Raw genomic sequence first — 57,671 nt, 5'->3', positions numbered from 1 at the left:
GAAATTGAAATCAACGGAGATAGTATACAAATAAAAATGCCTGTTTTTGAAGGATATATTAGCGGAACTTTTAATGATTCCGTAATTTCTGGAAGTTTTATTAAAGAGAGTTTGGATAGAATTGTACCATTTACAGCCAGGTTTGGAGATAGTACAAGGTTTAGAATCAAGAAAGACCCTGAAGTCAATATTTCAGGAATATGGGAGGCTATTTTTAGTGCGGATTCAGAGGGTGAATATGAGGCAAAAGGTATTTTTACACAACAGAACAATATAGTTTCGGGAACCTTCAGAACCACTACAGGGGATTATAGATATTTGGAAGGTGGAATTAGTGGTGACAGTCTTTTACTTTCTACATTTGATGGAGCGCACGCCTTTTTGTTTAAAGCAAAAGTTAACGACAGTTCTTTAACTGGAATGTTTTATTCTGGAAACCACTTTAAAGAGCCATTTTTCGCCACTAGGAATGAAGGTTTTGAATTGCCTGATGAAGCCTCTTTAACTTTTCTTAACCAAGGCTATGAAAAAATAGACTTTTCTTTCCCTGATACCAGTGGCAACCTAGTTTCTTTAAAAGACGAGAGGTATAATAATAAGGTAGTAGTTATACAAATTATGGGTACTTGGTGTCCAAATTGTTTAGATGAGACTAAATTCTTATCCCAATATTTAGAGGCTAATCAGAATTCTGATGTAGAAGTATTAGCCTTGGCATTTGAATATGCAAAAACAAAAGAGCTGGCCTATAAGGCAATCAATAGGCTGGTAGATAGAATTGAGGTTAAATATCCAATATTATTAGCGCAGTACGGCAGCTCAAGTAAAACTAAGGCCAATGAAAAGTTACCGATGTTAAACCATGTTTTGTCTTACCCTACTACTATTTTTATTGATAAAAAGGGAAATGTTCGTAAAATACATACGGGTTTTAATGGGCCTGCCACAGGAGTTAAATACACAGAATTTAAAGAAGAGTTCCATGCTTTCGTCGAACTTTTGGCAAAAGAAGAGTAATTCTCAGTTCTTGGGAATATTTTCTTTAGATAATTGTTGATTTACCCAACCAAATATTTTCACGGCTAAACGTGAGGTTTTCTTCAGAATCTGTAATTTTGGAAGCTATATAATCACCTACTTCCTCTGTGCCATAGGTACTCTCCTTTTCAATATCTGGAGTGACAATTCCTTTTTTCATCGATTTTAAGACGGCAATTACAATAGCTCTGGATTCTTCATCCAAACCAAAATGATCTAAAATCATAGCAGCAGAAAGAATCGAAGCTATGGGATTAGCCTTGTTTGTGCCTTTTTGATGAAGAAGTACCTCATGAATTGGTTCAAAAAGTGCATATTTATCCCCTACAGAGGCTGAGGGTAGAAGACCAATGGATCCGCCAATAACACCACCTTCATCAGAAAGTATATCTCCGAACATATTGCTGGTAAGAAGTATGTCGAATTGCTTTGGTCTCAATATCATTTCCATAACTGCTTCTTCAATAAACAGTTCTTCTAAAGTTACTTCCGGATAACTCTCACTGATTTTGTTAACAACCCTTCGCCATAGCCTTGAGGTTTCTAAGCCATTTGCCTTATCTACCAAACTTACTTTGTTACGCCTTACCTTGGCGGCCTTAAATGCAAGATGTGCTATTCTGCTAATTTCACTCTCGGAATAGGTGCAGACATCGGTGGCTACAGTCTTTTCTTTATTAATGCTTTTGTCTCCGTGATAAATACCTCCAATTAGTTCTCTATACACCACAAAATCGGTACCCTTAATAACACTTTTCTTAAGAGGTGATTTTTCTATTAAGGATGGAAATACTTTTACAGGTCGGATATTAGCAAATAATTCTAACTCTTTTCGGAGTTTAATAAGGCCACTTTCGGGCTTCATTATTCCATCTAAATCACGATTGTTTTTGGAATTTCTAACCGTCCCAAATAAGATGGCGTCTGATTCTTTGCATAGTTTTAGGGTAGAATCGGGGAGGGCCTCACCCGTTTTAGCCATTGCAACCTCCCCTACAAGTGCTTCTTTAAAGTTAATTTTATGCCCAAAAATTTCTCCGACCACTTGAAGGCATTTTACGGCTTGTTTCGTTACTTCCGGACCAACGCCGTCGCCTGATAAATGGGCTATGCTAAGTTTCATTTAGACAATACTTTCTACATTGACCGGGCTAGACGCTATGATTTCGTGAATATCGCTATCTAAAACTTCTTTCTTTCTATCTGCATATTTTAGAAACTCTTCATATACACTATCTAATTGAACCTTGGTTAATTCATAACCAACTTTCTTCGCTCTGTAGGCTAGAGCAGCTCTTCCACTTCTGGCGGTTAAAACAATAGAGGATTCATTAACACCCACGTCTTCCGGGTCTATTATTTCATAGGTTTCCCGCTTCTTAATAACACCATCTTGGTGAATTCCTGAGCTGTGGGCGAAGGCATTAGACCCAACTATTGCCTTATTTGGCTGCACAATCATTCCCATTTTCTGAGAAACCATCTGACTGGTATCATAGAGGAGTTTGCTATTGATATTCGTATCCAGATTTAAATGGGGATGCTGTCTTAGTACCATTACAACCTCTTCCAGGGATGTATTACCTGCTCTTTCTCCAATACCATTAATGGTACATTCTATCTGACGCGCTCCATTTATCACTCCTTCAATAGAATTGGCTGTGGCAAGACCCAGATCATTATGGCAATGACATGATAAGGTAGCTTTCTCTATGCCTTTCACATTCTCTCTAAGGTATTTCATTTTTGCGCCATATTCATGAGGTAAGCAGTATCCAGTGGTGTCGGGAATATTTAAGACGGTAGCTCCAGCCTTGATCACGGCCTCACAAACTCGGGCCAAATATTCATTGTCCGTCCTTCCGGCATCTTCGGCGTAAAACTCTATGTCCTCTACAAAGGTCTTAGCGTACTTAACAGCCTCTACAGCTCTCTCTAATATTTTTTCTCTGGTAGAATTAAATTTAAACTGAATATGAGAATCCGAGGTACCTATTCCCGTATGGATTCTTGGTCTTTTAGCATGTTTCAGAGCTTCTGCGGCAACTTCAATGTCTTTTTTTACCGAACGTGTTAGTCCGCATACCGTGGCATTCTTTACAATTTTGGCGATTTCATCTACAGATTTAAAGTCACCCGGGCTAGAAATAGGAAAGCCGGCTTCAATTATGTCCACCCCAAGTGTATCTAACCTTTCGGCAATAACAAGCTTCTGTTTTGTGTCCAATTTACATCCTGGCACCTGTTCCCCGTCACGGAGGGTTGTATCAAAAATATCTACTTTATCTTTACTCATTATTTTTACCTAATTTTGGTCACCTATACGAATATATCACTAGCTTATAGAATAGCATTGAAAGCGTAATTTTATTTACAACGTTAATTTAGTTTTCAGTATTCATAAAGTATTGATAAACAATAATTTAAATAATTAATTTTACGATGACAAATGTCAACAAAGACGCCTTATTTGTTTTAGTAAAGTCCTTATCTAAATCCGAAAAAAGACAGTTTAAACTTTATGTCGGTCGCTTGGGAGTAAATACGGATGCCAAGTTTCTTGCGCTCTTTAATTTACTGGATAAGAACAAAACATATGATGAGAAGGCCATTTTGGAAAGTGGCATTGTTAAAAAATCTCAATTGTCTAATCTTAAGGCACATTTATACAAGCAAATTCTTGTATCCCTACGTCTTAATCCGGTTAATCAGAATATAAGAGTTCAAATAAGAGAACAACTAGATTTCGCTACTATTCTTTATCAAAAGGGATTGTACAAGCAAAGTTTAAAGATTCTGGATAAAGTAAAAGGAGTTGCAATTGATAATGAGGAAAAGAATATTGCTTACGAAATTGTAGAATTAGAAAAAATAATTGAAACACAGTACATTACAAGGAGTCTCCCGGATAGAGCTGATGAACTAGTGGAACAAGCGCGTGTTCTTTCATTGCAGAATGAAATGACCAGCAGATTGTCTAATCTTTCGCTCCAATTGTATGGGATGATGTTAAAAGTGGGCTATGTTAGAAACGATGATGACCTTAACAGAGTTAAGAGATATTTTAGTCAAAACCTGCCGGAATACAAGATAGAAGATTTAGGATTCAGAGAAAAATTATGGCTATATAAGGCTCATCTTTGGTATAGTTTTTTAATTCAAGACTTTCTGTCGTGCTATAAATATTCCATAAAGTGGGTAGACCTTTTCTACGAAAACGAGAATATGATCTACCTTAATCCTGTTTTCTTTTTAAAGGGCAATCACTACTTATTAGAATCCTTGTTTTTTGTTAAATATGCCTCCCAGTTCCGAGATACTCTTGACAAAATGGAAGGCATAATCGAGAAAAAGGAATTTCCACAAAATGATAACATTTCCTCTCTGGCGTTTCTCTATTTGTATTCAAACAAGTTAAACTTACATTTTCTAGAAGGTACTTTTGAAAAAGGCTTGTATCTGGTAAAAATTATAGAATATGGTATTGACAAGCACAAAGATCGTATAGATGCCCATCATATTATGGTTCTTTATTATAAGATTGCCTGTCTCTATTTTGGAATAGGAGACAACAAAACCTGCATCCAGTATTTGAAAAAGATTATCGATAATAAGAGTTTAAAAATGCGCGAAGATCTCATGTGTTTTGCCAGAGTACTAAGTTTGGTGGCCCACTATGAAGCAGGAATGGATTATCATTTGGAAGTACAACTTAAAAGCACCTATAAGTTCCTTTTGAAAATGAATGATTTACAGGCTGTTCAGATAGAGATGATTAAATTTCTTAGAAATCTCGGAGACATATACCCTCAGGATTTAAAGAACGAATTTCGACGCTTGTATGTTGAACTAAAAAAGTATGAAGACCACCCCTATGAAAAAAGAGCATTTCTTTATTTAGACATTATATCCTGGTTAGAAAGTCATTTACAAAATAAACCCGTAGCTCAAATTATTCGTGAGAAGGCATTGACACTCACTCGATAATAGCCTCACGCATTAATACATGAATTCCACAAGGCGTCTTCAGGGGGGGCAGCATTTATCTCCAGAAGCTCTAAAGAAACCGGATGTTTAAAGCTAACCTTTCTGGCGTGTAGATGAATACTAGCATTTTTATTACTCCTATCAAACCCATATTTCAGATCCCCTTTTATAGGCGAATTAATAGCAGTTAGTTGCGCTCTAATTTGATGATGTCTTCCTGTTTTTAAATCAATCTTTAAAAGATAGTAGCGCTGCAGTGTTTTTAATATTTCATAATCAAGTACTGCCTTTTTGCTATTGGGAACTTCTTTGCTATTAGCATAGGACTTATTCTGTCTTTGGTTTCTAACTAACCAATGGGTTAAAGTATCCTTTGATTTCTTTGGTTTATTTTTAACGATGGCCCAATAGGTCTTTTTTAATTGTTTATCCACCAAAAGTTTATTTAGTCTAGTAAGTGCTTTAGAAGTTCTTGCAAAAATCACAATACCTGAGGTAGGTCTGTCTAGTCTGTGCACCACACCTAAAAACACTTTGCCAGGCTTGTTGTATTTGTCTTTGAGGTATAATTTTACAATTTCACTCAGAGGAATGTCTCCAGTCTTATCACCCTGCACTATATCACCTGGTCTTTTGTTGACCATAATAATATGATTGTCTTCGAATAATATTTGAAGGTTGTTCTTGTTTGTTTTTTGAGACATGTAAAAGCTCTAATATTGCTCCTCGTCATTAGGAAAATCCTTGCTCTTTACGTCGTCCACATACTGAGAAATAGCGTTGCCCATATCTTCATAAAGATTCATATATCTGCGCAGAAACCTAGGATTAAATTCGTGTGTCATCCCCAAAAGATCATGAATTACCAATACCTGTCCATCAGCGAACTTACCTCCTCCTATACCTATGGTAGGAATAGTCAAATTTTCCGATACTATTTTAGTTAAAGTAGCCGGAATTTTTTCCAAAACGATTGCAAAACATCCTAATCGTTCTAAGAGCTTGGCATCTTCAATTAGCTTTTCCGCCTCCTCGGCCTCTTTAGCTCTTACCGAATAAGTGCCGAATTTATAAATAGCCTGAGGAGTTAAACCTAAATGCCCCATCACCGGAATCCCGGCATTAAGAATTCTTTTGACGGATTCTTTTATTTCAATTCCCCCTTCTACCTTCACCGCATGTGCTCCGCTCTCTTTCATTATACGTATTGCAGATCTCAAGGCTTCTTTAGGATCACTTTGATAGCTACCAAAGGGAATGTCTACAACCACCAGAGCTCTATTTACAGCTCGTATGACGGAAGAGGCATGATAAATCATTTGATCTAAGGTAATGGGCAAAGTAGTCTCATGTCCAGCCATGACATTACTTGCGGAGTCTCCTACCAAAATCACATCGACATTTGCATTGTCCACAATGCGTGCCATGGAATAGTCATAGGCCGTGAGCATCGATATTTTCTCGCCTTGTTGTTTCATGTCCACTAAGGACTTAACGGTGACCCTTTTAAACTCTTTTTTGGAAACTGACATCAGGAGTAGTTTTTGGATGTTAAATGTAAGGAGATTTGATTAATTAAATAAGTTAGCTTCAATGTTTCATAAAATTTCATACATTCCTTAAAATTTATAAAGAATAGCAAATGAAGATTATTTTAACCGCGGTTTTAGTTCAATTTATTTTTTTTGTCAACGCCCAAGAAAATGAAAGCTTAAAGGTTCAGAGAACAATTGAAACCTTCTTTGAAGGTTTTCATAAACAAGACTCTTTACTACTGACATCTAGTCTTTCCTCGGAAGTAAGTCTGAAAACCATTGGAAAAAACAAGGAATCTGGCAAAACAGAACTTCGCGAGGTAAATTTTAATGCCTTTTTGCACTCTATATTGAGCATACCAGACTCGGTAAAGTTTCAGGAGAAGCTCTTGTCTTTTAATATTCAGATAGATGGTGACATGGCTCATGGATGGACTCCCTATGAATTCTGGTATAATGATTCTTTTAGTCATTGTGGGGTTAATTCTTTCCAGCTTGTAAAAGAGAAAGACAAATGGAGTATAGTGTCCATAATGGATACAAGACGCAAAGAACCATGTTTTGACTAACTCTTCTTCCTACAAGATTTATTTCAGACCGCAGCTACTTGCTTAGGCCTTTTTTAATGGTTTTGATTGATTTAAAATGACATCCTGTCAGTTTTTGTTAGTTGGCATGTTGTTTGTCTTTTAGTTACCGAATTTAAATATTGGATAGATAACTTTAAAATATAGGAAATGAGTAAAATTATAGGAATTGATTTAGGTACAACAAACTCTTGCGTCTCCGTAATGGAAGGTAACGAGCCAGTTGTAATCCCTAATGCAGAAGGGAAAAGAACAACACCGTCGGTAATTGCATTTGTAGATGGTGGAGAAATTAAGGTTGGTGACCCTGCTAAAAGACAGGCGGTTACCAATCCACACAAAACTATTTATTCCATTAAACGTTTTATGGGGAATAAATATTCTGAGTCTCAAAAAGAGGCTAACAGGGTGCCTTATACCGTGGTTAAGGGAGACAACGACACGCCTAGAGTGGATATAGACGGTCGTCTTTATACGCCTCAGGAATTGTCTGCAATGATTTTGCAAAAAATGAAAAAGACAGCAGAAGATTATTTAGGACAGTCGGTTAGTTCGGCTGTGATTACAGTTCCTGCTTATTTTAACGATGCACAAAGACAAGCTACAAAAGAGGCAGGTGAAATTGCCGGATTAAAAGTAGAAAGAATAATCAACGAACCTACAGCGGCTTCTTTGGCCTATGGATTAGATAAGAAACATTCAGATCAAAAAATTGTTGTTTTCGACTTTGGAGGTGGTACCCACGATGTATCTATCTTGGAGTTAGGGGATGGAGTTTTTGAAGTTTTAGCAACCGACGGAGATACACATTTAGGAGGGGATGATGTTGATCAAAAAATAATTGATTGGTTGGCCGAGGAGTTTAAGAAAGAAGAGCAGATTGATCTTAGGGATGATGCCATGGCGCTTCAAAGGTTAAGAGAAGCTGCGGAGAAAGCAAAAATAGAATTGTCTTCTTCAGCACAAACTGAAATTAATCTTCCTTATGTAACAGCCACAGCAACTGGTCCAAAACACTTAGTAAGAACTTTGACTCGCTCAAAATTTGAGCAACTGATTGCAGATTTGGTGAAACGTACTATTGAGCCATGTGAGACTGCGCTTAAATCAGCTGGACTTTCAAAAAGTGATATTGATGAAATAATCTTAGTAGGTGGTTCAACTAGAATCCCTGCGGTTCAGGAAGCGGTTGAATCTTTTTTTGGTAAAAAACCGTCTAAAGGAGTGAATCCTGATGAAGTAGTTGCCGTTGGTGCAGCTATTCAGGGAGGTGTTCTAACAGGAGATGTGAAGGATGTATTGTTATTGGATGTTACTCCATTATCTCTTGGTATTGAAACCATGGGTGGTGTTTTAACTAAACTGATAGAGGCAAATACTACGATACCTACAAAAAAGTCTCAGGTGTTTTCCACAGCAGCAGATAATCAGCCTTCTGTAGAAATTCACGTATTGCAAGGTGAAAGGCCAATGGCTGCTGATAACAAAACAATCGGTAGATTTCATTTAGATGGTATACCACCTGCACCAAGGGGTACACCTCAAATTGAAGTTACCTTCGATATAGACGCCAATGGTATAATTAAGGTATCCGCTACGGATAAGGCTACAAACAAATCTCAAGATATCCGAATTGAAGCTTCTTCCGGCTTAACTGAAGAAGAGATTAAGAAGATGAAGGCCGAGGCGGAAGCCAATGCGGAATCTGACAAAAAAGCCAAGGAAACTGCGGATAAGTTAAATGAAGCAGATGGAATGATTTTCCAGACGGAAAAACAACTTACAGAATTTGGAGATAAGCTTTCAGATGATAAGAAAAAGCCAATTGAAGAGGCTTTGGAAGAATTAAAAAAGGCTTATGAAGGTAAAGATTTGGCTGTCATTACACCAGCACTCGACAAGATTAACGAGGCTTGGAAAGTGGCTTCTGAAGAAATGTACAAAGCTCAAGCCGAGGCACAGCAAGGAGAACCTGCTGCTGGTGGTGCAGAAGAGGCTACCGCTGATTCTAAAGAAGGAGATAATGTGGAAGACGTAGATTTTGAAGAAGTGAAGTAATAAATAATTATTTTTAATTAAAAAGGGCAGTATTACTGCCCTTTTTTCGTTTATATACACTCTTCAGATTTTTCTTTTCTTAGGTAAAGGTTTAATTTTATCCCAATGATAAAAAAATACCTTCTACTTTTAATTTTATTTATAAACGTATGCCTACCAGGTACTATAAGTCAAGGGCTGTATGCGCAAGAAGCACAAATATTTACTAGATCTGACTTTTACCTCAGAGGTCCTGTAAAATCGTGTTTGGTGATAACTAAATACGGAAAAGAAGAATTTGAGTTTAACAAAGAAGGTATATTAACTAAAAATTTAACTCGCTTTAATGAAGAGGATTATAATGTTACCTATTATAAGTACTCGGATGGCTTTTTAGTGGAAAAGCGAGATGAGGTGTATAGAGACGGAACCTTTGACAAACAAACCTCTATTGCGCACTTTTACGCAATAGATACCACTAAGAATAAGGTGGTAATTGAAGATATTATTTCTTACGCCGGTGAGACTTTGGAACGATACGAATACCATTACGGTGAAGACCAAAAAATTCAAACTATTATTAGATCTAATAATGAAGGAGTCGACGAAACACAAATATCATATACCGAATACAAAGGGGAAATAACTGAGGAATACAGTTTGAATGGAGTAATTCAAAAAACTATTCGTACTTCTTATAAGGAAAACGATAAATTGAAAGTGGTATTGACCAAACAATTTTTAAATGGAGATCCCAATAGGGCCAAAGAAAAAGTATTTGATAAAGAGGATAAACTAATTTCCTTGAAGGAATACATTTTCGATATATATAAGAATTCTTTTGCTCTAGAAAAGACAAGCCGGTTTTCTTATGATGCTGCTGGAATGCTTGCCAAAGAAGACATAAAGGAGGGAAAATCTTTGAAATCTCTTGAATATATTTACCAGTATGACAAGGAAACTGATGGCAACTGGGTTAAACAAATAATTAGTCCGGAAAATCTTTTTAAAACAAGAAGAATAAAGTATTACGAGCCGGAGGAAGTAAATGCCAATAAATCATAGATTCTTATTGGTCTTACGGGAGAGCTAATCTTATTTGCCGGCCCATTCGTTTTTTAAAATACTATAAACACAAGTATTTCTCTTATATTCTTTACTTAGGTAAACGTCTTGCCTTAATATGCCTTCCAAAACCGCGTTAAGTTTTTCAACGGCATTTCGGGATCTTACATTTCTTTCGTCGACCTTAAATGCAATTCGCTCAAAGCCCATATTTTGAAAAGCAAAATCTATCATGAGGCGTTTCATTTCTCCATTTAGACCTGTTCCTTGGAAATTTTTACCAATCCAGGTAGATCCAATTTCTAAATTTTTGTTTAACCAATCGATATTCATGTATCGGGTACAGCCAGCATAGGCCTGCGACTGCTTGTCGTAAACCAGAAATGGAATTGCCTGAGACTTATTGTTTTGTTCCAATGCTTTTAGCACATAATTTTTTAATTCTGCTTCTGTTTCAATTGTAGAAGGGGAATATTGAATTAAGTTTTTTTCTTTTGCGACAGCAGCTAACTCAAGGTAATTATCAAGTCCCAAGGGAGATAAGATAACCCGATTGTTTTCTAAAGTGGGATTTGTCATTGTACAATTAAATTTTCTAGAAGCTCAATTTTAATTTCATGACCTCCTTTGAATTGAATTTGGTTGGTTTTAGTACCAAATATTTTATTAATCTTCTGTTGTTCTAGTAGCGCTCTATCGGCATTTATATACGGATCCTCATCTCCATAAATGTAGGTAATCCTTGTATTTTGATCGAGGTGAGCAAAGTCGCATTTTTTTAAATCATTTGGAATACTGCCTGCGTAGAATACTAATTGGGAACACTTAATTTGTCGACTTGCTACCCACCTGCTCGCGATAGAAACCCCTTGTGAATACCCAAATACCATTAGTTTTACATCCGATCCAATAGCCTCACTTTGCCAAACTGCATCTAAATAGGAAAATACATTGACAAGAGATTCTTTGGTCTCTTCTTTAGTTAACCATGAGGCTCCAACATGTTTAAAATCTTCTTTTAAATAATACTTTGAAGGTGCCTGGGGACAAATAATATAATTTTCTTTGGAAGGAAGAGTCTTAAAATACTTTAAAAAATATTTACTTAAATATCCCATTCCATGAAATACGAACCAAACGTATTTCGTTTCGGTACCAACAGAATTTAGGGTCTCATACGAATTAGAGTTAATGTAAGTAACCGTTTTAACAGTTGAATTTTGATTCATGCCATTTGTTTGCCTCGGGTTTATTTCTATTGCTTAATTTTACACAAAAATAACTCTATGAACGAATACAAAGAGAAAATTTTAAAGGTTTGTAATGCAATTAGACCCAATACCTTAATGGAAACTCTTTCCATTGAATACGTAGACGTAGGGGAAAACTTTCTAATTGCCAGAATGCCTGTTAACTCTAAAGTACATCAGCCTGATGGAATTTTACACGGAGGCGCCACAGTAGCTTTGGCCGAAAGTGTAGGGAGTGCTGCTTCTTATGTATTCTTAGATGCACAGAAATATGCTATTCGCGGAATAGAAATATCTGCCAATCACTTAAAAAGTGTGGTAGATGGTTTTGTTTATGCGAAGGCCTCTCTTATCCACAAAGGAAGAACAACACAGTTATGGGAAATAAGAGTAACAAATCAGGAAAATCAACTCATATCCATTTGTAAACTAACCACTATAGCCTTGTCTAAATCTTAATATGTTGCCAGAATTTTTTAAGAGAATAGAAAGTCAATTAAGGAAAGAGCTGCCTTTTGTTTGTTATCGAAAACCTGGCGAGAAGACTATTAGAGCAATCTATCAGCATTCTAACGCTTTAATTACTTGTCCAAAACTAGACCGGGTTGGTTTTGTTTTTGCTCCTTTTAGTAAAGACTACGAAACGGTTTTGATTCCTAGAGATGAAGTGTCTGTCGCATCTTTTGATAAGGTCAAGGCGAAATATAAAAAATTGAAAATTTTGGAAGCTAAAGAGAGTGGGGAAGAAGCCTATATTGAGCTTATCAAAACGGCCATAAGAAATATTCAAACTCAAAATTTAAAAAAAGTAGTACTCTCCAGGGCTATCGATTTAGACGCTAAACTTAATGCCTTGGCTGTTTTTCAGAATATCCTTAGCACCTATGACAATGCGTTTTGTTATCTGTGGTTTCATCCAAAAATTGGTCTTTGGTTAGGAGCCACTCCAGAATTATTATTTTCATTAAAAAATGGTTCATTAACCAGCATGTCCTTGGCAGGTACTATGCCTTGGGACACTTCGGAGAATCCAAGTTGGGGAGCGAAAGAAAAGGAAGAACAACAGCTCGTTACAGCGCATATTTCTAATCAATTGGAAAACAAGTTAGAAGATTTGGAAGTTGGTCCTCAAGAAACAGTTAAAGCCGGGAATTTATGGCATTTGAAGAGTACCATTTCTGGTACCAGCAAAACCAACAGCTTGCTAGATTTGGTTTGTCAGTTACATCCAACTCCTGCGGTTTGCGGTCTGCCAGTTGCTGAATCTACTTCATTTATTATGCGCTATGAAGGATACAACAGGGAGTACTATGCCGGTTTTTTGGGGGAGATAGAATCTATTTCACCTGCAGAAACCTCTCTTTTTGTTAACCTCCGGTGTTTAAAACAGACCGATACAGGAATCAAAATATTTGTTGGAGGGGGAATAACAGAAAAATCAGTACCTGAATTAGAGTGGTTAGAAACCATACATAAGAGTAAAACAATGCTAAATATGCTGCGCTATTAATGCAGAGCATTGTATTTTTGTAATCTATGAATTACTCTAGTATTCCTTCTGCGCAAACAGTAGTTTTATACTGCAAAATTAGGGGGATAAAAAATATTGTTATATCTCCCGGTTCGAGGAATGCTCCACTGACCCTTGGTTTTACTGAAGACCCTTTTTTTAGTTGTTTTAGTATCGTGGATGAGAGATCTGCTGCCTTTTTTGCCCTTGGAATGGCCCAACAATTACAGTCACCAGTGATTGCCGTTTGTACTTCCGGGAGTGCTCTGCTAAATTATTATCCTGCCATAGCCGAGGCTTTTTATTCAGATATACCTCTTATTGTTATTTCGGCAGACAGACCATCCTATAAAGTAGACATAGGAGACGGGCAGACGATCCGACAGGTGGGAGTTTTTCAAAATCATATAGCCTATACTGCCAGTTTAAAGCAAGATTTAATCCATGCCACTTCAACAATAGAAAAGCTTGCACCCCAACTACTATCCAAAACCAAATCGCTTGAAGAAGATCAATTTGCCGTACAAAAGTACAACGAGGAAGAATTGTCTACTCTTTTTGACATTAATAAACATCAGAATGCTCCGGTACACCTTAATATTCCTTTTGAGGAACCTTTATATAATTTAGTAGAAAAGGTTGACGTATCGCCATCTAATTATGAAGTTAAACAGAAAGAAGAGATACCGGAATATCCATGGAATAGTCTGAGGAAGATTTGGAATTCTAGTAAAAAGATAGTTGTAATTATTGGTGTAAGTCCGCCTAATTCCATAGGGCCACAGTATTTAGACATGTTGTCTGAAGCTCCAAATATTATCGTTTTCACTGAAGTAACTTCTAATATTCACCACAAGAATTTTTTTCCGAGCATAGATAGTGTAATTGCTCCGATCGAAAAAAAGAAAGACCGAGATGCATGGTTTAAAGAATTACAACCAGATCTATTAGTTACCTTTGGGGGCTTAATTGTTTCAAAAAAGGTTAAAGCATTTTTGAGAAATTACAAACCCAAAAATCACTGGCATGTTAATCCTAAAAAGGCCTATAATACTTTTTTCTCCTTAAGTCTACATCTTGAAATGGGAGTGGATACATTTTTTCAATATTTGGCAGTTGCAGAGTTAGAAATTAAAAGTGAATATTTCGATAAATGGACTAAGATAAAAGACGCTTACGAGGCAAAAAGAGATTTGTATATAAAAAAAATTCCCTTTACCGACTTCAAGGCCTTTGCCAGTATTTGCAAATCGATTCCTGCAAATTATATGCTTCAATTGGCCAATAGCTCTACCGTGCGTTATGCTCAATTATTTAATCTAGATTCTTCCATAAATGTTTATTGCAATAGAGGAACTAGTGGTATTGATGGGTCTGTCTCTACAGCCGTTGGAGCTTCGATTTACAATATAACACCCACTTTATTGGTAACTGGGGATCTTAGTTTCCTTTACGACAGTAATGGCCTTTGGCATGACTATTTGAAAAAGGACTTTAGAATAGTGGTAATAAATAACGGAGGTGGCGGAATTTTTAGGATATTACCTGGAAAAGTAGATACGCCAAACTATGAAAAGTTTTTTGAAACAACACAACAATTAGAGCTTACTCATATTTGCTCAATTTACGGCATGGAATATAGACAGGCAGACGATGAGATTTCTTTAGACAAGGAACTTAAAAGCCTTTACTTACCCTCTTCATTACCAGTACTTTTAGAAGTGAAAACTCCTAGAAGATTGAATGATAAAATTTTGCTTGCTTATTTTGATTTCATATCTTAGAACTTTAGAAAATTATATAGAAAATATTAAACCATGGGCGAAAGAAAGGCAGCACTTATAGTACAATACGCCGCTGAAATTAAAGATAAATTTGGAGAAACTCCGGACATGGATTTCTTGCAAAAAGTAACTGACGGTCTTGGACCTTCTATCTACAATATGGACTCGTCCAAAGTTTCTGGGACTGATGAAAAAGAACTGCAAACCGTAAAGAATAATTTTTTAATTAAAAAACTAGGCCTTGCGGATGGCCCTGAATTAATGGAAGCAATTAAAAGTGTTTTAAATACTTATGGTTCTTCCGTTAGAAACAAGCATAGAGCAGTAGTATATTACCAGCTTGCGAAGTATTTCGGTAAAGAATCTATTTATAATTAAAAAAATAACGCATCGAGAACCGTTCAGATTCTGAACGGTTTTTTTATGCTGTAATCTTTCTTCAATGATACAATTAGGCAATTTTAATACATTAGAAATACTAAGGGAAACTTCTGTGGGCATGTTTTTGGGAGATGAGGATGTAGACGACTTATTATTACCAACCAAGTATGTTCCGGAGAATGCACAAGTGGGGGATACTTTAGAAGTTTTTTGTTACTTGGATCATGAAGAGAGGCCAATAGCAACCACTTTGAAACCCTATGTAAAGCGCAATGAGTTTGGCTTTTTAAGAGTTGCAGAAGTTAATGAGATTGGAGCCTTTATGGATTGGGGATTAGAAAAGCATTTGTTGGTGCCATTTAGAGAGCAAAGAGAAAAAATGAGAGACGGACATTGGTATGTGGTCTATTGTTATCTGGATGAAAAATCGTTTAGACTTGTGGCTTCAGCAAGGATAAAAAAACATTTGAACAATAACGGTCTTAGCCTGCAACCGAAGGAAGAGGTGCAAATACTAGTTGCTCGAAGCACCGATTTAGGATTTGAGGTAATTGTAAATGAGAAGCATTTAGGCTTAATATACCGAGACGAGGTTTATCAACCCATTCAAATTGGAGATAGGCTAAATGCTTATGTTAAAAAGATTAGATCAGATAAAAAAATTGATATATCCCTAAAACCTATTGGCCATCTTCAAATTGAACCTTCAGCAGCCCAAGTGTACTCCATGTTATCTGAAGCTGGCGGTTATATGGCTTTGCACGACAAATCCTCTCCGGAAGATATCCAGGAAGCCTTACAAATGAGCAAGAAAACTTTTAAAAAGGCTATAGGAACTCTGTATAAGGCTAGAAAAATTGATATAAAGAAAGACGGCATATATCAATTAAAAAAGTAAAATAAAGTATAATTGAGTTTGTTCTATATTTTTTTCCTCATCTAAATAAATTATTTTTGCAGTATGGAATTAATTATTTTGCTGATTATAAGCTTTTTAGTTAATTTTAACTGAACGTTTCCAAAATTTAGCTACCTATGCCATTTATCGAAGAAAGTGATTTGCTTGAATTACATAAAGATATAGACAAAGCTCAAATTATAAATGAGCGCCTTCTAGATCAAATAAAGTTTAAGAATAAAGAACTTAAAAAAAGCAAAATACAACGGAATGTATTGGCCGGGGTTACCGCTTTATTTTTGATAGGTACTTTAGCGATAACTTCTTTTACTGCCGGACTTTCCAGTAGCTCCAATACCTATGAAAATAGAAATCTGTTAGTATCAATTGATAGTTTAGAGGCAGTAAAAACTAGAATAGATAATTTAAAGCAGAAAAATGAAGAGCTTAGTTTGGTTAATGAATTTTATATGGCCAAACGCTTTTTACAAAAAGAAAAGATATACTCAGTTCAGGTAAAATCCTTTGTGGATAACAACATAACGCTTTCTGCAGAATCACTTGCCAATACAATGTTCGTTAAGACCAATCCGTTTTATTCTTACTCCTTAGGAAACTTTGAAACCCTTGAAGAAGCCAGATCTTTTAGATATCAATTGGTGAAAATGGGATTTGATGATGCCTTTGTGGCTTCATATCAGGATGGTAAGCGTTTAAAAATTGAAGACCCATATTAGTGGGGAAGTTTAAAGCTTGGCTTGGGGCAGCCCGTTTAAGAACATTACCCCTATCACTTTCAGGAATTATTGTAGGTACCGCTTTGGCACAATGGCTAGGATATGAGGACACTCTTATATTTCTATTGGCACTATTAACTACCGTCGCTCTGCAGGTAACCTCAAATTTTGCAAACGATTACGGAGATGGTATAAAGGGGACAGACGGATTAGATCGTATTGGACCAACTAGAGCTTTCCAGAGCGGAGAATTGAGCAGAAAAGAATTGAAAAGAGGTATCATCATTTCAGTTTTTGTTTGTCTGATACTTATTTTTCTCCTTCTTTATACTGCTTTTAAGGAAGATTTATGGTATTTCTTCCTATTTGTAGTCCTTGGTCTTTGCAGTATCTGGGCTGCAATTAAATACACCGTCGGCAGCAATGCATATGGATACAGAGGGTTTGGAGATATCTTTGTTTTTGTTTTCTTTGGGCTTTTAAGTGTTTTGGGCACCCTTTTTTTATATGTGCAGAATATTCCCATAGATGCTGTACTCCCTGCTTGCACGATAGGGTTTTTGAGTACGGCAGTTCTTAATTTAAATAATTTAAGAGACTTTGAGTCTGATAAAAAGGCTGGAAAAAACACCGTTATCGTTAAAATCGGAATCCAAAATGGCAAGGTGTACCATAGCACCTTATTAGTGGCAGCCATGCTATGTTGGGTTGCTTTTCTCAGTAGGCAGACAACTTCCTGGCTGGGTATAATTAGCGTTATCGCCTTTGTACCAATTTTAATGCATCTGAAAACCGTTAGAAGCATAGTAGAACCTAAATCTTTTGATCCCGAATTAAAAAAAGTAGCACTAAGTACTTTCTTGCTGGCTATCTTGTTTTATTTAGGTTATTATAATTTTTTGTAAATTTGAATTAAATAACCACTTAATACCTCACTTACTTTGGAACAAGCTATTAAGATCCTCATCGTAGAAGACAATGTGATTATTGCCGACGATATGCAATCGATGTTAGAAGAAATTGGCTATGAAATAGTAGACAATGTTATTGTCTATGAGCAGGCCGAAGAGGTTTTAAAAAACAATCATGTAGATTTAGTTTTAATAGATATAATTTTAGCCTCTGATAAGACAGGAATAGATTTAGGGAAGCATATAAGAGAGAATTATAACATCCCTTTCATATTCGTTACTTCCAATTCGGATAGGGCTACCGTAGAAAATGCTAAATCCGTAAAGCCAAATGGATATTTGGTAAAACCTTTTGAACAGCAAGATTTATATACCTCTATAGAAATTGCTTTGTCTAACTTTGATTACACCAGTAAGACGGGCAAAGACGAAAGACCAGATGTAGGGGATAAGGTAGTATCTAACTCTGTATTAAAGGACTCTATTTTTGTAAAAAAGCAACATTTATACTATAGAATTCAATTTGGTGATATTCGCTTTATAAAGGCGGATAATGTTTACCTGGAAGTTAATACTGTTGATAAGAAGTTTTTAGTTAGATCTCCTTTAAAGGATTATTTAGGGAAATTACCGAGTAATAAGTTTTACAGGGCGCATAAGTCCTATATAGTTAATGTGGATCATATTGACGCGATTAATTCTAAAGACATTATGATAAATAATACTCTAATTCCTATTTCTAAGGACTTTAAGGAGTTTATTATATCATCGATGAACTCCTAAAATTTATATTCTTTCCTTTTTCTATTTCGTTTTGGGGTACTTAAGCCTACAATATTCGTGTTTACCACAAGAATAGAGGTGTTCACAACAATTATTTCAATTCAAGGCAAAACCTGACTAGTTTAGTAGTGTAATAAAGAATAATTTTTTTCATTTTCATATAGTGTTCTCGTAAAAGAGTCTTGTCTTCCATAGATCGGACTCTTTTTCATTTGTAGTTTTTGTGAATGTCTAGCCTTACCTAAGTAATTTTTGTTCGACTAAAAGCACAAATCATCGATAAAGCGCATTTTACACTGAAATTGAACCATTTCACAACAAGAATCCTGAGTTACACAACAATTCTGAAAAACTACTGCCATTTGATTATACATTTGAAATAAATATTAAGACCCCAAATCTTATCATTTATCTATCTGAAGAAAGACTGTGCAATTGCGTAGTCTTTTTTTTGTATGAATATTGCCGCATTAGGTAAATAATAGATAGAGACTATTTTATGAAATATGGAAAATTAAAATTAGAATTTCTTGTTGATTCGTATTTAGACAACGCTAATAGAAGGCTTTACAACAATTATTTATCGGTGCTAACTATTAGTAGTAAGTTTAAAATGTATTTTTAACGTCACAATAGAATATTAAAAAATATAAAATCAAAAGCTAACCTCCTAGGCATGTTATGGCAAAAACACTGGGTAATTTCTTAATTCTTTTCTTTTTAGTAATTAGTTATAATGCAGGGGCTCAGGTAATTGATTCCTTGGAAGATAACCTGTTGGTTAGATTTCAGCAGCAATCAGATGTCAATGACAGACTAACTTTCTTCTTTAACACAGCGAACAGGTATAATGTAAATTCTGCCTATGATTGGTTAGATCAGGTTAATGTATACCTAAATCAGGCTGAAAAAATTCAGGATTCTACTTCTATTCGAAGATATCAGCTAATGCAATCCCAGATTTATTACGATTTGGGCGATTACGATAAAAGTGTCGCTATTGCCAATGATCTATATAAAATTAGAGAAGGTTTAGATCGGCAAACAAAACAATTGATGTTCGATATAATTGATAACAACTACGGACAATTACAATTATATGGAAAACAGGTAGAAATTCGGCAGCAAAAACGCGACCTGGGGTTTACCAAGAATATTACATTTTATGATATTTATTCAAACTTAGGACTCCATAGAAAGGCCATGGAAGACTATATCATGGATATGAAAAGGACCATTGACGATTCCGATCTATTTGGTCTTGCAAAATATAATAATCAGGTAGGATACTACCTTCTTTTAGACAAGTCGTCCTCCGTGGCATTGAGTAATTTTAAAAAGGGAAAGGGATATATTGATGTTTATTTAAACGATGTCACTGAAGTAAAAACCGAAAAAGAATTACAGAATGCCAAAATACTGAAAGGTGAAATTGAAGGTAATATAGGGAAGGCCTATTTACAATTAAAACAATTCGAAGAGGCTTTACCTTATTTAGAAAATAGTATTTCCATAATAAATGAAAACAATGGCGGACAATATTCTGAAGAAATAGTTGGAAATAGTCTGGCATTAGCCGATTGCCATCTGCAGAAGGGAAATTATGAAAAAGCCAAGGAAATACTTAACAGTAGACTTCGCCCAATAAAGTTAGAGAACATTGTTAGAAAAAATAGATTATTGGCGGCCTATTACGACAAAACAAAAGACTATAAAAGAGCCACAAGTTACCTTAAACAGAATGTACGAATTAACGATTCTTTAAACCTAAATGATTCTTCCTTAAAAAAACAGCAGTTATCCACAGTAGCTAAATACGAAATAGAGAATTCTAAACGTATGATTGATGCCCAGAAGCTAGAAATGGAACAGGCTAGAAATGAAATGCAAGCTAAAGACGAACAGATTAATCTTGTATTTATTTCATTGATTTTTACCTTATTAGGATTCGCTGGTTTAGTGTACGCCTATTTGAAAAGTATAAAAACCCAACGTCTGATTGCCGATCAAAAACATATTATAGAAAATTCACTAGTAGAAAAGGACTCTCTTTTAAAAGAGATTCACCATCGTGTGAAGAACAATCTGCAAATGGTTTCAAGTCTTCTGAGTTTACAAACGAAAAATACGAGGAGTAAAGCGGCTATAGCGGCTTTAGAAGAAGGGAAAAGTAGGGTTAAAGCAATGGCACTTATCCATCAAAAACTCTATCAGAATGACGATTTATCTGTAATCGAGATGCAGGGGTATATAGAGAGTCTTGTAAATAGTGTGCAATCCGTTTTTAAAAAAGGAGGGCACAATATTAATATTACTATTGACGCAGAGAGCGTAGAATTAGATATCGACCGGGCCATACCCTTTGGTCTTATATTAAATGAACTGGTCTCGAATACCTTTAAATATGCCTTCCCTGAGGACAAAGAAGATGGAAAGATTTACATACATCTCAGAAAAAATGGGGAGCAAGGATTTTTTGAATATACGGATAACGGAATAGGATTATCCGATGATACTGATGAAAGAGTAAATTCTTCAATGGGTATTCGCCTAATGAATAGATTGGTCAATCAATTGCAGTCTACATTAAATATTGACAAAACTACAGAAGGAGTTCGTTTTTGGTTCAATTTTAAATAAATTTGAATAAAGCTTACGAACATGATTATTTCTTTTTTGGGTCACGCCTGTATTTCTATTGAAATTGGGCAATACAATATACTCGTTGATCCTTTTATTACTGCAAACGAAAAGACCAAAGACTTGGTCGACATAGACGCATTAAATCCGAATTACATTTTGGTTACGCATGCACATCAAGATCATATCTTGGATGTTGAAGCAATTGCCCGAAGAACAGGAGCTACTATCGTTAGTAATTATGAAATAGCCATGTATTATCAGGCAAAGGGATTTACGGTACATCCTATGAATCATGGGGGTAGTTGGAATTTTGATTTTGGAAAGGTGAAGTATACCAATGCAATTCACACCTCTTCTTTTCCAGATGGAACTTATGGAGGCCAACCTGGAGGTTTTATTATTCATGCCATGGATAAAACTCTTTATATTGCAGGGGATACGGCACTATCTATGGATATGCAGCTAATACCTATGCAGTATAGTTTAGATTTGGCGATTTTACCTATTGGTGATAATTTTACCATGGGGGTAGAAGATGCTATTTTGGCTGCAGATTTCTTAGGCTGTACGGAGATTTTGGGTTATCATTACGATACTTTTGGATATATAGAGATTAATCATGCCCATGCTATTGAAAAGTTTCAAGTTGGTGGTAAAACATTACATCTGTTGGATATTGGCGCCAAGCTTGAGGTTTAGTTTTATAAAATGTTATTTTAAATCTTTACCATTAATTTAGAAAAAATCGAAGCGCCTTTATTAGGTTTGTTTCTCCTATATTTTATGAAGGCGTATTTTAAAAAATACATTTTAAATTTCAAGGTACCCGGAGGAACATCTAGAGGAATCCTCCGAACAAAAGAAACTTGGTTTTTGCGGATTGATGATGGCGATAGATTTGGTATAGGGGAGTGTAATCTATTTAAAGGTCTAAGCTTCGATGATGTAGAGGATTACGAAAAAGTTCTCGAAGACACATGTAACCGTATAGATTTGGGTTTGGATAGCCTGTACCGAGGTTTATGTAAGTTCCCCAGTATCCAATTTGGCATAGAACAAGCTTTTATGTCGTTAAAAGCTAAAAATCCCTTTATATTGTTTCCCTCTAATTTTACTAGTTCTGAAGATAGAATTAAGATTAATGGCCTTATATGGATGGGACATATAGATTATATGAGGCAACAAATAGAAGCTAAAATTAATAATGGTTTTGATTGTATCAAATTAAAAATAGGGGCACTTAATTTTGAAGAAGAATGCGAATTACTCGCTGAAATTCGAAAGAGCTACCCTGCAACTAAGATAGAAATTCGGGTAGATGCTAATGGTGCATTTTTAGTAGAAGAGGCACAGAAAAAATTAGATAAATTAGCTTCCTATGAAATTCATTCAATAGAGCAGCCAATAAAACCAGGGAACATAGAACAAATGAAAAGGCTGTGCAAAAGCAGCCCTATTCCGATTGCTTTGGATGAAGAATTAATAGGGATTAGAAGCAGGATAAAGAAGCGAGAACTGTTAGAGACAATAAAACCTCAATACATTATTCTAAAGCCAAGCCTTATTGGGGGTTATCGTGGTGCCGAAGAATGGATTAATTTGGCTAAAGAACAAGAAATTGGTTGGTGGGTAACTAGTGCTTTAGAGAGTAACATAGGTCTTAATGCCATTGCACAATGGACTTATAACTTGAAAAGTACTTTGCCACAAGGTCTTGGAACAGGACAATTGTTTACAAATAATGTTTCTTCCCCTTTAGTAATTAAGGGGGGGCATTTGGTCTACAGCGAAAACGAAAAATGGGATTTTAACAAAATAGAAGTATGTATATAGAACAGGGATATAAGGGATTACACGAATTTTGGCGATATGTTTTGGGAACATTAATCATTTTTATAGGTTGGCAATTTATTGGAGCAATTCCTCTATCCGTAGTCTTGTTAGGTAAAGCATTTAAATCTGGAGAGATGCCCACGGATATGGGTAGTCTTTCTGATCTGCTTGGCTCTAATCTCTTTTTGTTTTTGGTCTTGCTTACTTTTGCCGTAGGCTTCCTATCCGTTTATCTCACGGTACGTTATTTACATAAGCAACCTTTTTTATCCCTTATCACTATTCGCGGTAAAATGGACTGGCAACGAATACTTTTTTCATTTACTTTGGTGGCTATTTTGTCTATTACCTTTATCGGATTGGATGTTTACTTAACCCCTGAAGATTACGTACTTAATTTTGAATTAGGACCTTTTTTGATATTATTGGTTATTGCCGTGCTACTAATTCCGGTTCAGACGAGTTTTGAAGAGGTCTTTATGAGAGGATATCTTATGCAAGGTCTGGGAATAGCCTGCAAAAATAGGTGGGTGCCGCTAATAAGTACTTCATTTTTATTCGGGATACTGCACATTTTTAATCCTGAAGTTGCCAAGCTAGGATATGGAATAATGGTGTTCTATATGGGTACAGGGCTGTTTTTAGGCATTTTAACACTAATGGATGACGGTCTGGAGCTCGCACTTGGATTTCATGCTGCAAACAACTTAACGGCCGCCATTTTGGTTACCGCTGAATGGACTGCTTTTCAAACACATTCCATATACAAAGATATCGCTGAACCTACTTTGGGGTGGGATGTCTTTGTACCGGTACTTGTGGTTTATCCTATATTACTCGTTATAATGTCTAAAAAATACGGCTGGTCTAATTGGAAAGAACGACTAACAGGTGCGGTTGTGACTCCAATAGAACCTATGGAAGCAGAAATAAAAATAGAAGAAAATGTCGATTAAGATCCATCCTGGTTTCAAAATTAATGGTTTTTCTTCAGGGGAAGAAGATTTAAAGGAGATTGCCTATAGTCTGATAAAAGAAGGAAATAAAGAGGAAGGTATTATTGGAGATTTCTTGTTAGATTGGTTGTCTGAAGAACAATCTATTAGGGTTTCTACTTCTGGTTCTACAGGAAAGCCTAAGCTGCTTGATGTTGAGAAAGAGCATATGATAAATTCTGCTTTAGCCACCTCCGAGTTTTTAGGCCTGGAAGCAGGGGATAGGGCTTTATTATGCCTCTCCGCAGATTATATAGCGGGTAAAATGATGTTAGTGCGTTCCATGACTGTTGGCCTTGATTTAGACATAGTTTCTCCGTCCAAAGATCCATTAGAATTTGTAGATAAAACATACGATTTTTCTGCCATGGTACCCTTACAAGCCATGGCAAGTCTTTCTAAGTTAACGCAAATAAAGAAGTTATTAATTGGTGGAGCACCAATAAATTCGGGTCTGAAAGAAGCCATAAGCAATACTGGTATACAAAACTGTTTCGAGACCTATGGCATGACAGAGACTATTAGTCATATTGCTTTAAAACAAGTCTCTAATTCAAATAAATCCGAATCTCCTAGGCCATTTGTTTTGTTACCACACATTTCTATTCGCACAGATGAAAGAAATTGTCTCATTATTAATGCTCCAACGCTATCCAAAGAAACCATTATAACAAATGATGTGGTTGAACTAGTATCTGAAAAAGAATTTTATTGGCTGGGCCGATATGATAATCTGATAAATTCCGGTGGTGTTAAGCTGCTTCCTGAGCAAATTGAAGCAAAACTCGCGTCTGTTTTGGAAAAACCATTTTTTATTAGCTCATTACCCGATGAAGCTTTAGGAGAAAAGGTTATTTTAGTCATAGAAGGTAAAGAAGACGATGCCTGTAATGAGTCTATGGCAAGGGCTCAGCTGGATAGATATGAACAACCAAAAGAAATTGTTTTTCTCACGTATTTTAAAAGAAGTAATAACGGTAAAATTCTGCGTCAGGAATCGTTAGATGTCTTTTTAAATTCCAATAACTAAATCTCTGTTTTATAGGTTTTAATTGTAAAGTAGGTCGTTGAAAAGAAGTTAATGTTATTCAATACCAGGGGGTTAATTATAAATATCCTCTAATAGTTTTCTCCGAACTAAAACCTTAGTATATTTCCCATAATTTAAGCTATTAAAAACATATCCCTATGAAACTTATTTACACATTTTTCGTTGTTTTAAGCTGTTTTAGCGGTTGGTCTCAACAAATATTGCCAATTAGCGAAAGAGCAAAAGTAATAGATGAAATACTGGCGGAGAGGTTTAATGTTCTGTTGCCTCAGTTGATGGATGCAACCGATATTGATATGTGGGTGCTAATCTCTCGTGAGTACAATGAAGACCCGGTTCTTAGAACCATGCTTCCTGCTACTTGGTTGAACGCCAGAAGAAGGACGATATTGGTTTTTTTTAGAGATAGAAATAAGAATACCATTGAAAAACTTGCAGTAGCCAGATATGACGTTGGTGAGAATATAAGTTCTTCCTGGGATAAAGAAAAAGAACCAAATCAATGGAACAGGTTATTAGAAATAATCGAAGAGCGATCCCCGAACAAAATAGGTCTTAATTTTTCTAAAGATCATAATATAGCCGACGGGTTAGACAAAACCGACTACGATGAATTTATGACCAGTCTGCCAAAGCAATATAAGTCTAAAGTAGTTTCAGCTGAGCGACTTGCAGTTCGATGGATTGAAACCCGGACGAAACGAGAGATGATTATTTACAATCAATTGGTTTCCATTACTCACAATATTATAAACGAGGCCTTCTCAGAAAATGTAATTACTCCCGGAATTACTACCACCACAGAAGTAGAGTGGTGGATGAGGCAAAAGGTGACCGACTTAGGCTTAAAGACTTGGTTCCACCCCACTGTAGATGTACAACGATCTAATAATGAATTAGTTGATCATTTGTACTCTTTTTCGGGACGACCGGACGACATGGTAATTATGCCAGGAGACCTTTTGCATTGCGACTTTGGTATTACTTATTTAAGGCTAAATACAGATTGTCAGGAATTGGCTTATGTGCTAAAGCCAGAAGAGACTGAAGCGCCAGATTTCTTAATCAATGCATTAAAAGATGGTAATCGGGTACAAGACTATTTAACTAAGAACATGATAAAGGGAAGAACTGGTAATGAAATTCTTAGTATAGCCTTAGATGAGGCAAAGGCTAATGGATTAAAGCCTGCTATTTACACGCATCCTTTAGGCTCTTACGGACACTCCGCAGGAACTACAATTGGGATGTGGGATTCTCAGGGAGGTGTGATGAAAGATGACGGTGAGAATTATCCACTTAATCCAAATACGGTTTATGCAATCGAATTAAATACCACAGTAAACATTCCAGAATGGAATAGAGAAATTAGAATAATGCTAGAAGAGGCTGGTTTCTTTGGAGAGAATGGGTTCCGCTATGTAAATGGCAGACAAACAAAACTTCTTTTACTCCCACGAGTTCAAGATTATCAAGGCAATTAGACTTGTAAAACACCCATATTAAAGGATTTTTCTATTGGTGCATTATTCGCTGCCTCAATTCCCATAGAAACCCATTTACGGGTTTCTGTAGGTTCTATTACCGCGTCTGTCCAGATTCTTGCAGCAGCATAATAGGGGGATATTTGCTTATCATATCGTTTTTTAATTTCTCCATAGAGTTCTTTTTCTTTCTCACTTGATATAGCTTCACCCTTTTTTTTGAGAGATGCTTTTTCAATTTGTAAAAGAACTTTGGCCGCAGAATTTCCGCTCATGACGGCTAATTCAGCAGACGGCCATGCCATAATTAGTCGAGGATCATAGGCTTTACCACACATTGCATAGTTACCCGCGCCATAGCTATTTCCAATGATAATGGTAAATTTTGGAACTACAGAATTGCTTACCGCATTTACCATTTTTGCACCATCTTTAATAATACCCCCATGTTCACTTTTACTACCTACCATAAAACCTGTGACATCCTGTAGGAATATCAGAGGTATTTTCTTTTGGTTACAATTGGCAATAAAACGGGTAGCCTTATCTGCAGATTCAGAGTAAATTACTCCTCCAAAGCGCATTTCCCCTTTTTTTGTTTTCACCACTTTTCTCTGGTTAGCAACAATGCCAACTGCCCAACCGTCAATTCTTGCATAGCCCGTAAGTATAGATTTTCCATATCCTTCCTTGTATTGTTGAAATTCTGATTTATCCACTAAGCGCTTAATAATTTCTAACATGTCGTATTGCTCGGATCTGGAATAAGGAAGCAAGCCATATATATCCTCGTCATTCTCTTTGGGTTTTATTGGTTTTGTCCTATTAAATCCGGCTTTTGAACTCTCCCCGATTTTATCTATAATATTGCCTATTATTGTCAGAGCATCCTTGTCGTCTAGCGCTTTGTAATCCGTTACTCCGCTGATCTCACAATGGGTAGTTGCACCCCCTAAAGTTTCATTATCTATGGTCTCTCCGATTGCGGCTTTTACTAAATAACTTCCTGCTAAAAATATACTTGCAGTTTTATCTACAATCAGAGCTTCATCACTCATAATTGGGAGATAAGCACCTCCCGCGACACAACTTCCCATGACCGCCGCAATTTGAGTTATACCCATACTACTCATAACAGCATTATTACGAAAAATACGCCCAAAATGTTCTTTATCTGGAAATATTTCATCTTGCATTGGTAGAAACACTCCCGCACTATCTACCAAATAAATAATAGGAATTTTATTTTCAATTGCAATTTCTTGGGCCCTTAAATTCTTTTTGGCTGTAATAGGAAACCAGGCTCCAGCTTTTACGGTGGCGTCATTTGCTACCACAATACACAGTTTACCTTTGATATGTCCCAATTTAACTACAACCCCTCCAGAAGGACATCCTCCGTACTCTTTATACATATCCTCTCCTGCAAATGCACCTATTTCTATAGCTTTGCTATCGTTGTCTAGTAAAAAAGCAATTCTTTCTCTGGCCGATAATTTCCCGAGCTCATGTTGTTTGTCTATTCTACTTTGTCCGCCACCCAGTTTAACTTTTGCAAGTTTCTTCCTCAGTTCAGACACCATGAGCTTGTTTCTATCTTCGTTCTTATTAAAGCTAATATCCATAAGAATTATCGTTTCTTTATCTGTGCTTAAAGATAAGGAGTAATATTGATTAACTTTAACAAAAAAAACAACCGTATTATATGGACAAAAAGATTGGATGGGGAATTATTGGTTTGGGAAATATTGCACAGAAATTTGCAGATTGTTTGACGCTGGTCCCAGAAGCGGATTTAATAGCCGTAGCTTCACGAAATTATACAAATGCCGAGGAATTTAGTAATAAAAATGGCTCCAAATATCACTTTGGGTCTTATGAGGAGCTTTTTGCCTGTGACGAGGTCGATGTAATTTACATAGCAACGCCGCATACCTCTCATGAGAACTGGAGTATCCAGGCAATGAATGCAGGAAAAAGTGTGTTATGCGAAAAGCCCCTTGGCGTGAATAAGATGGAAGTTGAAAATATGGTTTCAGCAGCGCGAAAGAATAATGTTTTTTTGATGGAAGCACTTTGGAGTAGGTTTAACCCCTCTATAGCCGAAGTTAAAAGCAAGGTGGATGCTGGTCTTTTAGGAGATATTAGATATTTGCACGCCGATTTTGCATTTTATGCCTTGGACCGTCCAACAGAAGGCAGGTTGTTAAATCCTGATTTAGCTGGGGGTTCACTTTTGGATATTGGAATTTACCCCATATTTCTCGCTTACCTAATGTTAGGTAAACCAGAATCTATAAAATCTGCCGCGAAATTTTATAAAACCGGAGTAGAAATTCAAGTCTCCCTTCTTTTTGAATACCCCGGAGCGATGGCTGTTTTATACAGTGGTTTAAATTCATCATCAGAGATGAAAGCAGAAATTTCAGGTTCCAAAGGAAGCATCTATTTAAATCCTAGATGGCATGAGGCTGCAGCTTATACTCAAGAGATAAATGGACACTCCGAGACTCATGCTTTACCAATGAAAGGAAAAGGGTATGAGTATGAAATTATGGAAGTAAATAAATGCCTAAGGGAAGGAAGAAAAGAAAGTAGCTTATGGTCATTGAGTAATAGTCTAGATTTAATTACTATTATGGATGAGATTAGGAGTCAAAACCAGATAAAATTTCCTTTTGAAAGTTAAAGTTTAGCAAGAAGCTAGGAAGATTTCCTCTAGATTTACGATATTTGGAATTAACCAACCAAATTAATTATTGATCATGGGAATGAATAAAAATACAGTCCTTGCCTGGGCTACCTTTATAATGATATTTGTAGGACTTGCTCTTATTGCTTTAGGGGCTTTTCGTTATGACGATGTTGCAGGATGGGGATTTGCTTCGGTGGGTATCGGCTTTTTTGCTATAGCATGGGTGTTTAATGCCTTGAAAGGAAGAGTCTGACGCCCCTTTTATTACTTTTCTAATTTGTTTTTTCTAATTTTTTCACTTCAAATAAATTTTAAGTCATGTCTGACGATAAAAAAATAATTTTCTCCATGTCTGGGGTCAGTAAGACCTACAAAAATGCAAATACTCCTGTTCTGAAAAATATATATTTGAGTTTTTTTTACGGAGCAAAGATTGGTATACTGGGATTGAATGGATCAGGAAAATCAACACTTTTGAGAATAATTGCCGGGACGGACAAAAATTATCAGGGTGATGTTGTCTTTTCTCCTGGATATAAGGTGGGATATCTGGAGCAAGAACCTGTTTTAGATGAAAGTAAAACGGTTTTAGAAATTGTGAAAGAAGGAGTAGCCGAGACCGTAGCCATTTTAGATGAATACAACAAGATTAATGATATGTTTGGTCTGCCGGAAGTTTATGAAAATGCCGATAAGATGCAAAAGCTGATGGACCAGCAAGCCAAGCTACAAGACCAAATTGATGCCTCGAATGCCTGGGAATTAGACACTAAATTAGAAATAGCTATGGATGCCCTGCGCACACCAGAAGGGGATATGAAAGTAGGTGTTCTCTCCGGGGGTGAGAAACGACGCGTTGCACTGTGTAGACTATTATTACAAGAGCCGGATATTTTATTATTAGATGAACCTACTAACCATTTGGACGCAGAATCAGTTCATTGGTTAGAACATCATTTGGCACAGTATAAGGGTACGGTTATTGCCGTTACACACGACCGGTATTTTCTGGATAATGTTGCAGGCTGGATCTTGGAGCTCGACAGGGGTGAAGGAATTCCATGGAAAGGAAATTATAGCAGCTGGTTAGATCAGAAAACTAAACGTTTGGCTCAGGAAAGTAAACAAGCATCTAAAAGACAGAAAACACTTGAACGAGAACTAGAATGGGTAAGGCAAGGCGCTAAAGGACGGCAAGTAAAACAAAAGGCTCGTCTAAAAAATTATGACAAATTATTAAGTCAGGATCAGAAACAACTCGACGAGAAGTTAGAGATATACATTCCCAATGGGCCTCGTTTAGGCACTAATGTTATCGAAGCGATAGGAGTAAGTAAAGCTTATGGAGATAAGTTGCTCTACGATGATCTAAATTTTAAGCTGCCCCAGGCTGGAATTGTAGGAATTATAGGTCCCAATGGAGCCGGGAAGACAACTATTTTTAGAATGATTATGAAGGAAGAGGTTCCGGATAAGGGTGAGTTTGTTGTCGGGGAAACAGCTAAAATTGCCTACGTGGATCAAAGTCACAGTAAAATGGATATGGATAGAACCATATGGGAAAATTTTAGTGAGGGTCAGGAATTGGTAATGATGGGAGGCAGGCAAGTAAATTCAAGGGCTTATTTGAGTAGATTTAATTTTTCTGGTAGCGAACAAAACAAAAAACTTAGTATGCTGTCTGGAGGAGAGAGAAACAGACTGCATCTGGCTATGACTTTAAAGGAAGAAGGTAATGTTCTTTTACTGGATGAACCTACCAACGATTTAGACGTAAATACGCTTAGAGCTCTGGAAGAGGGATTGGAAAATTTCGCTGGATGTGCCGTAGTAATTTCACACGACAGGTGGTTTTTAGATAGAATATGTACACATATACTTGCTTTTGAAGGAGATTCTCAGGTTTACTTTTTTGAAGGCTCATTTTCTGATTACGAAGAAAATAAGAAAAAGCGCCTAGGCGGTGATCTTCTTCCTAAGAGAATTAAGTATAAGAAACTTATTCGATAACCGACCTTCTTTTAAATTAGTAATCTTCATTTGGATACCAATCCAAGCGGACAACTTCAATTTCAGGATTTCCAGCACTGACTAAGGCTTCAAATTTATCAACATCACTTACATCTGGCCGTCCTCTGTAATGGTATGGGTATACCTTAACAGGTTTGAATTCCAATACGGCATTGGCAGCACTTTCAACAGTCATTGTATACGGTAAATTCATACAAATAAATGCTTTGTCAATATTTTTTAAGGCCCTCATTTCAGGAATATCCTCTGTGTCTCCTGAAAAGTAAAACCTTTCATTATTAATGTTCAGAACATATCCATTTCCTCTTCCCTTTTCATGGAAAGACTTTGCTTCTTCTCTTAGATTATACATGGGAATTGCCTCAATAGTAATCCCGTTTCTTTCTTTCTGTTCTCCATTGTTAAGTACGTCAATTTGTGCTGCAAAGCTTGCTGGGATTTTATCAGCAACAGCCTGCGGACATATTATTTTGGCTTTTTTGGTTTCCAAAGCTTCTAAAGTTTCCACGCTTAAATGGTCTCCATGAATATCTGTAATCAAAATTAAATCGGGCTCTTTTTGCCCCTCAAATGCGCTTGAGCCCCCAACAGGGTCTACATAGATGATTAAATCCTTAACTTCTAAGACGGCAGTCGCATGTCCTATAGGAATTATGTTTACTTCGGCCAATGCATCCTGGCGATTAGTATTCTCTTCTACAGCAATTGCAGCGGATTCTTCTGCCACTTTCTTGTTGTTCGATTTATTATCTGTTTTACAGCTGACAAATAAAACAGTTAATAATAGTATTAATGCATTGCTTTTTCTGAACATATCCTTGTCTTATTTATTTTGATTAAAGTTAAGTTATAAATATTAATTTAAATAGAGCTCCATTTTAATATTACTGCGCTCGTATGGAGTGAAAGGTTCTAATGGGACCTCCACAAAACCTATTTTTTTGTATATATGAATGGCAGAGCTTAATTTGGAATGGGAGTAAAGAATAAGTTTTATAACTTTATTCTTCCTGCAATGCAATATTGCATGGTCTAAAAGTTGCTGCCCAATCATTTGTCCCTGGTAATTCGGATCTACTGCCATCTTACCCAATTCAAAAATAGTTTCACTAATTTTTATTAAAGCAAAACATCCCACTATAGTTTCATTAATTGCCCCAAAAAAAATATAACCGCCCTTATCAATAATCTCCTTCTTACTGTCTTCTAATAGCATTTTATCTTTTGGTTCTACCTTAAAATAGCGTTCTAGCCATTGTAAATTTAAATCCCTAAAATGCTCTGCTAACTCCTCATTATACGGAACTATATTTATCATAAGTAATTGATTATAAGATGTATAAATTGACTTTAGTTTTAGTTTATCAAGATACATAAATGAATTTTTTTAACATAAAAAATCTAAAACAGATGTTTCACCGTATATAGTCTAAACAAACAAATACTTTTAGAAAAAAGTTAACTAATAAATACATTATGACTGAGACAAAAAACAATAACAACGGATTAAAGGTTATAGCGGGCCTATTAGGGGTAGTACTTTTAGCCACTATTATCTACACCTACAGTCTTTATCAGGATAAGAAAAAGACTACTCTTGCTTTAACAGAAGAGAGAGACAATGTTGTTGAAGACTTAAACAGTTTAAAGTCAGAATATGACAAGGCTATTTTGGAAAGTAATGCTACAAATGAAGAACTAGTTGAAGCTAGAGACAGAATTGCAAAATACATTGATTCTGTGAAAACTATGAAATCTGACATCGCTTCACTTTCACGTTACAGAAGACAAGTTGGTGTTCTTAAAGAAGAAAGAGAGCAGTTACTACGTCAGGTAGATTCTTTAACTAAGTCGAATACTCTAATTGCTATGCAGAGAGATAGTACTTTTGTTGAGTTAGAAAAGCAGACGGTATTCAGTGATTCTTTAGTAGTTCAAAATACACAATTGGCAGACGCAGTAGAAAGAGGATCTGCGTTAAACCTTTCTTCTTTTACAGTTGATGCCGTTAAAGAGAGAAATAATGGTAAGTTGGTTTCTACATCTAGAGCCAAAAGCACGGATAAATTTAAAATTTGCTTTACAGTTGCTGATAATGTAATTGCGGAAGCTGGGGATCGTGAGTTTTTAATTGAAGTTTTGGATCCACAAGGGAACATTCTTGGTGGTGGAGCAACTAAGTCTAGTGAAGACGGTGCTTCTGTATCTTACAGCAAAGGAACGGATTTCTACTATGAGAATAATAATTTAGATGTTTGTGACTTTATAAACAAACCCGCAAGTGACTTCCAAAAAGGAAATTATATGGTAAACGTTTATGACGACAAACTTAAATTGTTAGGAACTTCTAAGTTCACTTTAAAATAATAAACACTATCTATTAACTAAAAAAGGGACCGTTTTCTAACTGGTCCCTTTTTTTATTTCCATTAAAGTCTGGCAGATTGCTTAAGTACTATTTAAGACTACCAACCATTTCTTCAGGTTTTACCCAATTGTCATAATCTTCAGCACTTACGTAGCCTAAATTTATTGCTTCTTCTTTTAAAGTAGTACCGTTCTTATGAGCCGTATTAGCTATTTCTGCGGCCTTGTAATATCCAATTTTGGTGTTTAGAGCTGTTACTAACATCAACGAATTATTCAATAGTTCCTTGATAACGCCATAATTTGGTTCAATACCCACGGCACAGTTTTTAGTAAAACTCACCGCAGCCTGTCCTAATAATTCTGCAGACTGTAATAGATTAGAAGCCATTACAGGTTTAAATACATTTAATTCATAATGTCCCTGTGTCCCACCAACCGTTACGGCAACATCATTTCCCATGACCTGTGCGCAAACCATAGTTAATGCCTCACATTGTGTTGGATTTACTTTACCTGGCATGATAGAACTTCCAGGTTCATTGGCCGGGATAATTATTTCTCCTATTCCAGATCTGGGGCCTGAGGCCATCATTCGGATATCATTTGCAATCTTGTTTAAAGAAACTGCCAGTTGTTTTAGGGCACCATGTGTTTCCACCAAAGCATCGTGAGCCGCAAGGGCTTCAAATTTATTAGGAGCCGTCTTAAAAGGGAGCTTGGTGAAATCTGCAATATATTTAGCTACCAGCACGTCATAACCATTTGGAGTATTAAGTCCTGTGCCCACTGCTGTGCCTCCCAATGCAAGTTCTCCTAAATGCTCTAGGGTATTTTGAAGTGCTTTCAGGCCGTGGTCTAATTGTGCAACGTATCCAGAAAACTCTTGTCCTAAGGTTAATGGTGTTGCGTCCATGAGATGTGTACGTCCTATTTTAACCACATTTTTAAAGGTTTTGGATTTTCCTTTTAAACAGTCTCTTAATTCTTCTATCCCGGGTATAGTTACTTCTACTATTTTTTTATAAACCGCAATATGCATGCCAGTAGGAAAGGTGTCATTTGAAGACTGAGATTTGTTTACATCATCGTTGGGTTGAATTGTTTTTTCACCTTCTCCAATAACCTTACCACTTATTTCATGCGCTCTATTGGCAATTACCTCATTTACATTCATATTACTTTGGGTGCCAGAGCCGGTTTGCCAAATTACAAGAGGAAACTGATCATCAAGTTTACCCTCGAGTATTTCATCACAAACTTGCGCAATTAAGTCCCTCTTAGCTTCACTTAATACCCCTAGTTCACAGTTAGTAAAGGCCGCAGCTTTTTTTAAATAAGCAAAGCCATAAATAATGTCTAATGGCATGGACGCTTCGGGGCCTATTTTGAAGTTATTGCGGGAACGTTCCGTTTGAGCTCCCCAATATTTGTCGGAAGGAACTTTTACTTCCCCCATGGTGTCTTTTTCTATTCTAAAGCTCATTTCACTAAAATTTAAGTAGTAACAAAGGTACTATATGAGGACCTATTTTGGTGTATGAACTATATTTTTTATGGCCCTGAAATTTTTTTTTAATTTGGTTTGTTTTAATACCCAAAATCAAACTATCTTTGCGTATCAAAGCATGCAACTATGTTCGAATTTGACCAGTATTTAGGTTTTTTAGCATTTTTAACCATTATTACCATAGGGTTTTGGTTAATGATTTTTTTATTAGCCTTTGTAGTTCCCTATTGGTTAGGAGGTAACCTTCTTGAAATATGGAAAGAAAAGCGTGAAGCTAAAAAGGCAGAGAGAGAACAGTTATAATCTATTTCCCTAAGTTTTTTACACGCAGAACCTTTTAGTATTTATAGGTGTAAGCAAGCTTATCTAATTTTCCTTGAGGTAATTTTGTAATAAAGATGTTTTCAGCGCAAGGGCGACTTTAAGATCTGGGAAGACTGTCGTATTGGTGAAGATGCGGTATTAGAATTACACTTTAACTAACACTAGGCTATATAACTATTGAACTCACGAATTTTTAGCCTTTTACTTCTTCTTCCTTCTTTTTGGATTTTTTCTCCTTTTTTTTCTTTTTCTTCTTTAACTTATTATAACCTTCTTTTCGAAGCTCAAGCATTTTATTGTATTTCTCTTCAGGGAGACCAGCTTTAAGTTCTGCTTCCTGATTTTCTTTAATTTGTTTGTGCTTTTCTAAGGTTTGTTCCGCGGGAAGTTCCAATATTTTAAGTTCAATCCGTTGTTGCATATACTTAGTAAGGATAGAAGAAACAACTGCTTGTTCAAAGTCATTTAATTCAAGAGCTTCAGTTATCTTTGGCATTTCATTGTTAACAATTTCTTCGGCAGTGAGCTTCTCTGGCTCTCTTTCTGGCTCTACCGGACCTCTCGGAACCGTACTGGGACCTCTTCCATAACCGCCATTGTAACGGTTATTGTACATGTTGTTATTAATTTGGGCCTGAATTTCACTAAATCCAGTAATGATTAAGATCATCACTAGTAAATAATTACAGATTCCACCTTTCATAGTATTAGGAAATTACAAATATATAGTATGGACTATGGATAAATTTTATGTTTATTCTTGAGTCCTTTATGCAAAAATACGATTCTTCTAGGAATATTTATATTTAGTTTACCGAAGACGCTCAATTGAGGAAATCTTGAATTATTTCTGTGGGCCTTCCTATGATGGCCTTATTCCCATTAATTATTATCGGTCTCTCAATTAATTTAGGATACTCGGACATGGCCTCGATAATTTTCTCATCGCTTAAATCTTTGCCTTTAAAAAGTTCTTTCCAGACTACTTCGTTTTTCCGGATCAATTCGATTGGTTTAATCTTTAGGGCAGTAAGAATTCCTTGTAAGTCTTTTGTAGATGGTATGGTTTTAAGATATTCTATTACCTCATAATCTTGTCCCGAACTTTTCACTACAGCTAGTCCTTCTCTAGATTTTCTGCATCTCGGGTTATGGTATATTTGAATCATAGTATTGATGTTATTTTTATTCAATTTTTTCAATAGGCTATTCTTGCTGCCCGGCAGCCATGAGATAAGCTTTTAAAAAATTATCTATATCTCCATCCATTACTGCATCGACATTGCCAGTTTCTTCAGCCGTTCGTACATCTTTAACTAGTTTGTATGGATGCATTACATAATTTCTTATTTGAGACCCCCATTCAATTTTCATTTTAGAGGCCTCAATTTCATTGCGAGCTTCTTGTTTTTTTCGTAGCTCTATTTCGTATAATTGAGATTTAAGCATTTTCATTGCAGTAGCCCTATTATCATGCTGGGACCTGGAATCAGAACAGGAAATTTGTATGCCTGTAGGTTTATGAACTAGTTGGACCTTAGTTTCAACCTTATTGACGTTTTGTCCGCCAGCACCACTAGACCTAGAAGTTGTAATTTCAATATCGGCAGGATTCACATCGATTTCTATACTATCGTCGGCCAAGGGATACACATAGACGGAAGCAAAAGAAGTATGACGTTTGGCATTGCTGTCGAAAGGAGAAATTCTTACCAAGCGATGAACGCCATTCTCTCCTTTTAACCATCCAAAAGCATATTCTCCTGCAATTTCTAGAGTGACAGTTTTTATGCCCGCAACATCTCCTTCTTGGTAATTGAGTTCCTTTATTTTATAACTATTCTTCTCGGCCCACATCATATACATACGCATAAGCATAGCCGCCCAGTCACAGCTTTCTGTACCTCCTGCACCTGCTGTTATTTGCAATATCGCAGTCATGTCATCTCCTTCCTCAGAGAGCATGTTACGAAATTCAAGATTTTCAATTAAATCTAATAGATTATTGTAGTTTTCCTGGACCTCCTCCTCAGGAACTTCACCTTCCTTGGCAAATTCCATTAGTACTTCTAAATCGTTTGATTTTTCAAATGCCGCATTATAGTCCGAGACCCATTTTTTTTTGGACTGCACTAACTTCATCTGTTCCTGGGCCTCTTGTGGGTTGTCCCAGAATCCTGGGGCCATGGTTTTTTCTTCTTCGTTTTCTATCTCAATAAGTTTGGCATCAATGTCAAAGATACCTCCTTAACGCACCAAGGCGATCTATAAGATCTTTGTATTGATCTGTAGTAAGCATAAATAAAATTTTTGGGTAAAAATACTAATCTTTAAACGTTGACAAAGGTCTTTTTTTGATTTTAGTGCACGTTAATTGTGTTTTAATATACCTTATTGTTTGAAGAGATAACTGTAAAATAATACTGATGATAAAAAATCTAGTCATCAGGTTTTTTTGGTAAATAGGATTTTAATTATAAATGAAAACGAATTTAGAAAGTATTAAACTAATTTACATAAATTTAGACCTTGATATAAAACTATGAAAAACATCTACTTATTACTTTGTTCCATTGTGTTTATGAACGGGCTTCAGGCGCAATTCGATGAAAATAATACGAGCTTTAAAAAGAATTCAGGCCTATTTAATTATTATCATGACCAGCAAACGGATAAAGTCTATTTAGAGGTTACCGAATTAGATAAACCCTTTTTGTATGTAAATTCCTTAAGCAGTGGTATAGGGAGCAATGATATAGGTTTAGACCGCGGACAACTTGGAGAAGAACGTCTTGTATTTTTCAAAAAGGCAGGAACTAAGATCTTGCTGGTACAGCCTAATTTAAAATACCGGGCTATATCAAATAATGCTTTGGAGCGCAAATCGGTAGAACAAGCTTTTGCCAAATCTATCTTGTACGGATTTCCAATTGAGAAAGAAATAGCCGGAAAGTATATAATTGATATTTCTGATTTTCTCATGCAGGATACCAAAGGGGTGGCCAAAGTACTCAAACAAAAAAAACAAGGAACTTTTAAGCTTGATAAATCAAAAAGCGCCCTTAATTTAGAAAGAACAAAAGCATTTCCCAAAAATGTTGAGTTTGATGTATATCTTACCTTTAACGGAGATGCTAAAGGCGAATATATAAAATCTGTTACTCCTAATGCGGATATTGTTACGGTGGCACAGCACCATTCTTTTATTGAATTGCCCCCTGCAGGATATAAAGAAAGAGTATTTGACCCTCGTTGTGGCTCTTATCCCTTTTCCTATTATGATTATGCCACCCCCATCGATGAACCTATCTTAAAACGCTTCGTAACTAGACATAGATTAGAAAAAAAGGACCCAACTGCAGCAATCAGTGAAGCCGTGGAACCCATTGTATATTACTTGGATAATGGCACACCTGAGCCAGTAAGATCCGCTCTTTTGGAGGGAGGTAAATGGTGGAACGAAGCCTTTGAGTCCATCGGTTTTAAAAACGCCTTTCAACTAAAAATGCTGCCAGATGAGGCAGACCCGTTAGATGTGAGATATAATGTAATACAATGGGTGCACCGATCTACTAGAGGCTGGAGTTATGGCGCAAGTATCACAGATCCCAGAACAGGGGAAATTATTAAGGGACATGTAAGTCTTGGCAGTCTGCGGATAAGGCAGGATTTTTTAATAGCACAGGCCCTGTCAGATAAACCTTATCAGGATAAAGATGCAGACGATTCTAAAATGCTTGAGCTTGCCCTAGCTAGGATACGTCAGTTGTCTGCACATGAAATAGGGCATACGCTGGGATTTACGCACAATTTTGCTGCTAGCACAAACAACAGAGCTTCTGTTATGGATTATCCGCATCCAAAGTTAGTAGTAAAAAATGGTAAGATTGATTTTAGTAATGCCTATGATACAGGAATAGGAGACTGGGACAAGGTAACCGTCGCCTACAACTATGCCATTATTCCTAGTGAAGAAGAAGAGGTGGCGTATTTAAATAGAATATTAGAAAATGCAACCAAAAAAGGTCTTAGGTTTATAGGAGATGCCGATGCAAGGGCAGCAGGAGGCGCTCATGCTTTTGGCCATCTTTGGGACAATGGAGACAAAGCATATACCGAACTCCAAGATATATTAGAAGTAAGGGAAGTTGGGATTAAGCAGTTTTCTATTGATAATATTAAAAAGAACGATCCAAATACGCTTTTAGAAGACGTTTTCGTTCCACTCTATTTTTTACATAGGTACCAAACCGAAGCAGCCACAAAACTAATAGGGGGATTAGATTATAATTATACGGTGAAAGGTGATGGACAAAAAGTCGTAGAATATTTACCAAAAGAAGAACAAGAATTAGCTTTAAAACAAGTTTTAAGGACTTTAGATGCCAATATCCTTGGCATTCCAGAAGAAAAACTTTTGCTTTTTCCACCTCGGGCCATAGGTTATTCTAGTACTAGAGAGTCCTTTAAAGGTAGAATAGGAGTAGGTTTTGATGCGCTTGCTGCCGCAGAAACAGCCGCAGATATGACCTTATTTTTCTTATTGCATCCACAGAGAGCTTCACGTCTGGTACAGCAAAAAAGTCTGGATTCAGGACAGCTAGGTTTACAAGAAGTTTTGGATCAGGTAGTACTAAATACAATTAATAAGTCATCAAAAGGAACTTATTTGAGGGAAATACAGCAAACCATAAACTTTAGAGTCTTGTACCATATCATGAATCTTTCGGTCAGTCCGGATGTGCATCCCCAAGTAAATGGCATCGCCTTCAATGCTTTGGATACTATTAAAAGGACCATTGCTTCAAAGGACGACGCTATATCGAAAGAAATGCTTCGAAGAATCAATCAATTTAATAAGGAACCAAAAGAATTTAAAGTTATTGAAGCTCAAAAAATTCCTGATGGATCTCCGATAGGTATGGACTGTCCAATTGTTTTTAAGCCATAAAAATGGGGATAAATCTTATAAGTGACACGGTTACAAAACCGACACCAGAAATGTTGAAGGCGATGTTTTCAGCAGAGGTGGGAGATGATGTTTTTAAGCACGACCCTTCTGTAAATGCCTTAGAGGAAAAAGCCGCGGCCATGTTTAAGATGGAAGCTGCCTTGTTTTTTCCCAGTGGAACCATGACCAACCAAACCGCCATTAAACTGCATACGCAAGCAGGGGAACAATTAATCTGTGATAAATATGCTCATGTCTATAATTATGAAGGAGGGGGAGTTAGTTTTAACAGCGGTGTTTCCTGTAAATTAGTGGATGGTGAGAGAGGGATGATGACGGCATTGCAGGTTAAAAAAGCCATTAATCCTCCCGATTTTTATCATAGCCCACTTACATCTCTGGTCTGTATTGAAAATACAACAAATAAAGGGGGAGGAGCGTGTTGGGATTTAAACGACCTAGTAGAAATTAAAGAAGTTTGCACCGAGAACAATTTGTCTTACCACTTAGATGGCGCCCGTTTGTGGAATGCCCTAGTAGCTGGTAATCATTCTCCGGAAGTATTTGGAGAATTATTCGACAGTATTAGTGTTTGCTTAAGTAAAGGTTTGGGATGTCCGGTAGGTTCATTATTGGTTGGGGATAGAGTATTAATTGATAAGGCGCTTCGCATACGAAAAGTATTAGGAGGTGGCATGAGGCAGGCAGGTTATTTGGCAGCGGCCGGAATATATGCGCTCGATAACCATATAGATAGACTCAAAGAAGATCACGGCAAGGCAAAAGAACTGGCTAGCACTTTGGCAGACATGTCCTATGTTAAAAAAGTGGAACCTACAGAGACCAATATTGTTATTTTTGAAATAAGAGAATCAGAAATGACCGATACAGCTTTTATTGAACTAATGGGTAAGAAAAATATTCAACTTATTGGAATGGGTGATGGCAAGTTAAGGATGGTTACACATTTAGACTATACAGAGCAAATGCATTATGAGGTTATTAGAGTGCTAAAATCAATTTAGTTCTTGGTAATTTCAATATGCCTGATTCGATTTTTTAAATTTTTAATACCATTTTCCATTCCAGCTTCAGAATTATAAAGCTGGCTTTTACCCAAAGGGTTTCCTGAGGCATCTTTCACTATAAAAACAAAATTACCCTGATGATCGGTTTTTCGTTCAAAGCGAACTCTTTTTTCTTCAGAAGCTTTCAAAGTGTGAAATGCCTCATACAATACGTTTCTCTCCGGGAATGTAACACTTTCAAACAAAATAGTGCCCTGCTCTGAAAGTAAGCTGAAGCTAAAATAATTACTATCTTGTTTTGTAATTCTAATCATCTAAAACTATAGATTATAAGTGTACATAGAAGTTGGATTGTACTTTAAAAATATCCCGAATACTTATTTGAACATGGAATCTAAACCTGGAATGTTCGGCATACCTTCTTTTGCAACTGCTGCCAATTCTTTTTCGTTAATTTCAGTAGCTTTTTCGATTGCTCTATTTACCGTTAAAACTAAATAATCCTCTAACTTTTCCTTTTCTGATAATAAAGAGTCATCAATTTCAATAGATTTTATGCTTCTATTAGCTGTAATGGTAACGGACACTAGATTATCGGCTGATTTTTCTTGTATACTAACTAGGTTTAGTCGTTCCTTTGTTTCTTCTACCTTTTTCTGTGTTTCTTTCAGCTTTCCCATCATTCCCATGATATCTCCAAACATATTATACTTTTTAAGGGTTCTAATAACAAAATTACTAAATTGCGCCCTTTAAAAATATTTATAATGACATACTTTTTTAAAATAGGTGTCATTTTATTAGCCTTACTCGTTATGACTAATATTTGGCATAATCAAAATAAAAAAATGGATGTTGTTAGCGCCCCAAAGGCCAAAAAACATGCGGTGAACTTAGAGAAGCATGGGGATATTCGTATTGATGAGTATTATTGGTTAAAAGAACGCGAGAATAAGGAAGTACGAAAGTATATAGAAGACGAAAATAAGTACTACCATACACTAAATAATCACACCAAATCCTTTCAGACTGAATTATTTGAAGAAATGAAGGGACGGATAAAGGAAGATGATGAGTCTTTGCCTTATATGCTTAATGGTTATTGGTATATAACGAGATATGAAAAGGGTAAGGAATACCCAATCTATTCCAGAAAAAGAAAAAGTTTAAAGGCAGGTGAAGAAATAATATTTAATTGTAATGAACTCGCTGTTGGTCATGAGTTTTACAATCTAAAAGGTGTTTCTATTAGTCCAAATAATAAATTGGCTGCTTTTGGAACCGATACCATAGGCAGAAGGCAATACCATGTGCAAATAAAAAACCTCGAAACTGGAGAAGTATTTGATGACAAATTAGATGATACTACTGGGGCCTCCGTTTGGGCAAACGATAACAAGACCTTGTTCTATACCAAAAAGGATCCTTTAACTCTAAGGTCAGATAAAATTTATAAACATGTATTAGGGCAACCTAGTATAGAAGATGAGTTGGTATTTCATGAAAAAGACCCTACGTTTAACACCTTTGTATACAAATCAAAATCAAAGAAATATATAATAATAGGTTCATTAAGTACGCTTACATCCGAATTTCAGCTCCTCCATGCAGACAATCCCAAAGGAGAATTTAAACTCTTTTCACCAAGAGAAAGGGGGTTAGAATATTCCATTTATCATTATGGAAACAGTTTTTATATCCTTACTAATAAGGATAAGGCTACAAATTTTAAATTAATGAAGGTTTCTGAGGAACAAACGGCCTCAGAATACTGGGAAGAGTTTATTAGACATAGGAAGGACATTCTATTGGAAGACATTGAGATTTTTAAAGACTTTTATGTCCTGACGGAACGTGATAATGGTTTAAACAAGCTAAAGATTAATAGGTGGGATGGAAGCGAGAGTTATTATATCCCTTTCGATAACGAAACCTATATCGCTTACCCATATGTAAATCCTGATTTTGAAACAGATTCTTTTAGATATGTCTATAATTCTATGCTTGCACCATATTCAATTATTGACTTAAATATGGTCACCAGGAATGCTGTCGTAAAGAAAGAACAAGAAGTACTAGGAGGTAGTTTTAATAAGGATAATTATCAATCAATAAGAATATGGGCCCCCGCCAGAGATGGGAAAAAAGTGCCTATTTCCATAGTCTATCGGAAGGATACACCTTTAGATGGTGACAGCCCTTTATTATTATATGGATATGGATCATATGGCAGTACGTCTGACCCATATTTTTCTACGGTCCGATTGAGCTTATTAGATAGGGGATTCATCTTTGCAATTGCCCATATACGAGGTGGAGAATATCTTGGCCGACACTGGTATGACCAGGGTAAACTTTTGCACAAAAAGAATACTTTCTACGATTTTATTGATTGCTCTAAGTTTCTAATTGAGCAAAATTATACGAGCAGCGATCATTTATATGCCTATGGAGGTTCCGCAGGGGGCTTACTGATGGGAGCGATCGTTAATATGGAACCTAATTTGTATAATGGGGTTATTGCGGCGGTCCCTTTTGTGGATGTTGTTACAACCATGCTAGATGACTCTATACCGCTTACAACTGGTGAATATGACGAATGGGGGGATCCAAATCAAAAAGAATATTACGACTATATGAAGTCTTATTCTCCTTATGATAATGTTAAGTCTCAGGAATATCCACATCTTTTGGTAACTACTGGTTGGCAAGATTCGCAGGTACAGTATTGGGAACCAGCAAAATGGGTGGCCAAATTGCGTACCCATAAAACAGACAATAATAAACTGTTTTTTTACACCAATTTAGAGGCAGGCCATGGAGGAGCGTCAGGACGCTTTGAGGCTTTGAAGGAAACAGCCATGGAATACACCTTTTTGCTGGAATTGGAGAGCAAACTTTCAGAATAAAAAAAAAGTAGTAATTTTGTCCGCAAATCTGATTCTTTTAAAAAAGAATCTACCGCCTAACATTTTATTATGGACAGCAAGATTAATGCCTATAATTCTATTCTAGATCTAATAGGAAATACACCTCTGGTGAAGTTGAATAGAATAGCAGCTCCTCTGACTGGTAATTTTTATGCAAAGGTTGAAGCATTTAACCCAGGACATTCTTCAAAAGACAGGATTGCGTCTTTCATTATTGATGAAGCTGAAAAAAAAGGAATACTAGTACCAGGTAGTACCATAATAGAGACTACTTCGGGTAATACGGGCTTTAGTATAGCCATGGTGAGTATTATAAAGGGATACGAATGTATCTTGGCGGTAAGTTCTAAATCCTCAAAAGACAAAATCGACATGCTTCGTTCAATGGGAGCCAAGGTTTATGTTTGCCCCGCTCATGTTAGTGCAGACGATCCTCGATCCTATTATCAAGTGGCTAAACGATTACACGCAGAAACAAAAGGCTCTATTTATATCAACCAGTATTTTAATAGCCTTAATATGGAGGCACATTATAGAACTACTGGTCCTGAAATTTGGAAACAAACGGCTGGTGAAATTACACATTTAATCGCTTGTAGTGGAACAGGGGGAACTATATCAGGTACTGCACGTTATTTAAAGGAACAGAATCCAAATATCCGAATCATTGGAGTAGATGCCTATGGATCTGTATTGAAAAAGTTTCACGAAACCGGAGAATTAGATCATGATGAAATTTATCCCTATCGAATTGAAGGTTTAGGGAAAAACTTAATCCCTGACGCGACAGATTTTGAAGTAATTGATGAATTCATCAAAGTTACTGATGAAGAAAGTGCTCATACGGCAAGAGAAATATCATGTTCAGAAGGAATTTTTGTGGGATATACCAGTGGTGCAGTTATGCAGGCAGTAAAGCAATTAAACGAAAGAGGAGAATTTAAAAAGGATAGTAAAGTTGTTCTTGTTTTTCCAGATCATGGTTCTCGGTATATGAGTAAAATTTACAATGATCAATGGATGAATGACCAAGGGTTTTTTGATAATGAACATGTTGGAGAAGAGCAAGAAATTCAATATGTAAAGTAGATTTTAAGCTAATAAATAATTTAAGGCGATGGAATTCCATTGCCTTTTTTATTGCTCTAAAATAAATTTGTGAATCGTGATCAAAATTCCATAATTTTGCAGAACTAACAAACTAGGCTACATGAGAGATTTATTTGATAGAATCATTGAGAATAAGGGACCTTTAGGTAAATGGGCTTCTCAGGCAGAAGGATATTTTGTATTTCCAAAACTGGAAGGACCAATATCCAATCGTATGAAATTTCAAGGTAAAGAGGTTATTACCTGGAGTATCAACGATTATCTGGGATTGGCAAATCTTCCGGAAATTAAGAAAGTTGACGGAGAAGCGGCTTTAGAACATGGGGCAGCTTATCCAATGGGGGCGAGAATGATGAGCGGGCATACGGATTTTCACGAACAACTAGAAAAAGAACTGGCCAGCTTTGTTAATAAAGAGTCTTCCTATCTATTAAATTTTGGTTACCAGGGAATTTTGTCTGCAATAGATGCATTGGTTTCTAAGGATGATATAATTGTTTATGATGTTGATTCTCATGCCTGTATTATTGATGGTGTTCGTTTGCATATGGGCAAGCGCTTCACCTTTAAGCATAACGATATTGAGAGTTTAAGAAAGAACTTGGAAAGAGCAACCAAGATGGCCGAACAAACCGGAGGAGGAATATTGGTTATTTCGGAAGGTGTATTTGGTATGCGCGGAGAACAAGGTAAATTAAAAGAAATTGTTGCCCTTAAGAAAGAGTTTAGTTTTAGACTTCTTGTAGACGATGCACATGGATTTGGTACTTTAGGTAAAACAGGCGCAGGAGCAGGTGAGGAACAGGGTATTCAGGATGATATCGATGTTTATTTTGCGACATTTGCCAAGTCTATGGCAGGGATAGGAGCTTTTCTGGCAGCAGATAAAGAAATTATTGATTATCTAAAATATAATTTGAGATCTCAAATGTTTGCCAAATCTCTTCCTATGGTCTTTGTAAAAGGCGCTTTGAAAAGATTGGAAATGCTGCGCACAATGCCAGAACTGCGAACAAAGTTATGGGAGAATGTAAATGCATTGCAGGACGGACTCAAAGAAAGAGGATTTAATATTGGCACTACCAGTAGCTGTGTTACTCCCGTTTATCTCAGTGGAAGTATTCCTGAGGCAATGGCCTTGGTAAGGGATTTAAGAGAGAATTATGGTATTTTTTGTTCCATAGTAGTATATCCGGTAATTCCCAAAGGGATGATTTTGTTGCGAATGATTCCTACCTCTACCCACACTTTAGAAGATATCGCTATTACTTTAGATGCGTTTTCAGCAATACGGGATCGACTTCAAAATGGTACGTATAAAAGACTATCTGCTGCAGTTGCTGCTGCAATGGGGGAATAATTGGGATTTAGAAACAGGCGAATTGCTAAGGTATCCTTTTAGAGGAATTTTTTATAGGTCCGCCTTCTTTTATATATTTCAGGATCAAAATTTTTCCATAACTGCCTAATATCCTTGTTTTCTTCTAATTCAGGTGTTCTATAGCAATTTCTAATATTTTTTTCTTGAAACACCTTATGGTATTGATTCATAATTATAGCGGTAACCCCTTTTTTTTGATATTCGGGATGTACGCCAATTAGATAAAAGATAACATCTTTACTGTGTTTTTTTGCCCGTAGAAGTTGGATGAATCCAAAAGGGAATAACCTGCCTTTAATTTTCTGTAGTGTTTTAGCAAAAGATGGCATTACAATAGCAAATGCTACTACACGGTCATTCGAATCAATGACAAACTTTATGTACTCAGGATTTATAAGCCTTAAATATTTCTTTTTAAAATAAAGCTTTTGTTCTTTAGTTAGTGGTACAAAAGATGCTAATTTGGCATAGCTCTCATTAAATAAATCGAACATTTGATCTGCCCAAGGCATTATTTCCTCAGTGGAACTAAAATTCATCTCCCTTAAATTATACCGCTTCTTTATAAGAAGCTGCACTTTATTAAAATACTCTGGCTTTGTATTACTGGCTGGAAATCTATTTTCCAAATATTCTTTTTCTTTTTTTAGACCGTAGGCTTCGTAGTGTTTTTGGTAGTACGGAAAGTTGTACCAGGTAATCATGGTCCCTCGCGTCTCAAATCCCTCAATAAGTACGCCTACCTTGTCTAAATTTGTTATACCTACAGGGCCTTCAATAAATTCTAGCCCATTCTCCTCACCAATAGATTTCACTTTATTTAAAAGCGTTAGAGATACCTCAGGATCATCAATAAAATCAAACCAACCAAAGCGCATTTTTTTTACTTTTTGTTCTTTTACTTCAACCCAATTGATGATGGCCATTACCCTGCCAACAAGCTTATTGTCTTTGTAAGCAAGGTAAAACCAAGCTTCCGCTTTTTTGAAGTTGGGATTTTTGCTTTTATCAAAAGTCTCTAATTCGTCTGAAATAAGGGGTGGAACCCAATAGGGCGAATCTTTATAAAGAGAAAAGGGAAATTTTATAAACCGCTTTAAATCTGATTTTGATGTGGCTTCCTTAAGCTGAACCATACAATTAATTTGACGGCTCAAGATAAGGGATAAAAAACAAGGCTTTAAATATTCCGAATTATTTTTTCAGATAATAGCAATTAAAGTAAAGTGTTAAATAGATCGTAGCCTATTAGAATTCAATTTCCTTCTTTTTTTTCTTTAGTTGGCGCATTTCTTTTTTGGAAGGACCCAGATCAACGTCTTCAGCACCACTGCCTTTGTTCTTCTTTTTCTTTTGTTTTTTATCTTTCTTTTTCTTCATTGCATTTCTTTCAATTTGTCCGCCGTTCTCATCAGCATTTTGATCTTCTATTGGAATCAATACATCTTTATGAAAATCTAGACGATAGGATGCTCCTATGGTGCCAAAGAACTTAGTGGGTGTATTCTTAAAACTACCACCCAATGCAGCATCTACTTGAAAATTCTCATTGAACAAATAAGCCGAACCTGCTCGCAACAAAACATCGGAATATCGATCTCCGCTTATTCCTTGGTTTTCGGCAAAGACACTCCATTTGGGGTTTCTTAGAGCATGTGAAAGTGAAATGGTATAACTCCATTCAGGAAAGTCCGTGCCAATTTTATCGTAAGCGATATTCGTTATCAGCACAAACCTCGGGGTAAGACGACTTTGAGTGGCAATCATTGCTCTTGGCGAAATCTCTGGATCTTCCGGATAAAATGGATTATCTCCAAACGAAAAATTAGCTCCTGCATATAAGGAAACTGCTGGCAATAGATTTTTAAACTGAAACTTATGATTTGCGCGCCAGCTATACAGATTCGGTTTGTTGCGTTGTGGATTAGCAAAAGGATCGTAAATCAAATACTTAAGACCTATTCTATTTCTGGAAAAATTAGAGCGGGTTGCACTAAATCCAAATTCATTATAGGTTATATTTTGGTTTTGATACCTGCCTTCCCAGTTTAATTCTAACTTTTCTAACAGCAAACCGTACCTAAAGGAGAAGTCTACGGCAAAACTATTAGCATCGGTATTTAAAAGGCTGTGATTTTCTATTTCATATCCCAAACCAAGTTCAGCCTGAACCACCCCTTTACCAATGGCATAGGCACTTACAGAAACTCCGGGTCTATTTGAGTTTATAACATCTGTATACTGACATACCCCAATAAAGGGTATAATTAGAACTATTAAATATATGGTTATCGTAAAGGGATTCGTAGATGCCTGGCGGTACATTAGATAGATTTTATTATTATTTTATGAATTTTCTAATGTTATTACAACGTTGGAATTGTATTTTTGATATACAGAAAACACTTATTATGGGTTTTTTAAAAACGATTTTAATTATTCTGTTGGTCTATTATACGCTAAAACTATTGGCAAAGTGGTTTGGTCCAAGGCTTTTTAGTTATGCCGCGAAGAAGACTGAAGATAGATTTAGAAATAGCTTTGAACAGTATTCCAATCAGAATCAGAACCAAGCCCCTGTAGACGAAGGGGAAATAAGCATAGAAAAACCAAGAACCTCCAAAAAGAAGGTAAACACTGATAATGTAGGAGAGTTCATAGATTTTGAAGAAATTAAATAACCATTACTCCTTAGCATTTTTATGAATAAAGGTACCAAGGCTATATTTATTCACTTTTTCTCTATAGTGATTTTTATAGTCGCTGCATTAGCTTATTTCTATCCGGTATTACAGTCTAAAACAATTCAGCAATCTGATATCATTCAGTTTACTGGAATGGCCAAAGAACAAAACGATTTCAGAAAGAAAACAGGAGAGGAACCCTATTGGACCAATAGTGCGTTTGGTGGAATGCCTACTTATCAATTGGGGGCATATTACCCACACGACTATGTAAAAAAATTGGATAGGACTATACGTTTTTTACCTAGGCCCGCGGACTATTTATTTTTATATTTTGTGAGTTTTTATATTCTACTATGTTCCTTAAAAGTAGACTACAGACTCTCTATATTGGGGGCATTGGCATTTGGATTTTCTACCTATCTTATTATTATCCTGGGAGTTGGTCATAATGCCAAAGCCCATGCTATTGGATTTTTACCAATTTTACTAGCTGGTATTATACTAACGTTTAGAAAGAATTATGTCTGGGGATTTCTATTAACAGCAGTAGCAATGGCCTTGGAAGTAGGTGCCAATCATTATCAAATGACCTATTATTTTATGTTGCTGGTTTTAATAATTGGTATCGTCTACTTATTCGATGCTATTAAGAATCGGACCCTGGTTGATTTTTTAAAAGCCACCGGATTGTTGTTAGTTGCCGTAGTACTTGGGATTGCTACAAACGCAACCTCCTTAATGGCTACTAAAGAGTATGCTGACTGGAGTACAAGAGGAAAATCTGCGCTTACTATAGATCCCGCAGGGAACTTAAAAGAAAATAAATCTGGTTTAGACAGAGAATATATAACCCAGTATAGCTATGGAATTGTAGAGTCTTTAAACTTATTGGTTCCGCGTTTATTTGGAGGAAGTAATAGTGAAGACTTAGGGGATAAATCTAAGGCATTCGATTTTTTAATTGAACAGGGTCTACCCAGAACGAGGGCTCTGGAATTTAGTAGTGGAATACCCCTTTACTGGGGTAAACAACCCGGTGTTGCCGGACCAGCTTATATTGGTGCCTTGGTGGTTTTCTTAGGAATATTGGCCTTGTTTCTTGTGAAAGGGAGATTGAAGTGGTGGTTATTAGGTGGGCTGCTGATGTCTCTAATGCTTTCGTGGGGAAAGAATTTTGGGATTTTAACGAATTTCATGATAGACTATTTCCCGCTGTATAATAAATTTCGGGCAGTTTCTTCTATTCAGGTAATTCTAGAACTTTGTGCTCCCATTTTAGCCATTTTGGGCCTAAAAGAATTGTTTTCAGAAGTAGTGTCCAAAGAACAAAAACTTTTGGCCTTAAAGAAATCCCTGCTCGCGCTAGTCTCTGTTACTGTTGCTCTATTCCTCTTTAAAGGGATGTTTGATTTTATAGGAGCTAATGATGCTACTTATCAACGGTATTTTGGAGAAGAATTAATGGCTATGATTCTAAGAGACCGTGAAGCCGTTTATACGCAGGATACTATTCGTACTTTACTTATAGTTTTAGTTGGTGCCGGAGCTATTTACCTTTACCTAAGGTCTAAATTATCTACTAATATAACCATAGGAATTCTGGGAGTGATTCTTTTATTCGACATGGTAGGCGTGGACCTGAGATATGTCAATAGTAAGGACTTTGTTAGGCCAAGATTAATGAGTCAGCCATTTGTTGAAAGAGAAGTAGATAAAGAGATCCTAAAGGATAAGAGCATTTATAGGGTTTATGATCCGTCTGAAGGGCTAAACGGAGCTAGGACGTCTTACTTTCATAAATCAATTGGAGGCTATCATGCTGCCAAACCAGCTGCCTTACAGGACTTATTTGATTATCAGATTTACAAGAATAATTTTGAGGTGTTAAACATGCTCAACGTTAAATATATAATTCAACAGGATTCCGAAGGACAGAATACAGCATTAGCTAATCCGGATGCCCTAGGGAATGCTTGGTTTGTTGAAACGGTTAAACAGGTATATTCTGCAGATGATGAAATAATGGCCTTAGACAGTCTTAACTTTAGACAAGAGGCAGTGGTTAATTCAAATACTACAGATGCCTTGACCCAAGTAAATTTTACAAAAGACAGTTTGGCCACTATAGATTTAGTAGATTATAGCCCGAGAGAGTTAAAATATCTTGCGAATAATAAATATGAGGGACTTGCTATCTTTTCAGAAATCTACTACCCTAAGGATTGGCAATGTTATATAGACGGGAAAACAAGCAATCATTTTAAGGTAAACTATTTATTAAGAGGAGTAATTATTCCGGCTGGGGAACATGAGATTATTTTTAGATTTGAACCAGAAGTTGTTCAAATCGGATCAAAAATAGCATTGGCTAGCTCCGTAATTCTTATATTACTCCTTATAACCGGAAGTCTTTATAGATTTAAACAGGCTCGAACTAAGGACGAGGGCTAATGCACAAAGTGCTAATCATAACCTATTATTGGCCACCAGCAGGCGGACCCGGGGTACAGAGGTGGCTGAACTTTGTAAAATATTTACCAGATTTAGGTGTTCAACCTCTGGTGTATGTACCCTCTAACCCAACCTACGCCATTAGAGACCATAGTCTTTTAGACGAGGTAGACGATGATGTTATCGTTTATAAAACTAAGATTTTTGAGCCATATAAATTGGCCTCAATTTTTAGTAGAAGGCAAACTTCGAGAATCAGTTCTGGTATTATTACTACAAAGACTCCCTCCAATATGGAGAAGTTACTTCTTTGGATACGAGGGAATTTGTTTATTCCTGATGCAAGGAAGTTTTGGGTGAAACCCTCAGTTCGATATATAAGTAAGTTATTGAAAGAAGAAAATATTAGAACCATAGTTACTACTGGGCCTCCTCATAGTATGCATTTAATAGGTTTTTACTTAAGAAAGAATACGGATGTACGTTGGATAGCTGATTTTAGAGATCCATGGACATCTATCAGCTACCATAATAAATTGAGGCTTACGAAAAGATCGAGGAAAAAACATTTGAGATTAGAGAAGGAGGTCTTGAGAAACTGCGATGATATTATTGTAACCAGTGAAACGACCAAAAAGGAGTTCGAAAAAATTAGCTCCCGGCCAATTCATGTGGTAACCAATGGTTTTGAGAATACCGAAGATTCTATAGACTCTCCTGCACTTTCGAAGAAATTTACAATCTCACATATAGGCTCTATGCTTTCCGAGCGCAACCCAGTTAATCTTTGGAAAGCAATTGCTGAATTGCAAGAGGAAAATGAAGACTTTAGAAATGCATTAGACATTCAATTAATTGGTGTAGTAGGCGAGGAAGTAGTGGAAAGTCTTACAGATTTTGGATTAAAAGAAAATGTGAGTATTTTAGGATATGTATCCCATAAAAGAGCCATTGAATACCAAAAAAGCTCGCAATTATTGCTACTAGTTGAGATAGACTCCATAGAGACTTCAGGAATAATCCCAGGTAAATTCTTTGAGTATCTGGCAGCCAAGCGGCCAATTTTGGCTATAGGACCAGATAAATGGGAAGTAGGGGAGATGATACAGCAAACAAGGGCTGGTGGGTTTTTTAAACACCAGCAAAAGCAAGAAATAAAACAGCAACTAAATGCATGGTTTAATGCTTATTTAGCACATGGCTTGCACGTAGATTCTGCAAATATTGAAAAATATAGTAGAAAATCTCTTACCTTGAAGCTTGCACAAGAATTGCAATGGGAATAGTCTATAAACAATCGCTAAGAAATTTAATTGTCACCTATATTGGTTTCGGTATTGGAGCGGTGAATACCCTTGTTCTTTATACCCGCTTTATGTCTGACGAATATTATGGTCTAATTGGTGTAATTCTTTCTACAGCCGCCATCCTGACTCCTTTAATGGCCTTTGGTGTTCCGAATACCTTAGTGAAGTATTTCAGCAGATTTAGAGACGGTGAGCTAACAGATAATTTTTTAAGTCTATTGTTATTACTTCCCTTGTTGGCGATAATCCCAATTGCAGGATTTAGTTTTTTTGCCAACGATATGATTGGTGAATTTCTTGCTAGGAAAAATCTCATTGTAAAAGCCTATATATGGCACATCTTTCTAATCGGGCTAGGAATGGCTTATTTCGAGGTATTCTATGCTTGGTCTAAAGTTCAATTACAATCTGTATTTGGGAATTTTATGAAGGAAATATTTATCCGTTTAGGAATTGCCATTCTATTATGCCTACTATATGTTCAGTGTATAAACGTTGCGGAGTTTCTGGATCTCATGGTGGCCCTATATTTAATCAGGACCTTAATAATGATGTTTTATTCGCTTTCTCTGAGAAATTGGAATTTTAAGTTTAGGTGGACAAAGGAATTTCAGGAGGTTTTCAATTATAGTTTTCTTATTATCTTGGGAGGATCTTCGGCAATAGTCATCCTAGAAATAGACAGGTTTATGATTAATCAATTTATTGAAATTGAAAATGTAGCGTACTATACCGTCGCCATTTTTATAGCTATTGTGGTAGCTGTACCTGCCAGAGCTATGCACCAAATCACCTACCCCATAACTGCCGAATTACTAAATAAAAAGGACTATAAGTCTTTGAAGGAGCTTTATCAGAAAAGTTCCTTGTCTCTTTTAATTATTTCAGGTTTGGTTTTTTTGCTAATTGTACTAAACTTAAAGGAACTCTACATTTTTTTACCACCAAGTTATAGAGGTGGTTTTTTGGTAGTTTTCCTAATAGGAGCTACAAAAGTTTACGATGCTCTGAACGGAATTAACAATTCCATTTTATATAATTCTAAATACTACAGGACCACACTTGTTTTTGGACTATTCTTAGCCCTATGCACCGTTTTATTTAATTGGATATTTATACCAAAGTATGGGATCGAGGGAGCCGCTTTTGCCTCATTTATTGCCATATTTATGTTCAACACAATAAAACTCTTCTACGTTAAGCAAAAATTTCATATCCAGCCATTTACAAGGGATACTTTTAGGGTTTCAGCTCTCTTACTGTTTCTTGGGGTATTATTTTATAGTTTTGATTTCTCCTTCCATCCCTTGGTGAATATCTTTGTTAAGAGCGTTTTAATTGTTTCTTCATACATAGTTATCCTTCAAAGGTTTCGTATCTCAGAAGATATTATATCCAAACTTTTTTCATTTTACAAAATAAAGAAATAAAAAAAGCCCGTATTGAAAATCTCAATACGGGCTTTAACAACCAATCAACTTAAAAAAACTATTGTTTAGAACTTCTACCTCTTGAGTTGCCAGACCTTGAACTGGACTTAATTCTTCTATCCTTTTCGAAAGATGTTCTTTGTGCCACTTCTTTGGTTTTAGTTCCCTTTACACTTTTGTAGGAAGACCTGGAATTACCATTGCCACTGCCAGGGCGTAAATTCTCTTTTTTAGACCTGCTTTGTGCTATTCTGGCAGAATTAGACCTTGTTGAATTAGTTTTCGGGCTATTCTTTTTTATGTACGCCTCGTTTCTATTCTGTTTAATATTCTGCTTAGTTCTAGCATCAGTTCGGATAGCCTTGGATCTTCCATTCCTAGTACTATTGGTTCTATTACTAGAATTTACATTAGATCTATAGGTAACACTCCTTTGATTGGAAGTGACCGCCTTATTATTATGACTACTTCTCCTATTCAAAGTATTATTCCGTCTGGTTACACGTTTATCATTTTTATATATTCTAGACCTATGGGTATAGTTAGGGTTTTGTCTATATGTCTTCCCTACATGAGCATATGCCCTTCTATAATTGTTATTATACGGTCTATAATATGTATACCTAATAGGCTGGTAGTACCTTCTGTAGGGTCTATTGTAGACCAAACAAAATCCGGCTGCTGGTCTTACAAAATAATTGTAGTAGGGATTAAAGGCGTAATACCTATTCGAATAATTTACGTATCCTGTAAAACTCCCATAATAACCTCGATTGTTGTAATAAACACCTAGACCGCCAACACGACGAACATATCCATTGCTATAACCAATTGGAATGGCTCCAATTCTATTTACTCTCCCGTAATAATCATAGTATATTGGTACATTCTGAACTTGGATAACTGCACCATAAGCATCGTATTGTACATAGGAGTTATAATTATAACCGGAATTGAAGGTATAAGCAACTCCTACATTGTTCACATTGTAAATAGGATTTACTACACTCTCCATATAGAAGTCGAATACACCATCTCTGTAAATAGAGAAGGTTATTCCATTTTCAACAAATATTATGGCGTTATTATTAAAAGAAGTACTAATAGTATTGTTATTCTCTAATACCTCTGCCTTCAGTCCACTGTTGACTAAGACCATTCCTGAAATTAAAAGGATTAAGTTTCTCATGACATAAGGTTTTAATAGTTATGAATGCAATTATTTACATCTACAATTAACTATCCAAACAGCGTGCCATAAATTTGTTTATTTTGATAAAACTCTGGTATTCAGTAATATAAATAATTAAAATACCATAATTTTATACTTTTTCCACAGTAAAACCTATTGATTTTCTAAGTACAACGAAATCAATTCAACTTTTCTTTCAAATAGCCGGCCGTATAAGATACTGGGTTTAGGATTACTTCCTCCGGGGTGCCACGGGCAACAATATTACCTCCCTTATCGCCACTTTCAGGCCCTAAATCAATTAAATAGTCGGCACATTTAATAAATTCTATATTATGTTCTATAACAATTATGGAATGGCCACGCTCTATGAGGGCATTAAAAGATTTTAAAAGTTTGTTTATGTCATGAAAGTGCAGTCCTGTCGTAGGTTCGTCAAAAATAAAAAGTGCTTTATCTTTTGAATTTCCCTTGACCAGAAAGGACGCCAATTTAATTCTTTGTGCTTCTCCCCCTGAAAGCGTAGAAGAAGACTGTCCTAGGGTAACATAACCCAAACCAACTTCTTGAAGGGGATTTAACTTAGTAACTATTCGATTTTGTGAACCTGCCCGGAAAAAGGAAATAGCCTCGTCTATTGTCATGTTTAAGACATCGTTGATATTTTTTCCTTCAAAGCGTACTTCTAATACTTCTTTTTTGAAGCGTTGACCGTAACATACATCACATTCTAAATGTACATCGGCCATAAACTGCATTTCCACAGTGATTTCACCTTCTCCCTTACATTTTTCACAGCGTCCGCCATCTACGTTAAAGGAAAAGTGTTTGGCCTGATAACCCCTTAATTTACTTAATTTCTGTGATGCAAAAAGGGCCCGAATATCGTCGTATGCCTTGATATATGTGACGGGATTAGACCTGGAAGATCTGCCTATAGGGTTCTGATCTACAAATTCTACTGTTTTTAAGCCTTTATATTCCCCTGAAATAGACGTATGTTGCCCTGCTTTTTCACCATAGCCTCCTAGTTTTTTTAAAAGTACAGGATAGAGAATCTTCTTTACCAAAGTACTTTTACCGCTCCCAGAAACTCCACTTATGACCGTTAGCATATTAAGAGGAAAGCTTATATCTACATTTTTAAGATTATTCTCTCTAGCTCCTTTAATTTCAATAAAGCTTTTAGACTCTCTTCTTTTTTCAGGGACTTTTATTTCTTCCTTACCACTGAGGTAGGAAGCCGTTAAGGAGGTTGATTTAATAATTTCACTCATTGGACCACAAGCCACTACTTCCCCTCCTAAGGTGCCAGCCTCAGGACCAATGTCAATAATTTCATCTGCTGCAAGCATTATGTCTTCATCGTGTTCTACCACAATTACGGTATTTCCAAGGTCTCTAAGGGATTTAAGTACTTCGATCAGGTTTTCGGTGTCTCGCGGATGTAGGCCTATGCTGGGCTCGTCTAATATATACATAGAACCGACCAGACTACTCCCCAATGAGGTAGCTAAGTTTATTCGTTGACTTTCTCCTCCAGATAATGTATTGGATTTTCTATTTAGTGTTAAATACTGTAGACCTACCTTATCTAAAAAGGAAAGTCTTGTTCTGATCTCTTTTAATAACCGATTTGAAATTTTTAAATCGTGCTCGTTTAACTTAAGCGTGTTAAAAAACGTAATCAAGTTTTCAATGGGCATTTCTACGAGCTCCGAGATAGATGCTTCCTCAATTTTAATATTATCCGTTTCTTTTCTAAGAC

At 36.3% G+C, this 57,671-nt stretch carries 52 protein-coding genes (2 of these 52 cut by a window edge); 33 read left to right on the top strand and 19 right to left on the bottom strand.

The window, feature by feature from the left end; all coding sequences use genetic code 11:
* Window positions 1-1,017, top strand: partial view of a peroxiredoxin family protein gene (locus PXG98_RS15425; protein WP_276392616.1) — the 3' portion only. It extends 207 nt beyond the left edge of the window; only the last 1,017 of its 1,224 coding nucleotides appear in the window; the start codon falls outside the window, past its left edge; the stop codon is at window positions 1,015-1,017.
* Between the two features lie 25 nt (window positions 1,018-1,042).
* On the opposite strand, the gene leuB is transcribed toward PXG98_RS15425, so the two are convergent.
* Window positions 1,043-2,161 carry a 3-isopropylmalate dehydrogenase gene (gene leuB, locus PXG98_RS15420; protein ID WP_276392614.1) on the bottom strand — a complete coding sequence of 373 codons (1,119 nt, stop codon included), beginning with the start codon at window positions 2,159-2,161 and terminating at the stop codon, window positions 1,043-1,045.
* On the bottom strand, window positions 2,162-3,334 hold the full coding sequence (locus PXG98_RS15415) for a 2-isopropylmalate synthase (protein WP_276392612.1): 1,173 nt from the start codon (window positions 3,332-3,334) through the stop codon (window positions 2,162-2,164). It lies immediately after the preceding gene.
* 146 nt (window positions 3,335-3,480) lie between these two features.
* Here PXG98_RS15415 and PXG98_RS15410 point away from each other — a divergent pair, with 146 nt between their 5' ends.
* The gene (locus tag PXG98_RS15410) at window positions 3,481-5,025 is read left to right on the top strand and encodes a hypothetical protein (protein WP_276392610.1); all 1,545 of its coding nucleotides are present in this window, start codon (window positions 3,481-3,483) and stop codon (window positions 5,023-5,025) included.
* Between the two features lie 5 nt (window positions 5,026-5,030).
* On the opposite strand, the gene PXG98_RS15405 is transcribed toward PXG98_RS15410, so the two are convergent.
* Together PXG98_RS15405 and panB are read right to left on the bottom strand one after the other, a co-directional pair.
* Window positions 5,031-5,729, bottom strand: coding sequence for an RluA family pseudouridine synthase (locus PXG98_RS15405; RefSeq protein WP_276392609.1), 699 nt, complete (start codon window positions 5,727-5,729; stop codon window positions 5,031-5,033).
* A gap of 9 nt (window positions 5,730-5,738) precedes the next feature.
* Window positions 5,739-6,557, bottom strand: coding sequence for a 3-methyl-2-oxobutanoate hydroxymethyltransferase (gene panB / locus PXG98_RS15400; RefSeq protein WP_276392608.1), 819 nt, complete (start codon window positions 6,555-6,557; stop codon window positions 5,739-5,741).
* A 110-nt stretch (window positions 6,558-6,667) separates the two neighbouring features.
* On the opposite strand from panB, the gene PXG98_RS15395 reads away from it, so the two are divergent.
* The 3 genes from PXG98_RS15395 to PXG98_RS15385 all read left to right on the top strand — a co-directional run bounded on the left by PXG98_RS15395 (window position 6,668) and on the right by PXG98_RS15385 (window position 10,249).
* A complete protein-coding gene (locus tag PXG98_RS15395; protein ID WP_276392606.1) occupies window positions 6,668-7,129 on the top strand; it encodes a nuclear transport factor 2 family protein in 462 nt (153 codons plus the stop codon).
* 168 nt (window positions 7,130-7,297) lie between these two features.
* Window positions 7,298-9,205, top strand: coding sequence for a molecular chaperone DnaK (dnaK, locus tag PXG98_RS15390; RefSeq protein WP_276392605.1), 1,908 nt, complete (start codon window positions 7,298-7,300; stop codon window positions 9,203-9,205).
* 105 nt (window positions 9,206-9,310) lie between these two features.
* Window positions 9,311-10,249, top strand: a complete 939-nt coding sequence (locus PXG98_RS15385; RefSeq protein ID WP_276392603.1) for a hypothetical protein — start codon at window positions 9,311-9,313, stop codon at window positions 10,247-10,249.
* A 30-nt stretch (window positions 10,250-10,279) separates the two neighbouring features.
* On the opposite strand, the gene PXG98_RS15380 is transcribed toward PXG98_RS15385, so the two are convergent.
* A complete protein-coding gene (locus PXG98_RS15380) occupies window positions 10,280-10,828 on the bottom strand; it encodes a GNAT family N-acetyltransferase (protein WP_276392602.1) in 549 nt (182 codons plus the stop codon).
* Window positions 10,825-11,478, bottom strand: a complete 654-nt coding sequence (locus tag PXG98_RS15375; protein ID WP_276392601.1) for an alpha/beta hydrolase — start codon at window positions 11,476-11,478, stop codon at window positions 10,825-10,827. The genes PXG98_RS15380 and PXG98_RS15375 overlap by 4 nt, the downstream gene beginning before the upstream one ends.
* Before the next feature lie 57 nt (window positions 11,479-11,535).
* Here PXG98_RS15375 and PXG98_RS15370 point away from each other — a divergent pair, with 57 nt between their 5' ends.
* The 14 genes from PXG98_RS15370 (at window position 11,536) to PXG98_RS15305 (ending at window position 26,509) form a co-directional block, all read left to right on the top strand.
* Window positions 11,536-11,958 carry a PaaI family thioesterase gene (locus PXG98_RS15370; RefSeq protein WP_276392600.1) on the top strand — a complete coding sequence of 141 codons (423 nt, stop codon included), beginning with the start codon at window positions 11,536-11,538 and terminating at the stop codon, window positions 11,956-11,958.
* 1 nt (window position 11,959) lies between these two features.
* Window positions 11,960-13,009 (top strand): isochorismate synthase, encoded by a 1,050-nt coding sequence (locus PXG98_RS15365; RefSeq protein ID WP_276392599.1) that lies wholly within the window; start codon window positions 11,960-11,962, stop codon window positions 13,007-13,009.
* A gap of 26 nt (window positions 13,010-13,035) precedes the next feature.
* Window positions 13,036-14,793 carry a 2-succinyl-5-enolpyruvyl-6-hydroxy-3-cyclohexene-1-carboxylic-acid synthase gene (gene menD, locus PXG98_RS15360; protein WP_276392598.1) on the top strand — a complete coding sequence of 586 codons (1,758 nt, stop codon included), beginning with the start codon at window positions 13,036-13,038 and terminating at the stop codon, window positions 14,791-14,793.
* Between the two features lie 33 nt (window positions 14,794-14,826).
* On the top strand, window positions 14,827-15,171 hold the full coding sequence (locus PXG98_RS15355) for a DUF2853 family protein (RefSeq protein WP_276392597.1): 345 nt from the start codon (window positions 14,827-14,829) through the stop codon (window positions 15,169-15,171).
* A 64-nt stretch (window positions 15,172-15,235) separates the two neighbouring features.
* Window positions 15,236-16,072 carry a CvfB family protein gene (locus tag PXG98_RS15350; RefSeq protein ID WP_276392595.1) on the top strand — a complete coding sequence of 279 codons (837 nt, stop codon included), beginning with the start codon at window positions 15,236-15,238 and terminating at the stop codon, window positions 16,070-16,072.
* Between the two features lie 137 nt (window positions 16,073-16,209).
* Window positions 16,210-16,809, top strand: coding sequence for an SPOR domain-containing protein (locus tag PXG98_RS15345; protein ID WP_276392592.1), 600 nt, complete (start codon window positions 16,210-16,212; stop codon window positions 16,807-16,809).
* Window positions 16,809-17,714 carry a 1,4-dihydroxy-2-naphthoate octaprenyltransferase gene (gene menA / locus PXG98_RS15340; protein WP_276392589.1) on the top strand — a complete coding sequence of 302 codons (906 nt, stop codon included), beginning with the start codon at window positions 16,809-16,811 and terminating at the stop codon, window positions 17,712-17,714. The genes PXG98_RS15345 and menA overlap by 1 nt, the downstream gene beginning before the upstream one ends.
* A 36-nt stretch (window positions 17,715-17,750) precedes the next feature.
* A complete protein-coding gene (locus PXG98_RS15335; protein WP_276392586.1) occupies window positions 17,751-18,503 on the top strand; it encodes a LytR/AlgR family response regulator transcription factor in 753 nt (250 codons plus the stop codon).
* 681 nt (window positions 18,504-19,184) lie between these two features.
* Window positions 19,185-21,143, top strand: a complete 1,959-nt coding sequence (locus PXG98_RS15330) for a histidine kinase dimerization/phosphoacceptor domain -containing protein (RefSeq protein WP_276392584.1) — start codon at window positions 19,185-19,187, stop codon at window positions 21,141-21,143.
* A 21-nt stretch (window positions 21,144-21,164) separates the two neighbouring features.
* Entirely contained in the window at window positions 21,165-21,845 is a 681-nt protein-coding gene (locus PXG98_RS15325) for a metal-dependent hydrolase (protein ID WP_276392581.1), read from the top strand.
* 84 nt (window positions 21,846-21,929) lie between these two features.
* Window positions 21,930-22,979, top strand: a complete 1,050-nt coding sequence (locus PXG98_RS15320; protein WP_276392578.1) for an o-succinylbenzoate synthase — start codon at window positions 21,930-21,932, stop codon at window positions 22,977-22,979.
* Window positions 22,970-23,935, top strand: coding sequence for a CPBP family intramembrane glutamic endopeptidase (locus tag PXG98_RS15315; protein ID WP_276392576.1), 966 nt, complete (start codon window positions 22,970-22,972; stop codon window positions 23,933-23,935). The genes PXG98_RS15320 and PXG98_RS15315 overlap by 10 nt, the downstream gene beginning before the upstream one ends.
* Complete coding sequence (locus PXG98_RS15310; RefSeq protein ID WP_276392573.1) at window positions 23,925-25,004, top strand: AMP-binding protein; 1,080 nt, start codon at window positions 23,925-23,927, stop codon at window positions 25,002-25,004. The genes PXG98_RS15315 and PXG98_RS15310 overlap by 11 nt, the downstream gene beginning before the upstream one ends.
* A 158-nt stretch (window positions 25,005-25,162) precedes the next feature.
* Window positions 25,163-26,509 carry a M24 family metallopeptidase gene (locus PXG98_RS15305; RefSeq protein ID WP_276392570.1) on the top strand — a complete coding sequence of 449 codons (1,347 nt, stop codon included), beginning with the start codon at window positions 25,163-25,165 and terminating at the stop codon, window positions 26,507-26,509.
* Here the strand turns inward: PXG98_RS15305 and PXG98_RS15300 are convergent.
* Window positions 26,506-28,134 (bottom strand): acyl-CoA carboxylase subunit beta, encoded by a 1,629-nt coding sequence (locus PXG98_RS15300; RefSeq protein WP_276392568.1) that lies wholly within the window; start codon window positions 28,132-28,134, stop codon window positions 26,506-26,508. The genes PXG98_RS15305 and PXG98_RS15300 overlap by 4 nt on opposite strands.
* An 80-nt stretch (window positions 28,135-28,214) precedes the next feature.
* On the opposite strand from PXG98_RS15300, the gene PXG98_RS15295 reads away from it, so the two are divergent.
* The 3 genes from PXG98_RS15295 to ettA all read left to right on the top strand — a co-directional run bounded on the left by PXG98_RS15295 (window position 28,215) and on the right by ettA (window position 31,214).
* Complete coding sequence (locus tag PXG98_RS15295; protein WP_276392565.1) at window positions 28,215-29,198, top strand: Gfo/Idh/MocA family protein; 984 nt, start codon at window positions 28,215-28,217, stop codon at window positions 29,196-29,198.
* A 76-nt stretch (window positions 29,199-29,274) separates the two neighbouring features.
* Window positions 29,275-29,457: a CAL67264 family membrane protein gene (locus PXG98_RS15290; protein ID WP_276392562.1), complete on the top strand. Its 183-nt coding sequence runs from the start codon at window positions 29,275-29,277 to the stop codon at window positions 29,455-29,457.
* A 65-nt stretch (window positions 29,458-29,522) separates the two neighbouring features.
* On the top strand, window positions 29,523-31,214 hold the full coding sequence (ettA, locus tag PXG98_RS15285; RefSeq protein WP_276392559.1) for an energy-dependent translational throttle protein EttA: 1,692 nt from the start codon (window positions 29,523-29,525) through the stop codon (window positions 31,212-31,214).
* Between the two features lie 16 nt (window positions 31,215-31,230).
* On the opposite strand, the gene PXG98_RS15280 is transcribed toward ettA, so the two are convergent.
* Together PXG98_RS15280 and PXG98_RS15275 are read right to left on the bottom strand one after the other, a co-directional pair.
* Window positions 31,231-32,049 carry an MBL fold metallo-hydrolase gene (locus PXG98_RS15280; protein ID WP_276392557.1) on the bottom strand — a complete coding sequence of 273 codons (819 nt, stop codon included), beginning with the start codon at window positions 32,047-32,049 and terminating at the stop codon, window positions 31,231-31,233.
* Between the two features lie 42 nt (window positions 32,050-32,091).
* On the bottom strand, window positions 32,092-32,553 hold the full coding sequence (locus PXG98_RS15275) for a GNAT family N-acetyltransferase (RefSeq protein ID WP_276392555.1): 462 nt from the start codon (window positions 32,551-32,553) through the stop codon (window positions 32,092-32,094).
* 158 nt (window positions 32,554-32,711) lie between these two features.
* Here PXG98_RS15275 and PXG98_RS15270 point away from each other — a divergent pair, with 158 nt between their 5' ends.
* The gene (locus PXG98_RS15270) at window positions 32,712-33,602 is read left to right on the top strand and encodes a hypothetical protein (RefSeq protein ID WP_276392553.1); all 891 of its coding nucleotides are present in this window, start codon (window positions 32,712-32,714) and stop codon (window positions 33,600-33,602) included.
* Window positions 33,603-33,690: 88 nt separating this feature from the next.
* Here PXG98_RS15270 and fumC read toward each other — a convergent pair whose 3' ends face one another.
* Window positions 33,691-35,088 (bottom strand): class II fumarate hydratase, encoded by a 1,398-nt coding sequence (gene fumC / locus PXG98_RS15265; RefSeq protein ID WP_276392550.1) that lies wholly within the window; start codon window positions 35,086-35,088, stop codon window positions 33,691-33,693.
* A gap of 150 nt (window positions 35,089-35,238) precedes the next feature.
* Between fumC and PXG98_RS15260 the strand changes: the two genes are divergently transcribed.
* Window positions 35,239-35,415: a hypothetical protein gene (locus tag PXG98_RS15260; protein WP_276392547.1), complete on the top strand. Its 177-nt coding sequence runs from the start codon at window positions 35,239-35,241 to the stop codon at window positions 35,413-35,415.
* 214 nt (window positions 35,416-35,629) lie between these two features.
* On the opposite strand, the gene PXG98_RS15255 is transcribed toward PXG98_RS15260, so the two are convergent.
* The 3 genes from PXG98_RS15255 to prfB form a co-directional block, all read right to left on the bottom strand.
* Complete coding sequence (locus PXG98_RS15255; protein ID WP_276392543.1) at window positions 35,630-36,139, bottom strand: hypothetical protein; 510 nt, start codon at window positions 36,137-36,139, stop codon at window positions 35,630-35,632.
* Between the two features lie 121 nt (window positions 36,140-36,260).
* Window positions 36,261-36,605, bottom strand: coding sequence for an arsenate reductase (glutaredoxin) (gene arsC, locus PXG98_RS15250; protein ID WP_276392540.1), 345 nt, complete (start codon window positions 36,603-36,605; stop codon window positions 36,261-36,263).
* A 37-nt stretch (window positions 36,606-36,642) separates the two neighbouring features.
* Window positions 36,643-37,735, bottom strand: a protein-coding gene (gene prfB, locus PXG98_RS15245) for a peptide chain release factor 2 (RefSeq protein ID WP_276392538.1) whose coding sequence is annotated in 2 segments (ribosomal slippage) — window positions 36,643-37,671 and window positions 37,673-37,735 — 1,092 coding nt in all. Because the reading frame shifts where the segments join, the coding sequence is not laid out codon by codon here.
* 243 nt (window positions 37,736-37,978) lie between these two features.
* Between prfB and PXG98_RS15240 the strand changes: the two genes are divergently transcribed.
* Both PXG98_RS15240 and PXG98_RS15235 read left to right on the top strand, forming a co-directional pair.
* On the top strand, window positions 37,979-40,387 hold the full coding sequence (locus PXG98_RS15240) for a zinc-dependent metalloprotease (protein ID WP_276392535.1): 2,409 nt from the start codon (window positions 37,979-37,981) through the stop codon (window positions 40,385-40,387).
* Between the two features lie 2 nt (window positions 40,388-40,389).
* Window positions 40,390-41,412: a threonine aldolase family protein gene (locus tag PXG98_RS15235; protein ID WP_276392533.1), complete on the top strand. Its 1,023-nt coding sequence runs from the start codon at window positions 40,390-40,392 to the stop codon at window positions 41,410-41,412.
* Here PXG98_RS15235 and PXG98_RS15230 read toward each other — a convergent pair.
* Together PXG98_RS15230 and PXG98_RS15225 are read right to left on the bottom strand one after the other, a co-directional pair.
* The gene (locus PXG98_RS15230; protein ID WP_276392530.1) at window positions 41,409-41,729 is read right to left on the bottom strand and encodes a YegP family protein; all 321 of its coding nucleotides are present in this window, start codon (window positions 41,727-41,729) and stop codon (window positions 41,409-41,411) included. The genes PXG98_RS15235 and PXG98_RS15230 overlap by 4 nt on opposite strands.
* Before the next feature lie 63 nt (window positions 41,730-41,792).
* Entirely contained in the window at window positions 41,793-42,119 is a 327-nt protein-coding gene (locus tag PXG98_RS15225; RefSeq protein WP_276392527.1) for a YbaB/EbfC family nucleoid-associated protein, read from the bottom strand.
* Between the two features lie 63 nt (window positions 42,120-42,182).
* Between PXG98_RS15225 and PXG98_RS15220 the strand changes: the two genes are divergently transcribed.
* From PXG98_RS15220 to capB, 3 genes are all read left to right on the top strand, one after another.
* Window positions 42,183-44,324, top strand: a complete 2,142-nt coding sequence (locus tag PXG98_RS15220; RefSeq protein ID WP_420909572.1) for a S9 family peptidase — start codon at window positions 42,183-42,185, stop codon at window positions 44,322-44,324.
* 69 nt (window positions 44,325-44,393) lie between these two features.
* Complete coding sequence (capA, locus tag PXG98_RS15215; RefSeq protein WP_276392524.1) at window positions 44,394-45,434, top strand: cysteate synthase; 1,041 nt, start codon at window positions 44,394-44,396, stop codon at window positions 45,432-45,434.
* A 121-nt stretch (window positions 45,435-45,555) separates the two neighbouring features.
* Window positions 45,556-46,815, top strand: a complete 1,260-nt coding sequence (capB, locus tag PXG98_RS15210; RefSeq protein WP_276392521.1) for a cysteate-C-fatty acyltransferase — start codon at window positions 45,556-45,558, stop codon at window positions 46,813-46,815.
* 38 nt (window positions 46,816-46,853) lie between these two features.
* Here capB and PXG98_RS15205 read toward each other — a convergent pair whose 3' ends face one another.
* Window positions 46,854-47,972 carry a GNAT family N-acetyltransferase gene (locus PXG98_RS15205; RefSeq protein WP_276392518.1) on the bottom strand — a complete coding sequence of 373 codons (1,119 nt, stop codon included), beginning with the start codon at window positions 47,970-47,972 and terminating at the stop codon, window positions 46,854-46,856.
* 112 nt (window positions 47,973-48,084) lie between these two features.
* Window positions 48,085-49,161: a transporter gene (locus tag PXG98_RS15200; RefSeq protein WP_276392515.1), complete on the bottom strand. Its 1,077-nt coding sequence runs from the start codon at window positions 49,159-49,161 to the stop codon at window positions 48,085-48,087.
* Between the two features lie 86 nt (window positions 49,162-49,247).
* On the opposite strand from PXG98_RS15200, the gene PXG98_RS15195 reads away from it, so the two are divergent.
* Genes PXG98_RS15195 through PXG98_RS15180 form a run of 4 tightly spaced genes read left to right on the top strand, consistent with a single transcriptional unit; the run spans window position 49,248 to window position 54,711 of the window.
* Window positions 49,248-49,517 (top strand): DUF4834 family protein, encoded by a 270-nt coding sequence (locus tag PXG98_RS15195; protein WP_276392512.1) that lies wholly within the window; start codon window positions 49,248-49,250, stop codon window positions 49,515-49,517.
* 21 nt (window positions 49,518-49,538) lie between these two features.
* Window positions 49,539-51,974: a YfhO family protein gene (locus PXG98_RS15190; protein ID WP_276392510.1), complete on the top strand. Its 2,436-nt coding sequence runs from the start codon at window positions 49,539-49,541 to the stop codon at window positions 51,972-51,974.
* Window positions 51,974-53,260, top strand: coding sequence for a glycosyltransferase family 4 protein (locus tag PXG98_RS15185; RefSeq protein ID WP_276392508.1), 1,287 nt, complete (start codon window positions 51,974-51,976; stop codon window positions 53,258-53,260). The genes PXG98_RS15190 and PXG98_RS15185 overlap by 1 nt, the downstream gene beginning before the upstream one ends.
* Window positions 53,251-54,711 (top strand): oligosaccharide flippase family protein, encoded by a 1,461-nt coding sequence (locus PXG98_RS15180; protein ID WP_276392505.1) that lies wholly within the window; start codon window positions 53,251-53,253, stop codon window positions 54,709-54,711. Before PXG98_RS15185 ends, PXG98_RS15180 begins: the two co-directional genes overlap by 10 nt.
* Before the next feature lie 58 nt (window positions 54,712-54,769).
* On the opposite strand, the gene PXG98_RS15175 is transcribed toward PXG98_RS15180, so the two are convergent.
* Both PXG98_RS15175 and uvrA read right to left on the bottom strand, forming a co-directional pair.
* Window positions 54,770-55,900, bottom strand: a complete 1,131-nt coding sequence (locus tag PXG98_RS15175) for a hypothetical protein (protein WP_276392502.1) — start codon at window positions 55,898-55,900, stop codon at window positions 54,770-54,772.
* A gap of 182 nt (window positions 55,901-56,082) precedes the next feature.
* A protein-coding gene (gene uvrA, locus PXG98_RS15170; RefSeq protein WP_276392499.1) for an excinuclease ABC subunit UvrA crosses the window boundary here: on the bottom strand, window positions 56,083-57,671 show its 3' portion. Its footprint extends 1,192 nt past the window's final position; 1,589 of the gene's 2,781 nt are visible here — the last part of the coding sequence; its start codon lies beyond the right edge, outside the window — the gene reads right to left on this strand; the stop codon is at window positions 56,083-56,085.

It is taken from the genome of Eudoraea chungangensis (assembly GCF_029360665.1).
Classification (GTDB): domain Bacteria; phylum Bacteroidota; class Bacteroidia; order Flavobacteriales; family Flavobacteriaceae; genus Eudoraea; species Eudoraea chungangensis.
The sequence above is the reverse complement of the archived record's forward strand: the minus strand, read 5'-3'. Positions and strand labels throughout refer to the sequence as shown.

Coding starts and splice junctions, on each gene's coding strand:
- leuB (WP_276392614.1), bottom strand. CDS start 2,161: ATGAAACTTAGCATAGCCCATTTATCAGGCGACGGCGTTGGTCCGGAA.
- PXG98_RS15415 (WP_276392612.1), bottom strand. CDS start 3,334: ATGAGTAAAGATAAAGTAGATATTTTTGATACAACCCTCCGTGACGGG.
- PXG98_RS15410 (WP_276392610.1), top strand. CDS start 3,481: ATGACAAATGTCAACAAAGACGCCTTATTTGTTTTAGTAAAGTCCTTA.
- PXG98_RS15405 (WP_276392609.1), bottom strand. CDS start 5,729: ATGTCTCAAAAAACAAACAAGAACAACCTTCAAATATTATTCGAAGAC.
- panB (WP_276392608.1), bottom strand. CDS start 6,557: ATGTCAGTTTCCAAAAAAGAGTTTAAAAGGGTCACCGTTAAGTCCTTA.
- PXG98_RS15395 (WP_276392606.1), top strand. CDS start 6,668: ATGAAGATTATTTTAACCGCGGTTTTAGTTCAATTTATTTTTTTTGTC.
- dnaK (WP_276392605.1), top strand. CDS start 7,298: ATGAGTAAAATTATAGGAATTGATTTAGGTACAACAAACTCTTGCGTC.
- PXG98_RS15385 (WP_276392603.1), top strand. CDS start 9,311: ATGATAAAAAAATACCTTCTACTTTTAATTTTATTTATAAACGTATGC.
- PXG98_RS15380 (WP_276392602.1), bottom strand. CDS start 10,828: ATGACAAATCCCACTTTAGAAAACAATCGGGTTATCTTATCTCCCTTG.
- PXG98_RS15375 (WP_276392601.1), bottom strand. CDS start 11,478: ATGAATCAAAATTCAACTGTTAAAACGGTTACTTACATTAACTCTAAT.
- PXG98_RS15370 (WP_276392600.1), top strand. CDS start 11,536: ATGAACGAATACAAAGAGAAAATTTTAAAGGTTTGTAATGCAATTAGA.
- PXG98_RS15365 (WP_276392599.1), top strand. CDS start 11,960: ATGTTGCCAGAATTTTTTAAGAGAATAGAAAGTCAATTAAGGAAAGAG.
- menD (WP_276392598.1), top strand. CDS start 13,036: ATGAATTACTCTAGTATTCCTTCTGCGCAAACAGTAGTTTTATACTGC.
- PXG98_RS15355 (WP_276392597.1), top strand. CDS start 14,827: ATGGGCGAAAGAAAGGCAGCACTTATAGTACAATACGCCGCTGAAATT.
- PXG98_RS15350 (WP_276392595.1), top strand. CDS start 15,236: ATGATACAATTAGGCAATTTTAATACATTAGAAATACTAAGGGAAACT.
- PXG98_RS15345 (WP_276392592.1), top strand. CDS start 16,210: ATGCCATTTATCGAAGAAAGTGATTTGCTTGAATTACATAAAGATATA.
- PXG98_RS15330 (WP_276392584.1), top strand. CDS start 19,185: ATGGCAAAAACACTGGGTAATTTCTTAATTCTTTTCTTTTTAGTAATT.
- PXG98_RS15325 (WP_276392581.1), top strand. CDS start 21,165: ATGATTATTTCTTTTTTGGGTCACGCCTGTATTTCTATTGAAATTGGG.
- PXG98_RS15320 (WP_276392578.1), top strand. CDS start 21,930: ATGAAGGCGTATTTTAAAAAATACATTTTAAATTTCAAGGTACCCGGA.
- PXG98_RS15315 (WP_276392576.1), top strand. CDS start 22,970: ATGTATATAGAACAGGGATATAAGGGATTACACGAATTTTGGCGATAT.
- PXG98_RS15310 (WP_276392573.1), top strand. CDS start 23,925: ATGTCGATTAAGATCCATCCTGGTTTCAAAATTAATGGTTTTTCTTCA.
- PXG98_RS15305 (WP_276392570.1), top strand. CDS start 25,163: ATGAAACTTATTTACACATTTTTCGTTGTTTTAAGCTGTTTTAGCGGT.
- PXG98_RS15300 (WP_276392568.1), bottom strand. CDS start 28,134: ATGGATATTAGCTTTAATAAGAACGAAGATAGAAACAAGCTCATGGTG.
- PXG98_RS15295 (WP_276392565.1), top strand. CDS start 28,215: ATGGACAAAAAGATTGGATGGGGAATTATTGGTTTGGGAAATATTGCA.
- PXG98_RS15290 (WP_276392562.1), top strand. CDS start 29,275: ATGGGAATGAATAAAAATACAGTCCTTGCCTGGGCTACCTTTATAATG.
- ettA (WP_276392559.1), top strand. CDS start 29,523: ATGTCTGACGATAAAAAAATAATTTTCTCCATGTCTGGGGTCAGTAAG.
- PXG98_RS15280 (WP_276392557.1), bottom strand. CDS start 32,049: ATGTTCAGAAAAAGCAATGCATTAATACTATTATTAACTGTTTTATTT.
- PXG98_RS15275 (WP_276392555.1), bottom strand. CDS start 32,553: ATGATAAATATAGTTCCGTATAATGAGGAGTTAGCAGAGCATTTTAGG.
- PXG98_RS15270 (WP_276392553.1), top strand. CDS start 32,712: ATGACTGAGACAAAAAACAATAACAACGGATTAAAGGTTATAGCGGGC.
- fumC (WP_276392550.1), bottom strand. CDS start 35,088: ATGAGCTTTAGAATAGAAAAAGACACCATGGGGGAAGTAAAAGTTCCT.
- PXG98_RS15260 (WP_276392547.1), top strand. CDS start 35,239: ATGTTCGAATTTGACCAGTATTTAGGTTTTTTAGCATTTTTAACCATT.
- PXG98_RS15255 (WP_276392543.1), bottom strand. CDS start 36,139: ATGAAAGGTGGAATCTGTAATTATTTACTAGTGATGATCTTAATCATT.
- arsC (WP_276392540.1), bottom strand. CDS start 36,605: ATGATTCAAATATACCATAACCCGAGATGCAGAAAATCTAGAGAAGGA.
- PXG98_RS15240 (WP_276392535.1), top strand. CDS start 37,979: ATGAAAAACATCTACTTATTACTTTGTTCCATTGTGTTTATGAACGGG.
- PXG98_RS15235 (WP_276392533.1), top strand. CDS start 40,390: ATGGGGATAAATCTTATAAGTGACACGGTTACAAAACCGACACCAGAA.
- PXG98_RS15230 (WP_276392530.1), bottom strand. CDS start 41,729: ATGATTAGAATTACAAAACAAGATAGTAATTATTTTAGCTTCAGCTTA.
- PXG98_RS15225 (WP_276392527.1), bottom strand. CDS start 42,119: ATGTTTGGAGATATCATGGGAATGATGGGAAAGCTGAAAGAAACACAG.
- PXG98_RS15220 (WP_420909572.1), top strand. CDS start 42,183: ATGACATACTTTTTTAAAATAGGTGTCATTTTATTAGCCTTACTCGTT.
- capA (WP_276392524.1), top strand. CDS start 44,394: ATGGACAGCAAGATTAATGCCTATAATTCTATTCTAGATCTAATAGGA.
- capB (WP_276392521.1), top strand. CDS start 45,556: ATGAGAGATTTATTTGATAGAATCATTGAGAATAAGGGACCTTTAGGT.
- PXG98_RS15205 (WP_276392518.1), bottom strand. CDS start 47,972: ATGGTTCAGCTTAAGGAAGCCACATCAAAATCAGATTTAAAGCGGTTT.
- PXG98_RS15200 (WP_276392515.1), bottom strand. CDS start 49,161: ATGTACCGCCAGGCATCTACGAATCCCTTTACGATAACCATATATTTA.
- PXG98_RS15195 (WP_276392512.1), top strand. CDS start 49,248: ATGGGTTTTTTAAAAACGATTTTAATTATTCTGTTGGTCTATTATACG.
- PXG98_RS15190 (WP_276392510.1), top strand. CDS start 49,539: ATGAATAAAGGTACCAAGGCTATATTTATTCACTTTTTCTCTATAGTG.
- PXG98_RS15185 (WP_276392508.1), top strand. CDS start 51,974: ATGCACAAAGTGCTAATCATAACCTATTATTGGCCACCAGCAGGCGGA.
- PXG98_RS15180 (WP_276392505.1), top strand. CDS start 53,251: ATGGGAATAGTCTATAAACAATCGCTAAGAAATTTAATTGTCACCTAT.
- PXG98_RS15175 (WP_276392502.1), bottom strand. CDS start 55,900: ATGAGAAACTTAATCCTTTTAATTTCAGGAATGGTCTTAGTCAACAGT.